At 48.0% G+C, this 57671-nt stretch carries 48 protein-coding genes, 2 pseudogenes and 1 riboswitch (1 of these 51 cut by a window edge); of the genes and pseudogenes, 28 read left to right on the forward strand and 22 right to left on the reverse strand.

Annotation, left to right across the window (positions count from 1 at the left end):
* From I2I11_RS02895 to I2I11_RS02950, 12 genes are all read right to left on the reverse strand, one after another.
* Nucleotides 1-2390, reverse strand: the 5' portion of a protein-coding gene (locus tag I2I11_RS02895) for a TonB-dependent receptor (protein WP_196266142.1). Its footprint begins 409 nt before the window's first position; 2390 of the gene's 2799 nt are visible here — the first part of the coding sequence; its start codon is at nt 2388-2390; its stop codon lies beyond the left edge, outside the window.
* 1355 nt (nt 2391-3745) lie between these two features.
* Entirely contained in the window at nt 3746-4405 is a 660-nt protein-coding gene (locus I2I11_RS02900; RefSeq protein ID WP_196266490.1) for an efflux RND transporter permease subunit, read from the reverse strand.
* A 354-nt stretch (nt 4406-4759) separates the two neighbouring features.
* Nucleotides 4760-5689 carry a PA domain-containing protein gene (locus I2I11_RS02905; RefSeq protein ID WP_230679850.1) on the reverse strand — a complete coding sequence of 310 codons (930 nt, stop codon included), beginning with the start codon at nt 5687-5689 and terminating at the stop codon, nt 4760-4762.
* 12 nt (nt 5690-5701) lie between these two features.
* A complete protein-coding gene (locus I2I11_RS02910; RefSeq protein WP_196266143.1) occupies nt 5702-8737 on the reverse strand; it encodes an efflux RND transporter permease subunit in 3036 nt (1011 codons plus the stop codon).
* Nucleotides 8734-9669 carry an efflux RND transporter periplasmic adaptor subunit gene (locus tag I2I11_RS02915; protein ID WP_196266144.1) on the reverse strand — a complete coding sequence of 312 codons (936 nt, stop codon included), beginning with the start codon at nt 9667-9669 and terminating at the stop codon, nt 8734-8736. Before I2I11_RS02915 ends, I2I11_RS02910 begins: the two co-directional genes overlap by 4 nt.
* The gene (locus I2I11_RS02920) at nt 9666-10904 is read right to left on the reverse strand and encodes a TolC family protein (protein WP_196266145.1); all 1239 of its coding nucleotides are present in this window, start codon (nt 10902-10904) and stop codon (nt 9666-9668) included. Before I2I11_RS02920 ends, I2I11_RS02915 begins: the two co-directional genes overlap by 4 nt.
* 86 nt (nt 10905-10990) lie before the next feature.
* A complete protein-coding gene (locus tag I2I11_RS02925; RefSeq protein WP_196266146.1) occupies nt 10991-11878 on the reverse strand; it encodes a phosphatase PAP2 family protein in 888 nt (295 codons plus the stop codon).
* 207 nt (nt 11879-12085) lie between these two features.
* The gene (locus tag I2I11_RS02930) at nt 12086-12529 is read right to left on the reverse strand and encodes a PepSY-like domain-containing protein (protein WP_196266147.1); all 444 of its coding nucleotides are present in this window, start codon (nt 12527-12529) and stop codon (nt 12086-12088) included.
* 163 nt (nt 12530-12692) lie between these two features.
* On the reverse strand, nt 12693-13496 hold the full coding sequence (locus I2I11_RS02935) for a phosphatase PAP2 family protein (RefSeq protein WP_196266148.1): 804 nt from the start codon (nt 13494-13496) through the stop codon (nt 12693-12695).
* A gap of 74 nt (nt 13497-13570) precedes the next feature.
* Nucleotides 13571-14179: an HD domain-containing protein gene (locus tag I2I11_RS02940; RefSeq protein ID WP_196266149.1), complete on the reverse strand. Its 609-nt coding sequence runs from the start codon at nt 14177-14179 to the stop codon at nt 13571-13573.
* A gap of 179 nt (nt 14180-14358) precedes the next feature.
* Nucleotides 14359-15621, reverse strand: coding sequence for a sensor histidine kinase (locus I2I11_RS02945; RefSeq protein WP_196266150.1), 1263 nt, complete (start codon nt 15619-15621; stop codon nt 14359-14361).
* Nucleotides 15618-16295 (reverse strand): response regulator transcription factor, encoded by a 678-nt coding sequence (locus tag I2I11_RS02950; RefSeq protein WP_196266151.1) that lies wholly within the window; start codon nt 16293-16295, stop codon nt 15618-15620. The genes I2I11_RS02945 and I2I11_RS02950 overlap by 4 nt, the downstream gene beginning before the upstream one ends.
* Before the next feature lie 289 nt (nt 16296-16584).
* Here I2I11_RS02950 and I2I11_RS02955 point away from each other — a divergent pair, with 289 nt between their 5' ends.
* The 13 genes from I2I11_RS02955 (at nt 16585) to I2I11_RS21215 (ending at nt 26240) form a co-directional block, all read left to right on the forward strand.
* Complete coding sequence (locus I2I11_RS02955) at nt 16585-17184, forward strand: phosphatase PAP2 family protein (protein WP_230679851.1); 600 nt, start codon at nt 16585-16587, stop codon at nt 17182-17184.
* Nucleotides 17185-17193: 9 nt separating this feature from the next.
* A complete protein-coding gene (locus I2I11_RS02960; protein ID WP_196266152.1) occupies nt 17194-17781 on the forward strand; it encodes a phosphatase PAP2 family protein in 588 nt (195 codons plus the stop codon).
* 37 nt (nt 17782-17818) lie between these two features.
* On the forward strand, nt 17819-18232 hold the full coding sequence (locus I2I11_RS02965) for an EamA family transporter (RefSeq protein ID WP_196266153.1): 414 nt from the start codon (nt 17819-17821) through the stop codon (nt 18230-18232).
* 77 nt (nt 18233-18309) lie between these two features.
* A riboswitch (Fluoride riboswitch) is annotated at nt 18310-18375 on the forward strand.
* Nucleotides 18376-18600: 225 nt separating this feature from the next.
* Complete coding sequence (locus I2I11_RS21205; RefSeq protein ID WP_230679852.1) at nt 18601-19437, forward strand: MFS transporter; 837 nt, start codon at nt 18601-18603, stop codon at nt 19435-19437.
* On the forward strand, nt 19319-19837 hold the full coding sequence (locus I2I11_RS21210; RefSeq protein ID WP_370582915.1) for an MFS transporter: 519 nt from the start codon (nt 19319-19321) through the stop codon (nt 19835-19837). The genes I2I11_RS21205 and I2I11_RS21210 overlap by 119 nt, the downstream gene beginning before the upstream one ends.
* Nucleotides 19800-20219: a hypothetical protein gene (locus I2I11_RS02975; protein WP_196266154.1), complete on the forward strand. Its 420-nt coding sequence runs from the start codon at nt 19800-19802 to the stop codon at nt 20217-20219. The genes I2I11_RS21210 and I2I11_RS02975 overlap by 38 nt, the downstream gene beginning before the upstream one ends.
* 22 nt (nt 20220-20241) lie before the next feature.
* Nucleotides 20242-21519 carry a phosphopyruvate hydratase gene (gene eno, locus I2I11_RS02980; RefSeq protein ID WP_196266155.1) on the forward strand — a complete coding sequence of 426 codons (1278 nt, stop codon included), beginning with the start codon at nt 20242-20244 and terminating at the stop codon, nt 21517-21519.
* A gap of 66 nt (nt 21520-21585) precedes the next feature.
* Complete coding sequence (locus I2I11_RS02985) at nt 21586-22989, forward strand: voltage-gated chloride channel family protein (RefSeq protein ID WP_196266156.1); 1404 nt, start codon at nt 21586-21588, stop codon at nt 22987-22989.
* Entirely contained in the window at nt 22979-23350 is a 372-nt protein-coding gene (locus tag I2I11_RS02990) for a DUF190 domain-containing protein (RefSeq protein ID WP_196266157.1), read from the forward strand. Before I2I11_RS02985 ends, I2I11_RS02990 begins: the two co-directional genes overlap by 11 nt.
* A 20-nt stretch (nt 23351-23370) precedes the next feature.
* The gene (crcB, locus tag I2I11_RS02995; RefSeq protein ID WP_196266158.1) at nt 23371-23745 is read left to right on the forward strand and encodes a fluoride efflux transporter CrcB; all 375 of its coding nucleotides are present in this window, start codon (nt 23371-23373) and stop codon (nt 23743-23745) included.
* Between the two features lie 9 nt (nt 23746-23754).
* A complete protein-coding gene (locus tag I2I11_RS03000; RefSeq protein ID WP_196266159.1) occupies nt 23755-24198 on the forward strand; it encodes a universal stress protein in 444 nt (147 codons plus the stop codon).
* Nucleotides 24199-24877: 679 nt separating this feature from the next.
* Nucleotides 24878-25846: an IS5 family transposase gene (locus tag I2I11_RS03005; RefSeq protein ID WP_196266160.1), complete on the forward strand. Its 969-nt coding sequence runs from the start codon at nt 24878-24880 to the stop codon at nt 25844-25846.
* Nucleotides 25847-26045: 199 nt separating this feature from the next.
* Nucleotides 26046-26240, forward strand: coding sequence for a JAB domain-containing protein (locus tag I2I11_RS21215; RefSeq protein WP_370582916.1), 195 nt, complete (start codon nt 26046-26048; stop codon nt 26238-26240).
* Here I2I11_RS21215 and I2I11_RS03015 read toward each other — a convergent pair.
* A pseudogene (locus I2I11_RS03015) lies at nt 26226-27102 on the reverse strand (IS5 family transposase). The gene I2I11_RS21215 and the pseudogene I2I11_RS03015 overlap by 15 nt on opposite strands.
* 213 nt (nt 27103-27315) lie before the next feature.
* Between I2I11_RS03015 and I2I11_RS03020 the strand changes: the two are divergent.
* On the forward strand, nt 27316-27846 hold the full coding sequence (locus I2I11_RS03020; RefSeq protein WP_196266161.1) for a hypothetical protein: 531 nt from the start codon (nt 27316-27318) through the stop codon (nt 27844-27846).
* Nucleotides 27847-27858: 12 nt separating this feature from the next.
* Here I2I11_RS03020 and I2I11_RS03025 read toward each other — a convergent pair whose 3' ends face one another.
* Together I2I11_RS03025 and I2I11_RS03030 are read right to left on the reverse strand one after the other, a co-directional pair.
* A complete protein-coding gene (locus I2I11_RS03025) occupies nt 27859-28209 on the reverse strand; it encodes a hypothetical protein (protein WP_196266162.1) in 351 nt (116 codons plus the stop codon).
* A 253-nt stretch (nt 28210-28462) separates the two neighbouring features.
* Nucleotides 28463-28747, reverse strand: coding sequence for a hypothetical protein (locus tag I2I11_RS03030; protein WP_196266163.1), 285 nt, complete (start codon nt 28745-28747; stop codon nt 28463-28465).
* A 151-nt stretch (nt 28748-28898) separates the two neighbouring features.
* Here I2I11_RS03030 and I2I11_RS03035 point away from each other — a divergent pair, with 151 nt between their 5' ends.
* The 5 genes from I2I11_RS03035 (at nt 28899) to I2I11_RS03055 (ending at nt 34837) form a co-directional block, all read left to right on the forward strand.
* Nucleotides 28899-29801: a toprim domain-containing protein gene (locus I2I11_RS03035; protein ID WP_196266164.1), complete on the forward strand. Its 903-nt coding sequence runs from the start codon at nt 28899-28901 to the stop codon at nt 29799-29801.
* 243 nt (nt 29802-30044) lie between these two features.
* Complete coding sequence (locus I2I11_RS03040) at nt 30045-30434, forward strand: plasmid mobilization protein (RefSeq protein WP_196266165.1); 390 nt, start codon at nt 30045-30047, stop codon at nt 30432-30434.
* Nucleotides 30422-31726: a relaxase/mobilization nuclease domain-containing protein gene (locus tag I2I11_RS03045; RefSeq protein WP_196266166.1), complete on the forward strand. Its 1305-nt coding sequence runs from the start codon at nt 30422-30424 to the stop codon at nt 31724-31726. Before I2I11_RS03040 ends, I2I11_RS03045 begins: the two co-directional genes overlap by 13 nt.
* A gap of 16 nt (nt 31727-31742) precedes the next feature.
* Nucleotides 31743-33728 (forward strand): conjugal transfer protein MobC, encoded by a 1986-nt coding sequence (mobC, locus tag I2I11_RS03050; RefSeq protein WP_196266167.1) that lies wholly within the window; start codon nt 31743-31745, stop codon nt 33726-33728.
* Nucleotides 33729-33817: 89 nt separating this feature from the next.
* Complete coding sequence (locus I2I11_RS03055; protein ID WP_196266168.1) at nt 33818-34837, forward strand: PDDEXK nuclease domain-containing protein; 1020 nt, start codon at nt 33818-33820, stop codon at nt 34835-34837.
* 355 nt (nt 34838-35192) lie between these two features.
* On the opposite strand, the gene I2I11_RS03060 is transcribed toward I2I11_RS03055, so the two are convergent.
* Nucleotides 35193-35990 carry an AraC family transcriptional regulator gene (locus I2I11_RS03060; protein ID WP_230679854.1) on the reverse strand — a complete coding sequence of 266 codons (798 nt, stop codon included), beginning with the start codon at nt 35988-35990 and terminating at the stop codon, nt 35193-35195.
* 463 nt (nt 35991-36453) lie between these two features.
* On the opposite strand from I2I11_RS03060, the gene I2I11_RS03065 reads away from it, so the two are divergent.
* From I2I11_RS03065 to I2I11_RS03095, 7 genes and pseudogenes are all read left to right on the forward strand, one after another.
* Nucleotides 36454-37242: an L-fucose dehydrogenase gene (locus tag I2I11_RS03065; RefSeq protein ID WP_196266170.1), complete on the forward strand. Its 789-nt coding sequence runs from the start codon at nt 36454-36456 to the stop codon at nt 37240-37242.
* A gap of 11 nt (nt 37243-37253) precedes the next feature.
* Entirely contained in the window at nt 37254-38273 is a 1020-nt protein-coding gene (locus tag I2I11_RS03070; RefSeq protein ID WP_196266171.1) for a zinc-binding alcohol dehydrogenase family protein, read from the forward strand.
* A gap of 876 nt (nt 38274-39149) precedes the next feature.
* Nucleotides 39150-42389: a SusC/RagA family TonB-linked outer membrane protein gene (locus I2I11_RS03075; protein ID WP_230679855.1), complete on the forward strand. Its 3240-nt coding sequence runs from the start codon at nt 39150-39152 to the stop codon at nt 42387-42389.
* A 10-nt stretch (nt 42390-42399) separates the two neighbouring features.
* Nucleotides 42400-44109: a RagB/SusD family nutrient uptake outer membrane protein gene (locus I2I11_RS03080; RefSeq protein ID WP_196266172.1), complete on the forward strand. Its 1710-nt coding sequence runs from the start codon at nt 42400-42402 to the stop codon at nt 44107-44109.
* Nucleotides 44110-44217: 108 nt separating this feature from the next.
* Nucleotides 44218-45045 (forward strand): annotated as a pseudogene (locus I2I11_RS03085) (alpha/beta hydrolase); the annotation flags it as partial.
* A gap of 203 nt (nt 45046-45248) precedes the next feature.
* Nucleotides 45249-47234: a glycoside hydrolase family 97 protein gene (locus tag I2I11_RS03090; protein WP_230679856.1), complete on the forward strand. Its 1986-nt coding sequence runs from the start codon at nt 45249-45251 to the stop codon at nt 47232-47234.
* A 163-nt stretch (nt 47235-47397) separates the two neighbouring features.
* A complete protein-coding gene (locus I2I11_RS03095; RefSeq protein ID WP_370582907.1) occupies nt 47398-49806 on the forward strand; it encodes a glycoside hydrolase family 95 protein in 2409 nt (802 codons plus the stop codon).
* 139 nt (nt 49807-49945) lie between these two features.
* On the opposite strand, the gene I2I11_RS03100 is transcribed toward I2I11_RS03095, so the two are convergent.
* On the reverse strand, nt 49946-51091 hold the full coding sequence (locus I2I11_RS03100) for a Gfo/Idh/MocA family protein (RefSeq protein WP_196266175.1): 1146 nt from the start codon (nt 51089-51091) through the stop codon (nt 49946-49948).
* A gap of 602 nt (nt 51092-51693) precedes the next feature.
* Here I2I11_RS03100 and I2I11_RS03105 point away from each other — a divergent pair.
* Complete coding sequence (locus I2I11_RS03105) at nt 51694-52023, forward strand: DMT family transporter (protein WP_196266176.1); 330 nt, start codon at nt 51694-51696, stop codon at nt 52021-52023.
* A 3-nt stretch (nt 52024-52026) separates the two neighbouring features.
* Here the strand turns inward: I2I11_RS03105 and I2I11_RS03110 are convergent, their stop codons facing one another.
* The 5 genes from I2I11_RS03110 to rsfS form a co-directional block, all read right to left on the reverse strand.
* A complete protein-coding gene (locus tag I2I11_RS03110) occupies nt 52027-52839 on the reverse strand; it encodes a hypothetical protein (protein ID WP_196266177.1) in 813 nt (270 codons plus the stop codon).
* Nucleotides 52829-53599 carry a UDP-2,3-diacylglucosamine diphosphatase gene (locus I2I11_RS03115; protein ID WP_196266178.1) on the reverse strand — a complete coding sequence of 257 codons (771 nt, stop codon included), beginning with the start codon at nt 53597-53599 and terminating at the stop codon, nt 52829-52831. Before I2I11_RS03115 ends, I2I11_RS03110 begins: the two co-directional genes overlap by 11 nt.
* Nucleotides 53583-54233: a LutC/YkgG family protein gene (locus I2I11_RS03120; RefSeq protein WP_196266179.1), complete on the reverse strand. Its 651-nt coding sequence runs from the start codon at nt 54231-54233 to the stop codon at nt 53583-53585. Before I2I11_RS03120 ends, I2I11_RS03115 begins: the two co-directional genes overlap by 17 nt.
* A 13-nt stretch (nt 54234-54246) precedes the next feature.
* Nucleotides 54247-56385, reverse strand: a complete 2139-nt coding sequence (ftsH, locus tag I2I11_RS03125) for an ATP-dependent zinc metalloprotease FtsH (protein WP_196266180.1) — start codon at nt 56383-56385, stop codon at nt 54247-54249.
* A 67-nt stretch (nt 56386-56452) separates the two neighbouring features.
* Nucleotides 56453-56827, reverse strand: a complete 375-nt coding sequence (gene rsfS / locus I2I11_RS03130) for a ribosome silencing factor (protein ID WP_196266181.1) — start codon at nt 56825-56827, stop codon at nt 56453-56455.
* Between the two features lie 50 nt (nt 56828-56877).
* On the opposite strand from rsfS, the gene I2I11_RS03135 reads away from it, so the two are divergent.
* Nucleotides 56878-57627: a biotin--[acetyl-CoA-carboxylase] ligase gene (locus I2I11_RS03135; RefSeq protein ID WP_196266182.1), complete on the forward strand. Its 750-nt coding sequence runs from the start codon at nt 56878-56880 to the stop codon at nt 57625-57627.
* Nucleotides 57628-57671: the final 44 nt, after the last annotated feature.

Genomic DNA, 57671 nt, shown 5'->3' on the forward strand with positions numbered 1-57671 from the left:
AGGGCGGCGTTCAGCACCAACGACAGGTTCTGCACCAATCTGGATTCTGATAAATCGAGCAGCGATTTCTTTATTTCTGCCTCTACGCCATAGCTGGTGGCATAGCGGGCATTTTCGGAAGTAATGCTGTTGCCGCCGCTGGTATTTTCAAACACGGTTTCGATAGGCTTGCTGAAGTATTTGTAAAACACGCCCAGCGACAGGATTTCCGTGGGATTCGGGTAAAATTCGTAGCGCATATCGGTGTTGTAGATGGTGGCTGTCTGTAGATCAGGATTGCCGCTTACCTCCAGCAGGTTCACGAAATCATAATACACGAAGGGCGCCAGCTCGCGGAATTCCGGGCGGTTCACGCTCATACTTGCACCGGCACGCACCATACTACGCTTGTTAAATTCATAAGTGAAGTTGGCAGACGGCAGCACGCTCAACACAATATTGGAGCGGTTAAGCGCGGTGCCATCGAAGTTCGTTGACTTCAGCTCCTGGTTGTTGTGCTCCACGCGCACGCCCCCAGATACCGACAGCTTAGCCGTTAGCGGCATTACGCCTCCCACATAACCTGCCAGCAAGGTGTTGTAGGCCTTGTAGTCGTTCTGCGGATTATAGTCTTCCACCAGTTCCCAGCCTGTGGTGGCGTTGATATTCTGCGGGGCAAACACCTGGTCAAAAGGCTGTGTCAGCAGGCTGTTATCGAACTCCTCTGAGTTGGCAGGGCGATAAGAGAAGAAGCGGGCACTGAAATCACGGTTCTTGCGCTCCGCATAAAAACCTACCCGAAGCTTGGGCGCGTTTTCAGCCGCTGAGTCTGCGGTGCTGAAGCGGTGCTCGGCCTGCCCATTCAGCGTAAAGGTGTTTTCGTTCAGCTTAGCGTAATAGCGGCCGGCATCGTTTAAGCTTGGCGTATTTTTATAGGTAAGCATAAAAGGCGCCTCAGAACCGAGGTTGCGGGTGGTCCGGAAGCGGCGGTAATCTGGCTCGTTGCGGTTGGTGTAGGCATAGCCGCCCGTCCAGGTAAGGGTGGTGTTGCCATCGCTCAGATCATGAGTGCCCTGCAGCTGGCTGGTATAAATAGTGCGGCTCTCGTAGCGCAATGCATAGTTTTTTACTTCCTCCTGGTTGTCATAATCTGTTCCGCTACGCATCAGCACTTCGCTGCTACCCAGCTGGTTAAACAGGTTCCGGAACTCCAGTTTATTGTTGTTATTCAGGCGGGCGGTCCAGTTATGAATGAGACCTACACGGGCACTTTGGGTATAAATATCGTCCATAAACTTATACTCCGGCCTTGCGCCTGTCTCCGGTCTGTAGGCGCCGTAAGCATCTCTGGAGCCTTTGGTATAGGTGTTGGTGCTGGTATAGGAAGCGGCAGAAATGTGGCTCAACCGCACATCGCCTAAGTCGAAGCGGCGGGTCAGGCCCAGCGAAAAGCGCAGGTCAGGCATGGCCGTTATACTTCCGGGAGCCCAGGTGTTGGGCAGCCTGCGGCCCCGGTTCTCCGACCCGTCCGGATTGCTGGCGGCATTTACTCTGGCCGGGAAACCGCCTGGCAGCGAACGGTCGCCACTGTCGAAGCCAAGGAAGTCTGTTTTGCTGCGCTCCGAAGTAAAGAAGTCTTTTTTGAAGGTAGTGCCCGCGCGGTAAGAGCCGGACAAGCTGACAGAAGTGCTGTTTTCGTCCACCACACTCTTAGTATATATCTTAATGATGCCGCCGCCAAATTCTCCCGGCAACTCCGGTGAGCCGTTTTTGTAAATCATGATGCGGTCTATTACACTCGTGGGCAGAATATCGAAAGAAAAGGCTCTGGCATCCGGTTCAGTGCTGGGCGCAAGGGCATCGTTGAGCAGCACCGTGTTGTAACGCTGGTTCATCCCTCTTATCACCACATACTTGTCATTCATCACGGTTACCCCCGGAATGCGACGCACCACAGCCGCCGCATCGCGGTCCATGGATTTGGCAATCTGCTCGGCAGCCATGCCGCTCACCACCACTTCGCTGGCGCGTATACTTTGCATCAGCGCCAAATCCGTGTTGGTGTGGCGCGTACCCACAATCTCTACGGCCTGCAGTTGGGTGGTATTTTCTGCCAGCGGCACATTGATGGTAGTGGTCTGGCCGCCGGTTATAGCAACACCAGCGTTTTGGTAAGGCTTATAAGAAACGAATGTAACCGACACCGTGTAAGTGCCCGGTGCCAATGGCAAAGTATAGTTGCCTTCATAATCCGTGGTGGTACCACTGGAGGTGCCTTTTATAAATACCACTGCCCCGATGATACCTTCTCCGGAGATTTTATCAGTTACCCTGCCTTTAAGTATACCTTGCTGGGCAGACCCGGAAACGGTTGTGGTTATAATGGTGAGAAACGTGAAAAGTAATTTCATTGCTCTACTGTTGTTTAGTCTCGCTGCAAAAGTAGAGCACGCGTTTTAAGGCATATTTACCTCCTGGTTATGCTACAGTTAAGCATTGGGCCGCCATGTTACGCAAAGGTTAATGCTGCAGCTGGTGCCTCACATCCTGTGATGATATTCTGGAGCGGGATATCACGAAAGAACAGGTTCAGTTTGTGTTACCCGCCGACAGCTCCATCGTGAGCAGGGCAGATGTTATGTTTCGTTGGGAAGAAGCAGGAGGCGCGAGTTCTTATCGGTTGCAAATAGCCTCTCTTTCCCTAAGCAGGCCTTTGCACCTTTATATCGATACGACAAGTTCCGGGACTTTGCTGCCGCTGCCGCCAGACAGTTATGATTGGCAAGTGCAGGCCTTAAATGCAGGCTGTGAGACAGGCTTCTCTTCCCGGCTCTTTCTTGTCGATCCAGCGTCAAACCTGTCGGGGGCTGAAGTCCGCCTGTCCAGCCCCACAAAGAACGCCTATACGAACCGCCAGAGAGTACAGTTTTCATGGGGCACTGTACAACTGGCTGATAAGTATATTCTTGAGATACTCTCCCCTGTAAGGACTGATACTGTTGTTTATACTACTTCAAGTAGAGCGGACATTGCCAAGGGAAGACGGGACATATGAGTGGCGCGTGCGTGCCTTGAACTCCACGGGAGCGGTAACTTCCTCTATTTCGGTTTTTTCTACAGACTTTGAAGCCCCGGACGCTCCTGCACTCCTTTTTCCAAGGGCCGACAAGACAATTTTTACCTGGCCGGTAGACTTGAAATGGCGTCGCAACGCAGAAGATGTGGCTGGCGGCAGCCTATTTCTGCACCTGGCTGATCAGGCTAGTCTAGTGAGCAGCTTCCCGAAAAACATTTCCAGTGCCTCCTTTACCTTAACTTCAGGACTGTCTCTTGAGCCGGGGGAATATTATTGGGTGTTAAGTCTTATGACCGGGCCGGCAATAAGAGCAAACTGCCTGACATGCGCAAGTTCATTGTAAGATGAAAAGCAAGAAGTTATTACATATTCTTCTGCCCTTGGCTTTAAGCGTGTGGGGAATAGTTGTTTACCGGATAATGCAGTCGCTGGACGCTTCTACAGATGAAAGTTATACTTCTGATCGGGCACCAGTGCCATACAGCCAAACTGCTATTGCGCCGGATACCTTCGGTTTGTTACTTAATTATAAGGACCCTTTCCTGGCTGGCTTGACTTCTAAAAAGGAAAAGCCTGCCTTGTCCCTGGTAGTGGACAGAACAGTTGCAACATTATCCGTCGCATCTTCAAGAACTATCACTCCGGAGACTGAGACGCTCGTATGGCCAAATATAGAGTACAAGGGCTTGATCAAAAATATGGTAAAACGGCCTGGTCCACCTCTCCTCCGTTTTTTATGTTAAACCGGTACTCGTTGACCGTGAAAATGGCGTTCTCCGCCAGTATGCCCACAATCATGATGATGCCCGTATAGCTGCTCACGTTGAGCGGTATGCCCGTGAGGTACAAGGCGATCACCGAGCCGCTGATACCCATGACCGATATGAAAAGCAGCAGCAAAGATAGCAGCCACTCTTTGAAGAGGAACATGAACACACCAAACACAAACAGGGAGGCCATCATCAACACGAGTAACAGCTCATGGAATGACTGCTGCTGAGCATAAGCACCTCCGTAGGCAATAGTGTAACCTTTTGGCAGGTTTAGTTTTTGGGTGAGTTGTTGTTGAATTTCACTTATAGCGCTGCCCAAGTCGCGGTTATTTAGTCGGGCCGTCAGCACTACGACGGGCCTAAGATCTTCCCTTCTCTGTTCAGCCTCCCCGGGCGCAACCGTTACATCGCTGAAAAAGGATAGCGCGCGGGTGGTGCCGTCCGGCAGAAAGATTGGCTGGTGTTTGATACGCTCCAGGTCGTTTTCACGGAAGTCGGCGAACCACATCAGGATGCGGCGCATTTGCTCCCCGTCCTGTATTTGCCCTACCTGTATGCTGAATGGAGTAGCCTCCAAAGTTCTGGGGCACGGTCTGGAAAGACATTTTGATGCCGGTTCTGCGGCTATATATCTCTACGTCAGGGTGCACGAGCACGATCTTCTCTACCTCCCGTAAAATACGGTCTGTCTCCTGTAGCGAGGTGCCCGAAGGCATATAACAATCAAGTACATAGTACCTTCATCCAGGTCGGGCAGAAAGCCTGTCTCCAGCTTGCCAAGCGCTCCCCAGGCAGAGGGTGCCAGCACAGCGATAAGCCTCAGCGCAACAGCAGGTTTGTTGAAGAATCACGTGAGCCAGCCCACAGTGACATGGTGCATCCTTTTGGATGGCTTAAAACCAATGATAAGGTGCAATACCGGGAGTAGAAGCTAGGTCACCGAAAAGGAGCCGTCGAGGTGGCCGCCTACTACGATTTTCTCGTCCGGCAGCGATTTATCGGGGAGGGTGGCAATCACGTTGCGGGCTTTTATCATACCCGAAAAGTTGTTCGTGGCAATATGCGCCTTCAGGGGAATTACTTTTAACTGCTCCTTCAGCTTCAGGCCGTCTTCCTTGCCGATGCACACCGCCGGTATCGGTATGAGTTTGCCTGTTACGGAGGCAGTGCCCGTCAGTAGCGTGCCGCCCTCTACCGTATTAATGATGATGATTCCTTTGGCGCCGTGCTTGATGGCAATCGCTGTTTTTTCGGAGCGGTGCAGTGTGCTGGTGCCTTCCGGCGAGCCGGGCAGCACACCCAGGTAAACCAGCGCAATTTTCCCTTTCACCGCATCAGGCCTGGCTTCGTAGTCGGCTTCCAGGCCGTTGCCCATATCTTCCAACGCTGCCGTTACGTCAGCCTTCACCGGCGAGTGCGCCAGCGAAACGGATTTTATACTTGCCAAATGCTTTGCATCCGGCCCAATCTCCACTTCCAGGTCGCCGCGGCGCCAGCTTTCTACCTCAAAAGGCTGGTAATGCACATCCGCAAAACCATAGGATTTGAGTAGGTTATAAGTATATTCCTCCGCTTGTTTGCCGTTCTCCGAGCCGGTCAGGCGATGGCCGATGGTTTTAGTCGCATCTTTCAGCGTACTATATGCTTTGGAGTTTGTCTGTACTTCGGTGTTGATGTTCTTGAAAACCGTTGGCCAGGTCGGGTCTACCTGGGCAAAGCCCGGTAGAGACAAAAGGACAGCGCAGGCGCTGATAAGTATTTTCGGGTGCATAAGTATAAAATAGTTTGCAGCGACAAAATAAGCATTTATACTTAACAACACCAGCAATGCCCGTTTATCTGCTTCCTGCCTGCTTTGCATGGTATGGCTGCACTAAGCCACCACATTTCTTCGCTTAAAAATCAACAGCAGAAAAGTAGGCAATACGATGAGTAGCAGCGGCAGCGCAATCACGAAACCGCCGATAACGGCAATGGCCAGCGGCTGGTGCAACTGCGCGCCCGTTCCGATACCGAGGGCAATGGGCATTAAGGCAATAATAGCGCCCAGCGCCGTCATCAGTTTGGGGCGCAGGCGCGTGGCAATTGCATAGGTAACAGCATCTTCGGGCGGTGCATTCTGAAGCGTCTCCGCAAACTGGAGATAAGTGAAAATGCTGTTTTCCGCGATGATGCCGATAATCATGATAATGCCGGTATAGCTGCCGACGTTCAGGGCGGTGTTGGTGAGCAGCAAAGCCAGCAGGCTGCCCGAAATACCGAGCGTGGCGATAATCAAAATCAGCAGGGCCACACGAATATCCCGGAACAGGAAAAGTATGACCGCAAACACCAGCAACGCCGCCGTGATAAGTATAAGCAGCAGCTCGTTGAAGGATTGCTGTTGCTCCTGGTAGGCCCCGCCATAGCTGATGTGGTACCCCAAGGGCAAATGGACGTTGGAGGCTATCTTCTGTTGAATATCGCCCATCACGCTGCCTAAGTCCCGGTTGTTGAGGCGGGCGGTTACCGGTATCATGGATTGGAGATTTTCGCGCTCAATTTGGGCCTGGCCTGGCGTAACTGTAACCGTTGCCAGCGTCCGGATTTTCCTGAGCTGGCCTGTTGGCAGAAAAACCGACGTACTTTGCAGTTCGTCTATGGAGGACTCTGCTGCCTTGGGGTATACCATGCGGATGTTGGTTTGCTGCTCCTTTTCGAAAATAGACCCAACAATGCTTCCTACCTGCTGCACCTGGAGCTGGTTCTGCAAATTGGCAGCCGAGAGGTTAAACTGGGCCATTTTCCGGCTGTTAGGGTCCACTTCCACCGACGGCCCCGCAATGGTAATGCCATCGAAAACATCGGCCGTGCCGGGTACATTTTCCGTTAGCTGCGCTACCTGCCGGGCCAGTTGCTGTAGCTTTTGCTGGTCATCACCATAAATTTTTATCTCGATGGGCTGGACAGAACTCATCAGGTCGCCGAGCATGTCGCCGATTACCTGGCCGAAGTCTACGGTGAGGGCCGGTTGCGTGGATTCCACGAAAGCCCTAATCTCATCTATCACCTCAAAAGTAGTGCGCTTCCGGTCACTTTTCAGCTGAATCAGATAATCGCCCCGGTTCGGCTCCGTGATAAAAAAGCCCATTTGCGTGCCGGTCCGGCGGGTATAACTCTCCACTTCCGGAATCCGGGTGATTTTCTTTTCCACTTCGCGCAACATGCGGTCTGTTTCACCCAGGGAGGTGCCGGGAGGGGAGTTATAGTCCATCACAATGGCGCCTTCGTCCATCTCCGGTAAAAAACCGGTTTCGAGGTAAGGGAAGGAGAGCACGCTGGCCGCAATCAGCAAAACAACGAAGATTATACTTAGCGCCGGGCGGTGTATGAAAAACGTAATCCATTGGCGGGATTTGCTGTGCTCATCCGGGGCGGCAGGCTTTACTTTGTGCTTGCCCCGCGACAACAGCAGGTAGATAACGGGCAGCCCCAGCCAGGTAACGAAAAAGGAGCAGACCAGCGTAATCATCATGGTGTTGGCCAGAATCTTAAAGTAAGCGCCGGCCACGCCGCTGAGCAGCACAAACGGGAAGAAGATAACGATGGTGCTGACGGACGAACCAACCATCGCCGGCAGCAGGTAGCTGACAGATTTGGACAGCAGCTTTTTGGTAGGCGTTTCCGGGTGCTCCTCGTGTGTGCGGTGAATCTGCTCTACTACCACGATGGCGTCATCTATAATCAGTCCAATGGCCGCCGCGATGGCCCCAAGCGTCATAATGTTTAAGGTATAGCCCAGCACGAACATCACTAGCAGCGACAGCGCCAGCGTGACAGGTATGGTTAGCAGAATGACCGCGCTGGACTTTATCGACCTCAGGAAAATAATGGCCACCACGATAGCTAAAAGCAAGCCTATCAGCAGGCTGTCGCTGACGCTTCGGATAGAATCCGCCACAAAATCGCCCTGCACATAGTATGGCTTCAACGTAACGCCTTTCGGAAGTATAGAGGCGTTCAGTTGCGCTACTTTGTCCTTTATTGAGGCAGCAATATCCAGCAGGTTGGCATTTGGCTGCTTCAGAACGGCCACCAACACGGCGCTTTTCCCGTTGGCGTTTACCCGCACATACTCTACCTGCTCGGCTATACTTACCGCTGCCACATCTTTCAAACGCACCACGCGCAGGCTGTCGTTGCTGATAACAAAGTCCTGCAACTGGTTCTTGTTTTTGATAGTGGCATCGGTTACCGACAAGTATAAACGGTTATAGTCGGAGATGTAGCCATTGCTCTCAATAAAGTTAGAGGTGCTGAGCGCATCCGATATCATGGCCGGCGTAATGGCCAGCGCCCGCATGGCCTCCGGCTTTAGCTCCACCCGGTACTCCTTCGTTTTACCACCCGACACACGCACATCCGACACGCCCGCCGCCTGCGACAGGAATGGCTTTATGGTATACAAGGCCAGCAGGTTCAGTTCGATGGGGCTTCTGCCGGGGCCGTCCAGCACATAGCCCTGCACCGGCAGGGTGCTGGGGTTCATTTTCTCAACCGTAATGGAAATGTCCGCCGGGAGTTGTTCCTTCGCCTGGTTAATAGCAGATTCTACCTGCTGCTTGCTCAGATTAATATCAGCGTCCCAACTCATGAAAGCGGAAATCTCGCAGCTGCCGCGGCTGGTAACGCTGCGTAGCATTTGCAGGCCGGGCACCCGTTTTATCGCGTTCTCCAGCGGCTTGGTTACCGTTATCATCATCGTGCCCACCGGTTGCAGGCCCGTTTCGGCAATCACCTTAATTTTCGGGAAAGTTACCTCCGGAAAGAGGGAGGTTTGCATACGGGTATAGGCAAAAGCGCCGCCCAGCAGGATGAGGGCCAGCACAACGGCCACGGGACTTTTGTAAGCTGTGAAGAAGTTTTTCATTCCGGCTGCTTGTTTTGGATGGAGACATAAGCGGTATCGGGCAGCCCGTAATTACCGGATATAAGAATGCGGTCGGCAGGTTCAAAGTTTGGACTGAGGATTTCTACTTTGTTTTCCGTGGCGATGCCCGTTGTTACCGGCGTTTTCACGGCGGTGGTATCATTTATCAGTTTCATCACCCAATATGCATCCATGGTTTCGTTGGTAACCACGGCGGCTTTGTCCAGCACCTGCGTGTTGGTTTTGACCTCCTTATTCAGGCGCACCACCGCTTGCAGGCTCTCCGGGAGTACAGCGTCTGTTTGTGGTTTGATGACGAATTGCTGCGTTTGCGCGGCGGCATCCATAGTAGATAATTTGGAAGCGATGGTACCCGGAATCTTTGTCGAATCAGGAAGTATAATGGTAACCTCTGTTCCAACGGCGGTGTATTGGTTCAGCTCAAAGGGCACGTTCACCAGGAAGGCAAAGCTGTTCAGGTCGGCGATAAGCGCCAGTTGCTCGCCATCGTTCACATAATCCCCGGCCTGGCGGTTTATTTCCAGCACCACACCCGAGGCAGGCGCTTTTACCGTAATCACGCCATTAAAATGCAGCGACGAATCCTGCGACATCAAATCGCCTAAGACCTGCGCCTCTTTCGTTTTATAAGAAAACAAAGGCGCACCGGCTTTCACGTGCTCTCCCAGGCGCACGTATACTTTCTGGATATACCCGGCAGTACCTGCTTTCACGGTGTTCTTTTTCTGGTATGCTGAAACAGCGTTCAGGTCGAGCGTTTCTTTGATGGGCGCGTCGGAAACGGTCGTTACGGTAACCGGCGTTTTCACTTCGGCGGCGGCGGCCGCGGCATCCGGCTCACCGGAAGAGGAAGAGCAGCCCGCCAGCAGCAGGCAAGCCAGCAGATAGCAGGTATAGCGTCGTGTTCTCATTTTAAATTATTGAATTCGTTTACAACCTGAAACCGCCCGATTTCGGCCTGCATCAGGGTGTTTTGTGTTTGCGTGTAGTTGGTAATGACAAGTATAAAATCTGTGAAGCGCACCAGCCCGGCAGCGATTTCCACTTTATACATGTCCAGCAGCTTTTGCTGGCTGGCCAGTTGCTCCTGTATGTCCTGTATCAGCTGGTCGGTAGCGGCCAGTTGCGCGCGCAACTGCATTTGCTGCATCCGGTACTGGCGCAGGTAAAAGTCACGGTAAGTTTCCCGGTTCTGCTCCGCAATGGCTAATTTCTGGTACTCCAGCCGGCGCTGCCCGCCATCATAAATAGGCACCGAAAAGCGGATACCTATACTTGTGCCCAGGTGGTGCGGTATACTTTGGGGCGTGGTCGCCATCACACCGGCATCCGCAAAAGCAGACAATTTGTAGCGGTAGTTCAAGTCTACCAGGTTCCTGTTCACAGAAAGCTGCAGGCTGTCGATTCTGAATTTCTGTAGCGTGGGCGTGAGGCTGGCATGGAGTAAGTTCTGTACCTGAATCTCCGGTTCCGCCAGTATAACCATGCCCGTATCCACGATGCCGCAAAGTATACGGAGGCCGTTTAAGTCGAACTTGTACTGTATTTTCGCCTGGCGGAAGGCAATAGCCTGCGCCTTTATATTGATGATGAGGTTGAGGTAATCCGTTTGCAGGTATACGCCGTTTTGCACCAGCTTCCGGAGTGCAGGCTGCTCTTTTTGGAGGATGTCCAGCACCTGTTGGCTAAACTGCATCTGTCGGAAATCGGAATAAGCGGTGATGTACTGCGCGGTGATAACCCGCTTTAAATCCTGCGCTTCGATTTTCTGCTGTGCCGCCAGTGATTGATTCAGCAGCCGGATGCTCTCCAGTTGCACAGCGCGGTTCCGGCCGTAAAGCAAATCTTTGGTCACACTGACCACACCGGTATAGTTGCCGCCGTCCGTAATCGCCTCATCATAGCCGAAGTTGTGGCCCAGGGGCGCTTCTATGGCATTGGCATTGGCGCTTACCTGCGGCTTGTAGGTGGCGTATACTTTCAGGCTGTCGATGAGGTTAGACCGCACCTGGTATTGATAATCCTGCAGGAGCGGGCTGTTCTGCAGACCAGTAGTAATGTAATAGTTTAAGACGTGGGTCTGCCCACGGACGAGGCTCCAGGAGAGCAGCAGGGGGAGGAGCAAAAGAAGATACCGTTTCGGCATAGGTGAATGCTTTTATAGTATAGCCTGAAGTTTTGTTTTCAGGCCTTAGTTATAGTAGCAGTTAAATTTTATTAATTTCTGTTAAGCTAAAAAATCAAAATGCCGCTAAATCCTGCCGAGGTAAGGCCAATCTGTGGCGTAAGCAGGAGCTTTTGCCTGCGTTTTTCTAACTTTTCGTCTGCCAGGTTATACAGGTAACTCACGCCTTTAGAGCTCAGGTAGCCTACCGCTGCGGCGGCCATCACATCCGTAGTCCAATGCGCATTGTCATTTATCCGGGCAAGCCCCACAAGGGAAGCTATGCCGTATGCTATAGGTGGAACATATTTGCTGTCTTTATAAACGGTGGCAACAGAGGTAGCCACGGCAAAGGCGGTTGATGTATGGGAAGAGGGCAAAGAAGCGTTGGATGTATGATTAAATGGCCCGTCAAACACGTCATTGTCTGTGGTTATGTTGGGGCGATGCCTGTGAAACGTTTTTTTCAGTGTACTGGTTATACCTGCGTTTACAAGTATGCTGCCTACTGAAATCAGTCCCACCTGCTGTAGTTTTTCATCCTTTGCCAGAAGCCCGCCTAACAGCGCTGCGCCGGCAGCGGGCATCAGGTATTTCTGCCGCCCCAGCGGCGTTACTACCTGGGCCATGCCGTTTGCCACAGCGTTTCTATGGCTTTGCGTAAATCGTTGCAAAGGTTCATCTACATACATATACGTAGCCGTCCATACGGCAGCGCCAGCCACTACAATACCGGCTGTTTTCAGAAACGGAGATAGCTTTTCTTCCTGAATTTCCTGCTGTGGCTTTAACTCCTGATGCGTTGTATCAGGATGAAGCGTGAAGTACGGTTGTGTGCTTTCTGATAAAACCAGCGATTGGGCCTGTGCTGCATTATTAACCGTAAAAAGTACAGCCAGCAGGCAGAGGCATACCAGGCGCAACCTTAGAACCAGTAAATCACGTTGCTTTAACATAAGGAGAATGAGGCAATACAGTATATGGCGCTGAGAGAAAGCAGAAAACATACTTCAGCTTGGCGAGGGTTGGAAAGTACAAAAGGTAATCCTGCGTTTTCAGGCCGCGTAAGCCGAAGGCTATAGTATAAGCTCATGCAGCTCACCTTTGGGAAGAACTGCCTGAGCTTATACTATAAAAAATGGCTTCAGCCGGAGCTAAAGCAACTAGTCTTCGTCCTCTTCTTCCTGGCTTTGTTTTACAAAATTTCCGTTGGTGTCAAACAATACGTCTTTGCCTTTCACTTCCGCCTCGTAAGTTACTTTTCCACTGGCAGACGTGATTTTGGCAGCCTCCGTGATTTTCTGGTTAGGATATTTTTCAGAGAGGTTTTGCCGTGCCTGGGCCGGAAGCTGCGAGGGCTTTATTCCCATCTCGGTCTCCAGTATGTTGCCCTTCGCATTCAGCACGGCAGAATTCTCCGTGCCGTTCAAAGTATACACGGCCTCATAGTTACCACCTTCTTTCTCCCATTTCACACTTTTTATAGAAGGATATTTTTGAGAAAGGGCTGCCTTAGCGGCTGCCGGGACATTTGAATCTGAAAGTGTTTGCGCATTGGCATAGCCTGCTGTGGCCACGGCGATAAGCATTAAAAATAGTTTTTTCATGGCTCTAATTTTAAAGTTTAGCCAATAATAGCACACGAATCTGTAGCAAGTCTGAACTTGCCGCACAACAGGTGCTTGAATTGAAATATTTGTCTTAATATTTTGTAAACTCTAAAAAATGTGGTGCTCGCAACGGCGTGCAAAAGGCGATAATTAGAAAGCGTTAAGATATTGGAGTCGTAGAAGCAGCCGTTTTTTTCTTTCTTTTTCTTAGCATGAGATACTCTAGCACGCACACCGCCAGAATCAGCCAGAGGCTGCCCAGCAGATAGCCTGCGGCTACATCGCTGACGAAATGCACGCCAAGATAGAGGCGGCTGAAACCCATCAGGATAATGTAGGCAATGTCCAAGACTATCCAGAACCTGGCCCACTTGATATGCTGCCGCTCCAGCGAAAGAAAGACACAGATTATCCCAAACAAGGCTATCGCTCCGGCCGTGTGCCCGCTCGGGAACGAAAAGGAAGTGGCGGTATAGTATGCCACATCCAGCGGTCGCTCCCGGTGGAAGTATAGCTTAGTAAAGTAAATAGATATGCCTGACCCCAGCACAGACACCAGCAGGGCCACTATGTAATCCTTCTTTCTCTTGAAAAGCAGGATAAGCAGCGTAATTATAAAAGCCACCGCTACACTTATACTTGACCCCAATTGCGTAAAATAATAAAAGACTTTGGCTAACGCATCAGTCCGCAGATGGAAGAGGAAAAGGCTCACACTGCTGTCAAGATGTTCCATGCCGGGCGAGTTTACAATGTTCTCGGCTATCTCTGAGAGCATCGAAAGGTTGATAACCAATATTATCAGCAGCAAGGTTAACGGCAGGCCCAGGAAATCCTGCATACCCAGCCGGTTCCTTACAAAACCAACTAGCTTAGGATGGCTTTTCTCCAGTTGCTTTATTGCCTTCAGCTCAAAAAAATTGTTTACTGTGGTTGATATAAAAGTTAAAGGTCTTGTAAACATAGCGGGCGCAATTAAGCTAAGGTTAAATTTATGGCAGTTGAAATACGACGTATGGAAAGCCTGTACCTGCGCCTTTAAAGAGGCAGAAGTTCCCGCTCGCGCAGTATGTTTTTGTTCTTCTGCGCGTCGTAGCTTCCTTTGGCGTAAGACGTAAAAAAAGTATGGCTTTCTAAAAAGGAAATATTCTGGCAATGCCATTCCCGGTCAGGTATGGTTGTCCCGCTGACCAATTCCCGCTCTTTCCTGAGCTTCTGGGAGGAGGTAGGAAACGAGGGCTTGCCCAGGTGACTCAGGTCGGCATCGCACAGCGCCTGCTCTGGCAGCGTTTCGGGTTGCTGCGCCTGCCTGGTCGCCTCAATGCAGGCAGCCACCTGCTCCCGGAAACTCACGTGAGCGCCTTGCGTCCGCAGAAAATCCGTGGCTATCTGCTTACTGATTTCTTCGTGGCCTTTATACTTGTCGCGGTAGCCGGTGTCATGAAACCACGCCGCCACAAGCAATACCTGCATTTCTTCCGCTGATAAGCCGCTGTGCAGACCTATCTCATAAGCTGCCTTTGCCACCGCTGCCGTGTGCTGGTAATTATGAAAGACAAGGTTTGCCGGCAGCTTACTCTTCAGCAGTTGCGTGCAGAATGCTTCTGCCTTTTGTATAAGCGTTTGTTTATATTTATCTGGTATCATAGTTTATAAGGCTGTGTAGGAAACACCTCCTTTTTGCCTGTACGATAGGAATCTGTAGGAAATCTGGGTTAGGAGTATTGTGCCTAGAACCTGGCGTAGAAGCAGGGGCACAGAGAGAATCAGCGGTTGGACAACCTTTCAGTAGGTTATAGTGGAGCGAGAAGTAGTATGGGTTAAAGCTAGTATTGGGATGGCTGGAAATCCACCTGTAGGGTATGGGTATTTTGGTTGGTTTCATACGTTACGTGCCATCCGTAGAGGTTGCAGATGGTTCTGACAATGGCCAGGCCGAGTCCCAGAGAGTTGGAAGATGGATCTGCCTTTTGGAAACGTTCAAAGAGCATCGCCGGGGCGTGGGGCAGCGGCGTCCCTGAGTTAGAAACTTTTAAACTGCTATCCGTTAATTTAATAAAGATAAAACCATCCGGAATGTTATGCTTAACCGCGTTTCGGAGCAGGTTAGAAACAAGGGCCTCTGCCAGGGCAGGGTTAGCTGTGACGATAAGAGCAGGTGTGGGAACGAAGTCTACATGAATGGCTTTGTCTTGTATAAAGTCCACGAAATCTTGCAGTTGCCGTACTATCATTGCACTTACATCAACCGCTTCGGTATAGATAAACTGCCTGTTCTCAATCTTGGTAAGCAGCAGCAGGGTCTGGTTAAGCCTGGAAAGCTTCTGTACAGAGGAGGAGGCCACCTGAATACGGCTGGCCTGCTGCTCATTTAGCGCCACATCCTGCAGCAGTTCATCCAGCTTTGCCTGTATGACAGCCAGTGGCGTTTGCATTTCATGGGAAGCATTTTCCGAGAATTCTTTAAGGGCCCTGAAGTCGGAACGGGTTTTTTCTGTCAGCTTGGAAATAGCCCTATTCAACTCGGCAAACTCAGTGATTCCGCCGCTTTCCAGCTGCAGGGGCGAGTTCTGATAAACGGAAAAATTTTTAAGCGCCTTCAAACTGCCGTAAAAAGGGCTCCATAGTTTATGATAAATAATTCTGTTCATCAGCGCCAGGAACAGGAATAAGGTTAACAGGACTGCGGCAAGCGACACGCCGATGGTAGCCAGGGACTTCACACGCTCCACAACCATTTGCCGGAGCACGATGCGGTAGGTGCTCCCATTTACCTCGCGCACAGATGTAACTTGCCGAAAGGTTTCTATCTCACCCTCCAGTGCATCAAATAAAACAGTATCTTTCAAGGTGAGGCGCTCTTCTCTCCGGCCGCGTAGCTCTTCTACTTCTATGACAGGCGGCAACACCGTTATTTGCTGCCCGGCTTTTAAAGCCGTTGCTATGCGCTTTTCGTTGGACAGTAACTGTTCAGATGCCTCTTCCTCCACAGTGTCGGTAATGAGAACATAAAGAAAGCCGCCAGCTAACAGAAGCAGCAATGCCGTAAAAAGCAGGTACACGCGGTTGGTTTTCTGTAATAGCCTCATCTGTCTGTGAATTTGTAGCCTACGCCATAAATGCTTTGCAGATAATCGCTGCTGCACTCCTGGAGAACCTTGCGGCGCAGGTTTTTTATGTGGGTATAGATAAAGTCAAAGCTGTCTACTAAATCAATGCTGTCGCCCCAGATGTGCTCTGCAATCGACTCCTTGGTTAACACTCTGTGTTTATTGGTTACAAAGTACAACAGCAGGTCATACTCCTTCTTTGTAAGCTCTATGGACTTATCCTGTACTTTCACCTGCATAGCATCCGGTATAATCTCAATCTCATTAAAAATAATAGAGCTGTTGCCATTAAACCTCCGTCGCCGGATGATGGCATTGACCCGGGAGTTGAGTTCTGCCATAAAAAAAGGTTTTGTGATATAGTCGTCCGCCCCAAGGTCAAGCCCTTTCAGTTTGTCATCAAGGGAGTTTCTGGCTGATACTATCAGAATCCCGGTGTCGGGCTGCTTTTCCTTCAGCTTTTTCAGCAAGTCAAGTCCATTCCCGTCCGGTAGTGTAATGTCCAGGATAACAGCATCATATTGATACACCACCAGCTTGTCTTCTGCAATGGAGTAGCTGGCCGCTTCCTCGCAGGTAAACCCCTCATGCCGCAAAAAAGCGGAAGTAGTGTGGAGCAGGTTTAATTCATCTTCAACAAGAAGTATTTTCATACTGTATTTTTGATACAAGTTACTACGCAATTCTGAAGCAAATCTGGTATGCCATTGCCCAGGCAAGTATAAGCAAGCGCTACAGGAGCAGTGTAAGCGGGTACGGTCTCTGTTAGGCGTTCAGAAAAATATGCCTGCATCTGCGTTTCTCCAGATTTCCTCCAGAAACAGGCCGTATACTTGACTAATATCAGCAATAATGTGCAAGGAAAGATGGAAAGATTAACTAAATATATTTTGTTTTTGGCAGGTACTCTGAGCGTTATCGCCTGCGGCAATGAATTAAAGCATGCTTGACTTTTTTCAGTCGCTGGATGAGCAGTGGCTTTTGCTGATTAACCAGGCGCACAACCCGTGCCTGGATGTTATCATGTGGTACCTGAGCAACACCTGGGTCTGGATTCCTTTTTATGTGTTCATCGTGCTGGTGCTGGCAACAAAATTGAAGCAAAAGGCCATTCCGCTTGTGCTGCTCATACTTCCGCTCATCGTTTGCAGCGACCAGTTGGCTTCGGGGCTTTTTAAAAATTATTTCCTTCGCCTGCGGCCCAGCCACGAGCCGCACCTGGAGCACCTGCTGCACTATGTGAACGACTACCACGGTGGCATGTATGGCTTTATATCGTCGCACGCCATGAATGTTTTCTCATTGAGCTTTTACCTGCTGTTTACCGTCGGCAGGCGCATCAAAGGCTTGCTCATCGTCCTGTTTGTCTGGGCGGCTGCCGTAGCTTATAGCCGCATCTACCTGGGCGTGCATTATCCTTCGGATGTGCTGGTTCCTTTTGTGCTGAGCATCCCGCTGGCCTATGGTTTCAGTAAAATATATGCGCTTATACTTGCTAAATATTATAACGACAATCAGTTTCATCCTTCCAAAATTTCCTAAAACTTATACATGAGCACGAGTCTTTTCTTTGTTGTTTACCTACTACTTTTAACCACCGGAACGCTGCAGGAGGCAGACGTTCACCTGCTGAAAGAAATAAACCTGCACCGGGCCACGGGATTAGACGGAGCCTTTCTGCTGATTACAGATTTGGCCGAACCTATTGCCTTTGCCATTCCCCTGGTGTTAGCTGCTATTGGGTTTTTAAGAAAAGATGCAGCACTCAAAAGAGTAGCTTTCTATATCGGCAGCGCAATCCTTTCCACCGGAATCATCGTGACGATTGTCAAGTATAGCGTTACCCGTCCAAGGCCTTTCTTAACCTACACGGGCATCCAGAATGTGGTGGCGGAAACAGGTTATTCCTTCCCCTCGGGGCATACCAGCTTTGCCTTTGCGCTGGCGATGGCTGTCAGTCTGTGGAGCCGGAAGTGGTACACGGCTCTTTTGGCTTTTGCCTGGGCTTTTATGGTGGCTTTTTCGCGCTTAGACCTGGGCCTGCATTACCCGACTGACGTAGCGTCTGCGGCGCTTATCGGGTCATTATCAGCCTTTATATGTTACCTGCTGGTATACCGGCGCCAGGCCAAAGTTTAAACGCATACGTACTACCCTGAACTTAAACTGCTATACTATGTGGTGGATATATGCCTTGCTATCAGCCTTTTTTGCGGCCTTGACCGCCATCTTCGCCAAGATTGGCGTGTCGAATGTGAACTCCGATTTGGCGACAGCCATCCGCACGGTAGTCATTCTGGTAGTTGCCTGGGGAATCGCTATGGCTCGGGGAGAAGTGAAGGGAATTCATACTATATCCAAGTATAGCATGTGGTTTCTGATTTTATCTGGACTGGCAACCGGACTGTCGTGGATATTTTACTACAAAGCGCTGAAACTCGGCAAAGTGTCGCAGGTGGCGCCGGTCGATAAGCTGAGCGTGGCGCTCACGATTATACTATCGGTCATTATCCTGAAAGAGACGCTGACGATAAAAACGATTATTGGCGCGCTGCTTATTATAGGCGGCACGCTGGTGCTGATTTTTTAAGGGATGGAGCAATTTTAGTCCGGTCGTCAAACTTTTTTCACTCATTATAGTTTAAGAAATCAGCGAAAGATTTACCTTCGCCCTCTGGAAATGGTGTCTTCCATCTAACAAACCGCCGCAAGGCTAATGACACCTACAATTTAACATGCACAGGAGAGGGTCTTCTGTGGTATAAATGAATTGTAGGTGCATACAAAACAAACTCTTCTTTCCCGGTACTTACCTGCTGCTTCCCCGCTGACAAAAAGCTGGCTGACGGCGCATGTCGTTTTATTTTTATTCAGGGAGAAAGTATACTTTCTTTTGCTGTGTCCTCTTGCGCTATTTCCAGTCAATGGCCTTTTCAGTAGCATCAGATGAAACAATCCATGCCCTCAATAACCCGGGAATCTGCCAGAACGGCTATGCGCTTTGTGGTGCTGCTTGGCCTGGTGAGCCTGTTTTCGGATATGACCTACGAGGCGGCCCGAAGTATAAACGGACCTTACCTGAACCTGCTGGGCCGCAGCGGGGCTACCGTAGGCTGGGTGGCTGGGCTGGGCGAGTTGCTGGGGTATGGCTTGCGCATCATATCAGGTTATTTGGCCGATAAAACCCGGAAATACTGGGTGATTACCTTTGCCGGCTATTTCCTGAACCTTGTGTCGGTGCCGCTGCTTGCTTTTGCGGGTTACTGGCAGCTGGCGGTTGGGTTGATGATTGCCGAGCGCATCGGCAAAGCCATCCGGACACCTGCCCGCGATGCGATGCTCTCCTACGGCACGCATACGATGGGCAGGGGATGGGGCTTTGGCCTGCATGAGGCCATGGACCAGGTTGGCGCTACGTTGGGGCCTTTGCTGGTCAGCGCCGTGCTCCTTTACAAAGCACAGAATTACCACGATGCCTACCTGGTGCTGCTGTTTCCGGCCATAGCTGCCCTTGTCATTCTGTTCATTGCCAGCAGGCAGTATCCGAACCCGGAAGAACTGGAGCTAACAGTCAAAACAACCACACTGGAAACGACCGGCTATCCCCGTAAATTCTGGATGTACTTACTTACTGGCCGTGGTTTTTATTGCCGCTGGCTATGCCGATTTCCCGCTGATTGCCTACCACTTCAAAGATACACACTTGATAGCAGACGCGACTATTCCGGTTTTGTATGCTGCCGCCATGTTTGCGGATGCTGTTGCTGCGCTGGCGCTGGGGCGGTTGTTCGATAAAATAGGCATCCGGGCGTTAATGCTGGCCGTCGTGCTGTCGCTGTTTTTTGCGCCGCTCGTTTTTGCCGCGCATGGAAGCCTGACCACAGCGCTTATTGGGATGATACTCTGGGGAATTGGCATGGGCGCTCAGGAATCTATCGTAAAAGCGGAAGTCGCCCGGTTGATTCCAGCTGAAAGGCGGGGGACAGCTTACGGCCTGTTCAACACGGCCTTTGGCGTTTTCTGGTTTATAGGCAGTGTTATGATGGGCTACCTGTATGATTTTTCCCTTACCGGGCTGATTCTGTTTTCGGTGCTTAGTCAGCTCGTTTCCGTCCTTATACTGTATATCATCCATTTTAACCTTAAAAACGATACCGATGCCCAACTTAACGGAGGCACAGCAGCGGAGCATTAAAGTGCTGGCTTGGGTGGTGGAGGAAAAGCTCATGGACATGGAGGCGACGATGGCCTATTTTGAAAGTGCGCCTGATACAACCACCCGCTATACCTATGATTTGCCGGAAGAAACCAGCCGCCTGCTCCTGCTAAAGATACAGGCCATGCGTGCTGCCCTCCAGGAAATGAAAAGAACCTATGGGCTGGAGCAACAGAACCGGAAACTGAAGAAGGAGCTGCATGCCAAAAGCGCCTTTCTGTGGGAAGAACTGTCCGGCGCTACGTTCAAAAGGCTGGAAGGCTACGGGCCGGTAGACGAAGCGGAAAGAGCAGACTATGAAGCCTTGCAAAACCGCATGACAACTTTGGCCGAAGAGATGATGACTTTATGCAACCACTAACATATAAATAAAATATATACCTATGAAAATCACAAAACTGAAAGCAAGAGAAGTGCTTGACTCGCGTGGAAACCCCACTGTGGAGGCAGAGATAACCCTGGAAAACGGCGCTACAGGCCGTGGTATATCGCCCTCCGGCGCTAGCACAGGCGAAAAAGAAGCAGTGGAATTGCGCGACAGTGACAAAGCCCGCTACAACGGCAAAGGCGTGGAGAAAGCTGTTTCGCAGTTGAACCAGAAAGTGGCAGCAAGTATAAAGCAGGAAAGCTTTGACAGCCAGCAGGCATTTGATGAGCATCTCATCCGGCTGGACGGTACGCCAAACAAATCCCGCCTCGGGGCCAACGCTATACTGGCTGCTTCCATCGCCTTTGCCCGCGCAGCAGCAGCCTCAAAAGGTCTCCCGCTGTACCGGCAACTGGTGGAGCGGGAACACTACATCCTGCCGGTGCCCTGCATGAACGTGATAAACGGCGGCCGGCACGCCGACAACAACATCGACTTTCAGGAGTTTATGATTGCTCCGCACCATGCGCCCTCTTTCAAGGAAAGCATACGGATGGGAGAGGAAGTTTTTCATGCGCTCAAGAGCCTGCTGCATAGCAAAGGTTATACTACGAGCGTGGGCGACGAGGGCGGTTTTGCCCCCAACCTGCGCTCCAACGAAGAAGCGGTAGAAGTTATACTGGAGGCCATCGCAAAGGCAGGTTACCGCCCCGGCACCGATATCTCCATCTGCCTCGACCCGGCCACCAGCGAGATGTGGGAGGATGGCAAGTACGTCCTGTTCAAAAGTACACAGCAAACTTATACGTCGGATGAGCTTATTAAACTCTGGCAAAAGTGGGTGAGCCAGTACCCGATTGTGTTGCTGGAAGACGGCCTGGGCGAGAACGACTGGGAAGGCTGGAAAAAGATGACGCAGCTTTTAGGAGATAAAGTGGAACTGGTGGGCGATGATGCCTTCTGCACGAACCCGGCTATTATACAGCAAGGTATAGAAGCCGGCATCGCCAACAGCGTACTTATCAAGCTCAACCAGATTGGCACCATCACTGAGACGCTACAGGCCGTGGCGCTGGCGCAGCAAAACAACTACGGCTGCTTTATCTCGCACCGCAGCGGCGAAACCGAAGACACCACCATCGCGGACCTGGCCGTGGCCACCAATGCCGGCCATATTAAAACCGGCAGTGGCAGCCGCTCCGAGCGCGTCGCCAAGTTCAACCAGCTGCTGCGCATCGAGGAGGAACTGGGCAGCAACGCTTCGTTCGCCGGGCTATCCACTTTTAAGAAATAGCAGGTATAAATCGTAAATATAAACCGGTATCAGTAAGAGATTATTCTTGTATTAACAAAGTAATAAATGCCAACCAGAAGAATACCTTTAGAGCACTATTCCATCTTCAAGCACCTGGTCCGCTGGACGCTGCTGATTATACCGATTGCCGTGGCTATCGGTAGTATGGTGGCGCTTTTCCTTTGGCTGCTGCACAGTGCCATACATCTCCGGTTTCAGCATCCCTGGCTGCTCTACCTGCTGCCGCTCGCCGGTTTGCTGATTCATTTTATTTACCAGTCCGTGGGCAAATCCTCCGAAAAGGGCAACAACCTGATTATGGAGGAGATACACGAGCCGGGCGGCGGCGTGCCGAAGCAAATGGCGCCGATTATCCTGATTACCACCGTTATGACACATCTTTTTGGCGGCTCGGCGGGCCGTGAGGGTACGGCTGTACAGATTGGCGGCAGCATCGCCAACATGTTCGGGGGCTGGTTTAAACTCAAAGGCGTGGACATGCGGATGATTCTGACAGCCGGCGTGGCCGCCGGTTTCGGAGCCGTATTCGGTACGCCGCTGACCGGGGCTATTTTTGCGATGGAAGTGCTCACTATCGGCCGCATTCAGTATGATGCGCTGTTGCCCGCGCTCATCGCCAGCATCATCGGCGACGTTACCGTTTCTGCCTGGGGCATGCACCATACCGCTTATCATATCGATATTTTGCCGCAACTGCCCTACTTCCTGTCGGAGTACCTGCCGATGGATTTGCTGCTGCTCGTGAAGGTAATTGTGGCTTCTGCTGCCTTTGGCCTGGCTAGTTACCTGTTTGCAGGTATGGTACACGAGATCAAAACGTTCCTATTAAAGATTTTTAAGTATAGATGGATGATTCCGGTTTTTGGAGGGTTAGCCATTATTGGTTTAACCTTTATCCTTGGCAAGCCCGATTACCTGAGCCTGGGCGTAGATGCCGAGTACCCTGGCGCTGTTACGGTGCCGTCCGCCTTCCGGGCCGGGGGAGCCGATACGTGGAGCTGGCTCTGGAAAACAATTTATACTACTATAACGCTTGCCTCCGGTTTTAAAGGTGGCGAAGTAACGCCCTTGTTTTATATCGGCGCTACGCTGGGCAATACGCTTTCCTTGCTGATGAATGCGCCGGTAAGCCTTTTTGCAGCGCTTGGTTTTATTGCCGTGTTCGCCGGGGCTACCAACACGCCGCTGGCCTGCACGGTTATGGGCATCGAGCTTTTCGGGGGCGAGCACGTACTCTTATTTGCCGTCGCCTGCTTCACGGCTTATTTTTTCAGCGGCCACTCCGGCATTTATAGTTCCCAGCGCATTGCTGTGCCTAAAATATTTGATGCCTATTTCTCTGATGAAACTTCTTTAACCGAAGCCAACAACAGAAGAGGCTACATGCACCAGAAACTGGCTAAGTATAAACTCCTTTCTAAAAGAAGAAAACAAGATCATGACGCATAACTCCGGAGAAATTATAGAACGTGCCCTGGGCAAACTGCAGATTTACATCAAGCCAAAGGACAAGCTGAAAGGCGTGTCGCTGATGGAGCGGTTGCGCCCGAAGCAGATTTACCGCGAAATCGTGAAAAATGCCAAAGCCGAGGGCTTGATGAACGCCTCCGTGTACCAGACGCACAGCGGCTTCTCGCTGAATGATAAAATCAGGGTGGCGCATCCGGAGCTGGACAACTCGGACCTCGCGCTCTGCGTGGAACTGATAGATGAGAAACCAAAGCTGGAGGCCTTCTGTAAAAACAACGCCGCGCTGCTAAAAGGCCGGATGATTGTTTTTAAAGCTGTAGAGTTCTGGGACATCAAATAAAAGATTAAATAAGAGCCACCATGAAAGCAATTTTGCTCGTTTTTTTAGGGGGAGGCCTCGGGAGTGTCTGCCGCTACCTGGCCAACCGCTGGGTAGTAAGTATGATTACAAGTGTTTTCCCAGCCGGCACTTTCCTGGTTAACATTGTGGGCTGCTTTCTCATCGGCTTCCTGGTGTTCTTCACAGCGCGTACCGGGGCAGACGCTACGGCGTGGCGCCTGCTGCTGGTAACAGGCTTTTGCGGCGGCTTCACCACTTTCTCCTCCTTTTCGTTCGAGAACATTCAGCTCATGGGCGACCACCAGGTGCTGATTTTCCTGCTGTACCTGCTGTTAAGTATAGCCCTGGGGCTTGGGGCAACCTATGTCGGCATTCTTGTGGCCCGGAACGTATAACAACAAGCGATGAAACTCAACCGGATTCTGATTTTGATAGACGACAGTCCCTGCGCCATCCGGGCTGCTAAGTATGGCTACGAACTGGCCCGGGAGTTGCAGGCAAAAGTGGCGCTACTCAGCGTAGTAGATGCCGCCCTGGCAGAAGGAAATGTAGATGCGGGCATTTTTCCGGAGCAGGAGGCCGGAAAGCTCAAAAGGGCGGCGGAGGAGCTGTTGCACAATATCCGCAACGATTATGGGCAAAGCGTGGAAACCGAGATTTTTGTGCCGGAAGGTAATGTGAAAGAAACTATACTTCAGATGGCAAAAGAGTGGAAAGCCAAGCTTATCGTGATCGGCTCACATGGCCGGACCGGCTTCAGCAGGCTCCTGATGGGAAGTATAGCCGAAGAGGTTATCCGCCATTCACCTGTGCCGGTATTTGTCGTGCCAGTAACTATAAAATTATGAGGAATAAACAATACATGAGATTAATAGGGAGTATAAAATAAACTGTGTGCCTGTTGCACAACTCCCACATCAATCCTGATCTCTATTCATTTTCTAAGACCACCTCTTCTCCTCCCACAAAAAAACAAGCAAAAAAGTGAAGATACTGTGTTTGCTGGAGAAGGAAGAAGAGCTGTGCGTGTGCGACCGAGCTCCGCGGGTCAACGCCCTCGCCCACTGCAGCCCTAAAGATCAGGTAAGCGTTTATCATGATGATTCCGGATGCTAAAAGGGCTGCCGAATCATCGATGGCCAGCTCATAATCCTGGCCATCGATGATACCGAAGTTATACCTATAAAAGCCGCCGAGGTGATGGCATCGCTCCTGTGGTGGAAAGCGTTACCCTTCACTGCACCGCTATTTATCTCAAGGCCGGCCTTCAGCACAAACCAGTAGATTTAGACTAATATAACAATATCCATTACTTCCTGGGATTAAACAATTAATTGCATGCAATTAATGCGATAAACTTTTAAATGATGAATTATGGAAAGCGTAATGAGTGTCTCAGAAATGTATAATGTTGCAGAAACTGAATTGATTTACAGAACTAAAGGACTTTGTTGCAACGGTCGGGTGTGGGTATAAAAAAGAGAGGGTCGTAGCTTATCTTTGTAGTGACGAAACTATAAAGAAGCGATGCAGGCATCTACTACAACCCCGTGTAAAGATAGGTATAAAGTTAAAAACTGGAAAGCTTATAACAAGAGTTTAGTTCATAGAGGAAGCCTGACGCTGTGGCTGGAAGATGCGGTATTAAGGGCCTGGCGGGACACGGATATAAGCAGGAAAGTAGTAGGCGAATGCCTGTATGCCGACTCTGTGATACAATGCTGTTTATTGCTGGGCTATGTATATCAGCAGCCGCTGCGGCAGAGCACCGGTTTTGTTTCCAGTCTGCTGGCTATGCTGGGCCGCGGGGAGTATGCCGTGCCGGATTACACTACCCTTTGCCGCAGACAGCTTTGTTTGCCCGTAGAAGTAAGCAAAGCTTTAACAGGCAACAATAAGCTAGACATCGCCATTGATTCCACCGGACTCAAGGTGTATGGGGAAGGGGAAGGGAAAGTAAGAAAGCACGGGGTCTCTAAGCGCCGCACCTGGCGTAAGCTGCATATCGGCATAGACGTCAACACGCAGGAGATTATATGTGTGGAGCTGACCAGCAATGCTGAAGATGATGCGCAGGCGGCCACCAGTATGCTCAAAGGCAAAACAGAGCACATCAGCAGCTTTAGAGGAGACGGGGCTTATGACGATTTTAAGCTCAGAAAAGTATTAGGCAGTGGGATTAAACAGATTATTCCGCCTCCCAAAGATGCGGTGGTGCGGAAAGGCAGCAAAAAGAAGCCTGTGCCTGATTACCTGAAGCAGCGCAATGAGGCAGTGGCGTATATAAACAGGCAGGACAGCAAAGCCTGGAAGATAAAAGAAGGCTATCACCAGAGGAGCTTAAATGAAGTAGCCATGTTCCGCTACAAAACGGCTTTTACAGGGCAGATGAGCGCCAGGAACATAGAAAACCAGAGAACAGAAGTACAACTAAAATGTAAAGTCTTAAACATCTTTCGCCAGCAGGGAATGCCTCTTGCCTATAAAGCAGCTTGACCCTGCCCCAACACAGCAGGATGGCGAAGCGTAGACCCGTTGCAACAAAGTCGAACTAAAGTTAAAGCATCGCAACGTTCGAAGGTATCCTCTTCGAAAGAAGTATATCAGATTTTATTGCAAAGCTGGGATGAAAATAAAATAGAATTTATAGAGCAGCAAAATATTACTGTTAAACAGAGCTGGAAGAACTTTAGGAATATTTGAAGTCCATACAGGAGGAGTTGCAGGAACTGTTGCCGACCCAAAAGTAATTTTTTCGGCAGCATCAAAAGCAAATGCAAGTTCCCTGATACTAGTACATAATCATCCCTCGGGAAATACGAATCTAAGTGAAGCTGACGGGCACCTAACAAGAAAGATATGGGAAGCCGGAAAACTAGGCTGTGTCTGATGAATACTTTTTCATGTAAAATTTAATAAAAGCCAGCTTCAGCATCGCCATGAAACTGACTGCTAGCTTTTCATATCTTGTAGCTATTCTTCGATATTCTTTAAGCCAGCCAATAGACTGCTCCACGCTTGCTCTTTTCTTATAGGTCTCTTTATCGAAGCGATAATGAGGTCCCTTTTTTCTTCTTCTGGCTCCGGGCCGTAACTGCCTTTCAGGAATCATTCCTTTGATGCCCCTGCGGGCCAACTCCTTTCTTAAATAGCCTGCATCGTATGCTTTATCTGCAACCACTTCCTCAGGCTTAGTTCTTTTACGCCCCCTTCTCACAGGTATCCTCACCTGTTCTAGTACCGGATGAAAATAGGCCGCATCGTGTGCTGCCCCTGAACTCAATACGGCTGCCAAAGGAAGACTATTGCTGTCACTCACTAAATGAATCTTGCTGGTAAATCCGCCACTACTCCGTCCTAGAGCATGGTTTTCAGGCTCACCTTCTTTTATTTGAACCCCCTTTTTAAGCCAGCGCCAGCTGCTGACTTCTGTGCTCTCACGGTGGTGGAATCAATTTGCCATAAGCTTAAGTCGATGAGCCCTTGAGCGTTTAACTCCAACTGAAGCCTGGCCAATATCTTATCGAAGGCACCTTCTATTCGGTAACGCCTAAACCTGTCATACACTGTTTTCCAGTTGCCACAGCGCTCTGGAAGGTCACGCCAAGGCGCCCCACTGCACAACACCCAAAACATCCCGTTCAGCACGGTGCGATGGTCTTTCCACTGCCCCCACGTTGTCCTTCACTATCAGGAAACAAACCCGATATCTTCTCCCACTGTTCATCATTTAGCTCGTATCGTCTCATGATTTACTAACAAGCCAATAGGATCTATCGTTTGATTCATCAGACACAGCCTACTGGACATTTCGGTACTTGACCATATCATTATTACTTCAGAATTACTTCAGAAGGATACTGCTCATTTGCAGATGGAGGGGAGATATAATCTCCCTTTTTTCTCAAAATCGTTCCTAAAAAACAGGATTATTCGTAATTTTATAATAACTAATTTTTATTGCTATGAAGAGTATATCATTCATCCTTATTGCCGTCTGGATGTTATCATCAAGTTGCTCCAACACAAATAAAGACTTAAGTAGAGAAGAAGCGATGAATCTCATTAAGCAGGAAACCAACTATCCTAAAATTGTTGATTATGATATTTTTTGCGGAGATCCGGAATTTGCAAAAAAGGTGCTTGATGCCGGATTGGAAACACAAGGCCTTTTGACTGTACAACGTACTCAGAAATTAAGCGATATAGGTAAACCAATAATTGAGTTCTCAAGCAAAGCTCAGCCTTACCTATTACCAACTCCGGAACAGGACAAATCAATAAATGTTCAAAAAGTAAAGCTTGCTGAAGAGGAATTGAAGGAAGTTACAGGCATAAAAATGATGAATGATGGAAAGAGTGCGGTTGCAGAATATACAACAATCTATAAAAATGTTACTCCATTCTCCACATTAGTCAATACTGATTTTAAGAAAGAAGATACCCATCAGGCCAATTTTGGTTTATATGATGATGGCTGGAGATTGGAGAATTAACTTGATACCCATTCATGAATATGGAGAAGCAACTGCGTGTTTAAAAGTTATATTTCCTTTGCTGTTTAAACCAACTTTTATGTGATAATAAGCAGGATAATTTGCTGTTTTGAAATCAATGTCACAATCTTCTATCATGTATAATTTATCTTTTTGTCTCCGATATACTGTTAATTGAAATTTTACACCGGTATCCATTTGTGTAAAATAACAACAGATGCCTGATGTTTTTCTTGGCCATACCTTAAAATCTAACTTTGCCTCATATTCTCCCAAGGGAATATTTGCAGCCAAATAGGAATATAATCGGGGCTCATTTCCTTTTTCCAAAGCTTGATTCCAGGACAATACATTACTTTCCATACGTTGATATTTTTACGAGGTAGCAGCAAAACTGCTCATTTATTCCCTTATATTTATAGGAATTTCACCAACAGCAGGACATAAGTGGAGAACGCTCATGCTATAGCGTGGGCGTTCTCCACTTATGTCCTGCTGTTGGGTTGCCTAAAGTAAGTTGTTGCCTGCGCTTGTTTTTTACAGGCTACAACGGTGAATGATTTAACCTAAATAAATTGTTATGACCGCAAACAGCCGTTATCCTGGATTTGATTATTCAGCTGCCTAAAGAAGTCAATTTTTCATTAAGCTCTATCAACCCGGCTTTTTGCAGACAATCTCCTGCTAAAGCTTTTAACTCCTGCAAGGTTTCCTGAGGTACACTGTTTAGTAGGTTTGATGATTTGTCATCATCTTTCACTTTCAGACCACGTTCTATAACACTATTCAGCAGCAAAACATTTTTTCGCGAGATTCTTAAATCAATCTTCACCGTTTCATTCATGCCAGGGATACTCAATATGGTATCATATACCTTGGCTATATCATTTGTTGTAAGCATATCTACACGATTTTAATTAAAACTATATGCTACAAAAATATACACCTTTACTGAAACTATCCTCATCAAAATATGATGAGGATAGGTAGAACCCAAACTTCATGTTTAACTTCGCATAGTATCTGAATAGTGAAATTGAAAATGTGCGGTTATGGATTTCAGAAAACAAGGGCTTTCTATCAATGAGGCCAAAGAAATGGACATGGTAGATTACCTGTCCGGGCTAGGCCATGAGCCTGCAAAAATCAGGAACACAGATTATTGGTATTTATCCCCTTTACGGGACGAAAAAACGCCTTCTTTTAAGGTCAACAGGAAGCTGAACCGTTGGTACGATCATGGTTTGGGAAAAGGAGGTAATCTTGTTGACTTTGCCATCTTATATCACAATTGCACTGTCGGTGAATTTCTGCAAAAATTAAATAGTGATCTTTCTTTTCAAAAGCCTCATTCCCGGCATCCCGAAGAACAAGTAATTGCAGATCATAAGATAAACATTCTCCAGGATTTTAACCTCAGTTCGTTTGCCTTACTGCGTTACCTGGAACAAAGAAAAATTCCTGTTGAAATTTCGGAACAATTCTGTAGAGAGGTTCGATATGAATTGAATAATAAAATCTTCTATGGCATCGGCTTTAAAAATGACTCCGGGGGCTATGAACTGCGCAACCCTTATTTCAAAGCCAGCAGTTCACCGAAGGATATTACCACAATTAATAATGGCGCAAAAGAGGCTGCCGTTTTTGAAGGGTTTACCGACTTCCTTTCCTTCAAGGCTATCCACAAAAATCAGGGTAATAAGGAAAGTGATTTCGTGATTTTAAATTCCGCTTCCTTCTTTGAAAAAGCTCGTCCGTTTATGGAGCAGCATGAAGCCATTCGGCTTTATTTAGACCGTGATACCACAGGACAAAATTACAGTCGTTATGCCTTGTCCTTAAGTGATAAATACAAAGATGAAAGTCTCCTTTACCAGCATCATAAAGACTTTAATAATTGGTTAATGAACCTTGAAAAACCTCAAAGGAAAAAATTAGGACATAAGTTGAAGTGAGATTTTATCCTTGTCATAGGCCAATAATATGAGTTATTAGAACGGTTGCAGAATTGGTTTAACGATGGCTTTAAGATTTAGAACTTACAAGAGATTTAACAAAGGCTGTAAGATTGCCTCTTTTCAGCAATCGGCCAGATGTACGGTTGTTAAACAACCGGATCTGGCCGCTATCCCTCCGAAGTCGGGGCGGTTGGTGAAAGACAGTGAAATGTAAGATTGCAAACGTGAAAATGATTAGTGATGGAAGAGAAAAAAACATTCAGGACCCGTATTATCGGGTTAAGGCTCACCTCGGCAGAATATGAGCAGATTGAGAAGAGGTGCAAGAACAGCACATCTGGAAAACTAAGCGAGTATGTTCGTTGCTTGCTTTTTAATAAGCCTGTAACAGTCTATCAGCGGAACCAATCCCTGGATGACTTTATGGCAGAGATGATGCAGCTTAGAACAGAGCTGAACAGCATCGGGAACAACTTCAATCAGGCAGTGAAAAAGCTGCATACACTGGGGCAAATTGCAGAGTTTAAGAACTGGATTATTACCTATGAACTGGAAAAAAGAATCCTGCTCAACAAGGTAGATGAAATCAAAAATCGTATCAATAAAATAGCAGACGAATGGTTGCAGTAATACATTCAAGCAACAGCCTTCGCAACGCTTTAAATTATAATGAACAGAAGGTAAAAGAGCAGGTTGCCATCTGCCTTGCTGCCGTTCATTACCCCAAAGATTTGGAGCATTTAAACTTTTATCAGAAGCTGAGCAGGCTGCAAAATCAGGCTGCTTTAAACGTCAGAACAAAAGTGAACAGCGTCCATATTTCGCTCAATTTTGACCCTTCGGAAAAGCTTTCTGAAGAACTTTTAAAGGAAATTGCATATACTTATTTGCAGAAAATCGGCTTTGCAAAACAGCCTTATTTATTGTACCAGCACCATGATAGCGGCCACCCACACGTACACATTGTAACCACCAATATTAAAGCAGACGGAAAGCGAATTGAGCTGCATAACCTGGGGAAAAATCAATCCGAAAAAGCGAGAAAAGAAATTGAAATAGCTTTTGGTCTTTTGAAGGCAGAAGATAGTAAACAGCAGCAGGCATGGGAGCTTAAACCAGTCAATGTTCAGAAGGTGCAATATGGGCGAAGTGAAACTAAAAGAGCCATCACCAATGTGCTTGACGCTGTACTGAAAAATTACAAATATACCAGCCTGCCAGAACTAAATGCTGTGTTGCAGCAATACAATGTGATTGCAGATAGGGGCAATGAAAATTCAAGAGTATATCAGAACAATGGATTGACTTACCGGATATTGGACGAGAAAGGTGAAAAGGTAGGTGTGCCTATCAAAGCCAGTGACTTTTATAATAAACCTACACTTAAATTTTTAGAAGAAAGATTTGCCTCAAACGAGCTTTCACGGCAACCCAATAAAGCAAGGGTAAAAAATGCTATTGATTTAGCTCTGCACAAAGAGAAAGCTTTGCTGGTTCAGGGATTAATCAGTGCATTGGAAAAGAAAGGTATCTATACCGTTCTACGGCAAAATTCGGACGGTATTATTTACGGTATCACCTATGTTGACCACCAGACCAAATGCGTTTTTAATGGCAGTGCGTTAGGTAAACAATACAGTGCGAAGGCTATCCTGGAACGATGCCAGCAAAAGGCAGTTTCTGAGCAGAATTTGCTCCCGCATTCCGCTCAAAAACCTATTGGGTTACAACCACAGGCTACCGCTTCTGTGGCAGAAACCAAGACCAATCAAAATGGTCAGAAGACTACTACATCCCTTCCTGAAATTGGGAATGCACTTGATGCACTAATGCAGCCGGAACAAGCATCAGATTATTTACCCTACCAATTAAGAAAGAACAGGAGAAAGAAGAAAAGAAAGAATTGGAATAACAACCAATAATTATAAAACTACGGTTATGCAGACAGGAGAGAACGAACAGGCGCTGAGGAAAATTCTGGATATGACCCGGCTGATCAGCATCACTATTTTAGTGATACATTTCTATTATTACTGTTATGCTGCATTCCATGAGTGGCAGTTCAGTAGCAGCTTCACAGACCGTCTGCTGGGTAATATCAGAAACACCGGATTATTTAGTAATTTCCATAAATCGAAGCTGATTGCTTTAGGATTTCTGGTTATTTCTCTTATTGGAGCCAAAGGCAGGAAAGATGAAAAATTAAACTACAAAACTGCCTTTTCTTATATCATTACGGGCTTGCTGATCTATTTCTTTAGCTACCTGTCTTTGCTGTTGAAAATAAAAATAACAGAGGTAGCATTGATTTATATGGGACTGGCTTCTGTTGGCTTTTTATTGGTGCTTTCAGGGGGCACATTATTATCCAGGATTATAAAGAGCAGGCTTAATAATAAAGATATTTTCAATAAAGAAAATGAAACCTTTCCGCAGGAAGAACGGCTGTTGGAAAATGAATATTCCATTAACCTGCCAGCCCGTTACGCTTTGAAAAATAAAACACGCAATAGCTGGATCAATATTATCAATCCATTCCGGGCACTGATAGTATTGGGTTCACCTGGTGCAGGTAAATCTTACTTTGTCATTCGACATGTTATCACGCAGCATATCCGCAAAGGGTTTACCATGTTCGTGTATGATTTTAAGTTCGATGACCTTTCCAAAGTTGTTTACAACACTTGGTTAAAATATAAGAGTAAATACCCTATACCACCCCAATTCTTTGTGATCAATTTTGATGATTTAACCCGCAGTCATCGTTGCAATCCACTCGATCACCAAACCATGTCGGACATTACGGATGCTGCCGAATCTGCCCGCACCATTCTGATGGGATTGAACCGTGAATGGATCAAACGGCAGGGTGACTTCTTTGTAGAATCACCGATTAATTTTTTGACCGCTATCATCTGGTATTTGAGAAAGTATAAGGATGGCGAATTTTGCACCCTGCCACACGTTATTGAATTAATGCAAATGGATTATGACAGCTTGTTTACGGCTCTGCGAACGGAGAAAGAAATAGAGGTGTTAATCAACCCGTTTGTCAATGCCTATCTTAATGATGTCATGGAGCAACTGGAAGGTCAGATAGCCGCTGCTAAAGTAGCGATGGCGAGATTATCGTCCCCGCAGTTATACTATGTATTGTCAGGTAACGACTTTACTTTAGACATAAACAATCCCCAGGAACCGAAAATTATCTGCATGGGAAACAACCCGCAAAAGATACAGATTTATGGAGCCGTTTTATCGCTCTATGTGACAAGGTTGGTTAAGCTGGTGAACAAAAAAGGAAAGCAGAAAAGCAGCCTGGTATTTGATGAGTTCCCGACCATTTATTTGAATAATATGGACAGTTTGATTGCAACTGCAAGGAGCAATAAAGTAGCAACTTGTTTAGGCGTTCAGGATTTTAGCCAGCTACGTAAAGATTATGGCAAGGAACAGGCCGATGTAATAATGAATATAACCGGCAATATCATTAGCGGACAGGTTACAGGAGATACTGCTAAACAGCTCTCCGACCGTTTTGGAAAAATTATGCAGGACAGGGAAAGTCTTTCTATCAACAGTGCAGATACTTCCATTAGTCGTTCCAAGCAACTGGAGTCAGCTATACCACCATCTAAAATTTCAGCTCTTTCGTCAGGTGAATTTGTAGGTATGGTTGCAGATGATCCGGACTGTAAAATTGAACTGAAAGCATTTAATTGTGAGATATTAAATGACCACGCAGCATTGAAACAGGAGCAGAATAATTATAGAGAAATTCCGGTTATCCGTAAGTTAGACAATGCGATGGTGCAGCGGAATTACCTACAGATCAAGCAGGATGTGCAGGACATCATTCAATCTGAAATAGAGCGGATATTAAACGATCCGGGATTAGGGCATTTGGTTATTAAAAAAGGGTAATTAGCCCTGTTTAACTTGTGTTTTTAGCAAGTGAGTTTTAGGCTTTTAAGAGATCATGTATAGTTTAATTTAATCAAATATTTTTATCAATGGCAAAAACAAAAAATATAGCACCTACCGAGCAAATTTTGTTTAATGAGCTTTCCCAGCTTATTGAGCAAAGCCAGCAGCAAGTGGTCGCACAGGCCAATAGTACTCTTACTATCCTTTTTTGGCATATTGGTACCCGCATCAACAAAGAAATCCTGCAAAACAAACGGGCTGAATATTCAAAACAAATTGTGTCGACACTGTCGACACAATTGAAAGCTCAATACGGGAGAAACTTTGAGTTAAGAAATTTAAGGCGAATGATGCAGTTTGCCGAGCAATTCACCGATGTTGAAATTGTCGTGCCGCTTTCACAAAAATTGAGTTGGTCGCATTTTGTAGAATTATTGCCCTTAAAAAACCAGGAAGCAAAATTATTTTATGCCCAAGCCGCAGCCGCCCAAGTATTAGGCGTAAGAGATTTACGCAAACAAATTTCAACCAAAACTTTTGAGCGAACAGGCATAGCCAATTTACAAAATACAAGTAATAATCCCATTATATACAACAATTTCAAAGACCCTTATTTTTTGGATTTCTTAGGGCTACAAAACTCTTACTTGGAAAAGGACTTAGAGGAGGCTATTTTAAGGGAGTTAGAAGCCTTTATATTAGAATTGGGCAAAGGTTTTGCCTTTGTAGAACGCCAAAAAAGAATGATAATAGATGGAGAGGATTTTCATTTAGACCTGCTATTTTACCACCGTAATTTAAAACGGCTAGTAGCCATAGAACTAAAGCTGGGTAAGTTTGAAGCCAAACATAAAGGACAGATGGAGCTGTATTTAAAATGGTTGGATAGATATGAAAAGCAAGAGGGGGAATTGCCCCCAGTAGGCTTAATACTTTGTGCCGAGAGCAGCAGGGAACAGATAGAATTACTGGAAATGCACAAAGACGGTATAATGGTAGCTGAATACTGGACAGAGTTACCATCCAAGAGGCAATTAGAAAAAAAGATACACAGTATTTTAGTAGAAGCCAAAAAACGGATTGAAAGAAAAAAATTATTGGAGTAAGGTAAGGGCTCTCATATAGAAGTTACTGATCCATAAGAGGCATTAAAGAGGCTATTATGATTTAATTAGCTTAAAATCAACCATTTGAGATGCCCCCTTAAGCCTGATTATGATACTTTCAAGCTATCTAAAAATGTTAATAGAGGTATAAGGTGTTCGACTGTAGTCCCTTCCAGTCTGCCGGTAGCAATACCAAAATCAACTAAAAGCCCGTAAATCAACGATTTACGGGCTTTTTATTTCCACATCGGAGAACTACTTAACTCTATTACTTACTTCCTGTCACAGGAGCGCCATGTTCTGAGGCTTTGGTAAAATCTGCAGATGGTGTGCAAAGCTCTTTTGCCCGTTTTATTTACGCATTTATCTTCAGGTATTCTTTCTGATAGGTTTGCGGCGTTTTATCCACGATTTGCTTGAAGCTTTTATGAAAGCTGTTAAAGTTACTGAACCCGCTCTCGTAGCAAAGCTGCTTGATGCTCATCTTGTTGTCAACCAGAAGTTTACAGGCGTATCCCACCCGTATCTCAGTTACAAACCGGGAAAAAGTCTTGCCGGTCATATCCTTAAAATAGCGGCAAAAGGAATTTGGGATCAAGCCGGCTATATCCGCAATCTCTTCTAGGGTAATTTTCTGCTTGAAATGCGAGAGGGTGTACTCATAAATAGCATTTAAACGTTCATTCTCTGTTTCGGCTATGTCCGCCTGAAAGCCCATGGAGGAGAGCATTATGAGCTGACTTTCATTTGCTATGGCCACCAGGCATTTCAACAGGGCGATTACACGCTGTACTCCCATAGCCTGGTCGGCCTTCTGCATTAGTTTCCCTATTTTTCTCCCAGTCGCGCCAGAAATCAGAATACCTCGCTTAGCGTCGTTCAGCAACTCCTTCAGCTGTTTATTCTCAGGGATGTTTAAAAAGCAGTCTCCCCAGAAGTTAACCGCAAAATGAATTGCAGTGGAATATGCCACCGTGTTGTCATCATCCAGGGGTGTATGGTCGTACCTCCAGAAGTGCGGCAGGTTAGATCCTATCAGCACGATATCACCAGGGCTAAAGCGCCTGATGCTGTCCCCTACGAACTGCATGCCACTTCCCTTGTGCAGCTGAATTAGCTCCACTTCCGGATGAAAGTGCCACCTGTTGTTCATATAGGGGATCATGTTCTGGTGTATCCTAAAAGAACTTGTGGGCCCAATCGCGACTTTGAGAAACTGAGGTTTCATAGTTGGAAATCTAAGTTTGGCAATACCGTATATCAAGAAAGATAATATGCAACAATTATAGGATAACTTCCGGGTCAAAACTATCCTAAAGTAGCTATTACTTTGGATTATAGCAAAACAAAGGACTTATACCAAGCCTCTCTGTTTGCCTTCAAGCATTTGGCATAGATACACTGTGAGTGTCGGGTATTATAACACAAGTAGTCCAAATCACAAATATGAAAGTTTATGATAGTGGCTGGGCATCGGGAATCCTGCAGCCTTGCTTTTCGCTAGTCAGAGCAATACGCTTGTGCAGGCGTATTGCTCAGCCTTCAGCAAAGCAAACCGGGACGTGGTTCTTTGTGGGAGCTCTGCATCGTTTTACAACTTTACACAAGGACAACACATGGACTTAGAACTAGAAAACAAGGTGATCATTGTTTCGGGAGGTGCGAAGGGTATCGGCAGAAGCATTGCGGATGTGTTGGCCGCGGAGGGAGCCATTCCCGTGATTATAGGCAGAGACGCGCAGGATAATGCCCGGGCTGTAGCAGAGATAGAGCAAGAGGGCGGGCAGGCGTTCCAGATAGCGGCAGAACTCTCGAAGCCGGAACAGTGTGAGAAAGCAGTGAAGGCGGCTGCAGACCGGTACGGCAGAATCGATGGCTTGGTCAACAATGCTGGTGTCAACGACGGCGTGGGGTTAGAGAACGCCAGCTATGAAAAGTTCATGATCTCGCTGCATAATAACCTCGTGCACTATTATCTGCTGGCCCATTATGCCCTGCCCGCCTTAAAAGAGTCGAAGGGTGCTATCGTTAATATCAGTTCTAAAACCGCCGAAACCGGACAGGGCGGTACCTCTGCCTACGCGGCAGCCAATGGCGGCCGCAACGCGCTGACGCGGGAGTGGGCAGTAGAGCTTGCCAGGTACAGCATCAGGGTAAACGCCATCATCGTGGCTGAAAGCTGGACCCCGGCCTATGAAAAGTGGATCAACACACTTCCTGATCCGCAGGAGAAGCTGAAGGAAATCACAAGCAAAATTCCGCTGGGAAACAGAATGACATCCCCGAAGGAGATCGCCAACACTACGGTCTTTTTACTGTCAGCTCGGTCCAGCCATACCACCGGGCAGCTTATTCACGTAGATGGCGGATATGTGCACCTGGACAGGGCCATGGTGAACGGTTAAGCTTAGGAAAAATGAAAACACTTATATGCACTACCCCCGGCAAACTGGAGTACGCTGTGGGAGAAAGACCAAAGCCCGCTAAAGGCTGCGCTATCATCAAGATAAAGCGAGTGGGTATCTGCGGCACAGACCTGCATGCTTTTGAGGGGACGCAGCCCTTTTTTTCGTATCCACGCATTCTGGGCCATGAATTAGCGGGGGAGTTAGTTGACTTCGATAATGCGACCGGCTTTCAGAAAGGAGAGGCTGTTACGCTTATTCCCTATTTTAACTGTGGCCACTGTATTGCCTGTCGCACTGGCAAGCCTAACTGCTGTGCCAGCATTCAGGTGTGCGGAGTGCATATAGATGGCGGTATGGCAGAGTATATCTCCGTCCCTTCCGCTGCCCTTGTGCACGGTGAAGGCCTTGGCTATGATGCCCTGGCACTGATAGAGCCGCTTGCCATCGGGGCGCATGGCGTGCGGCGGGCAGCCGTAAAAGCCGGAGAATTTGTGTTAGTGGTAGGCGCCGGTCCTATTGGTCTGGGCACGATGGAATTTGCTCGAATTGCCGGGGCCAACGTAATAGCGCTGGATAAAAACGAGGCACGCCTGGCGTTTTGCAAAGAGAAATTAGGTATTAAATATACCATTCATGCGGATGCTTCCGATGTGGAGGCACAATTGCAACGTATCACGCAGGGCGACATGCCTACTGTCGTTATAGATGCCACCGGCAATCAAAAGGCGATCAATAACTCATTCCGGTATATGGCGCATGGCGCGCGCTATATACTGATAGGGTTACAGAGAGGCGAAGTTTGCATCAGCCACCCCGAGTTTCACAAGCGCGAGGCCTCGCTTATGAGCAGCCGCAACGCTACTCGCGATGACTTTGAGCATGTGATTGCATCGATAAAAAAAGGAATGGTTTCCCCCACAACTTATATCACGCACCGGGTGGATTTTGATGAAGTGGCCCAGGAGTTTGAGTGTTGGCTGAATCCTGAGACGGGTATTATTAAGGTGCTGGTGCAGATGGATAGCTAAGTTCAGGATAAGAGGCATGTTACGCAGCGAGCGGGAGAGAATGATATTGGGACCGTCTAGTGCGGTTTCATCTTCGCCTCTCTTTAGTGACTGGCCAACCCGGATATTTGGGGATTGGCGGCTACAATTATCTACTATAGTCAGGCAGCGGAATTTCCTGCCGTCAAAGAGCTGGTTAAACACGAAATCTTTCGGCCAGCACTCGTGCTGCCTGAAGAGTTCTGGGCGCTACACTCGGCGGCGGCCTAGCTCCTTCCTGGGAGTTTATCAGGAAGTATATAGAAGGATGCTGCGATATGTCCTGATCGATACGCCTCCCCACTTAAGTCTGATGATCTATAATGCCCCTAATCAAAGATAGCAGGTTGTCGTTCAGTTTACCGGCGCTGTAGCAATGGTGTGGAATAAGTATGGGAGTGATACCAGACGCTGTATCTGATTAGCAATGATAGCATGCCTAAACTATTCCTGTGCAGTTGCCCGGTTCATATGACACTTATACAGCGATGTAGCGAGCATTGATGCCTCTGCTTTCCCGGATATTCTCTAAAAAAGTATGTTTTTGCATTCCTGTGATAATAAACGTGAATGATAGGATAAGATAGAGGGTCGAAGTCATTCATAGACGTTTTATTTTTGGAATACTACATGAGTGAGGCGTTACTTAATTGAGGATGTAATGGGTAGCCATTGCTGGTCGGGGGTTGGGAAGAACTTATATTTCTATATGCCTGAAGAACAGTCTTCTAAAGCGATTCCGGACGTGTGTTTATCTTCGTGAGTTATCATTTATTTGGTAACCGCAGCTTTTAAAACAATCTTTTTCAACAGAGCCGCCGGCGCTTGGTTTTATATAAGCATGTTTATGTTAGATATATGGAAAAACAGCTACAATACAGGACAAGAACTTTAGAAGTCTTTTCAGGTAATATGAAATTAGGTAATTTCAAGAGCAGGATGAGGCTATCGCTGCTGCTCCTGGGAGCGTACACCATGCAGTATGCCGCGCAGGCCCAGGAGTTGCCGGAAGCCGGCACATTCCGGGGTACTGCTGCTTCCTATATTCTCACGAAAGCCGCTGCTGAAAGGGAGCCGCTGGCTCAGCAGAACCAGGCTGGACTTGAGAGAAAGAGCGCCTACCAGACCGTTACTGTTACCGGTACAATTACCGATGAGCATGGTGAAACCTTGCCGGGAGTAACGGTTTTGTTAAAAGGCACTACTATAGGTACGTCTACCAATGCAGATGGAAGCTTTTCTCTTGCTACCCCGGACGGTAATGGAATCTTAATTGTCTCTTTTATCGGTTATCAGACCCGGGAGATACCGATTAACAACAGGTCTACTATTAATGTGTCGCTTGTTGTGGATACAAAAGCATTGCAGGAGGTTGTAGTTGTAGGTTATGGCACACAAAAGAAAGAAACCTTGACAGGTTCGGTTTCTCAGGTAACGGGTGAAGAAATTGCCAGAAGCCCTTCTGCAAATGTAACCGCTTCTCTTCAGGGCCGCTTGCCTGGCTTGACAGCAAGCCAGAGAAGTGGTCAGCCGGGTAGGGACGACCCAGCCATTTTAATCAGAGGAGTAGGTACTTTAAATGATAGTTCCCCTCTCGTGATTATTGACGGGGTGCAGAGAAGCCAGTTAGGAAGATTAAATCCGGAAGACATTGAAAGTATTTCTGTATTAAAAGATGCTTCTGCGGCTATTTATGGCGCCCGTGCTGCGAACGGTGTAATCCTGGTGACGACCAAAAGCGGTTCAAAAGGGAAACCCAGTTTTACCCTTACTTATACACACGCACTGTCCAGTCCTACGAAAGTTACCGATGTGCTGGATGCCGCAACATTTGCAGAAGTTTATAATGAAGGAGTGTTTTACCGTTCTAATCGCAACTCCGGCTATACTCCCCAGTTTCCGGCTGATGCTATACAAAAATACAGGGATGGTTCTGACCCTGTCCTGTATCCAAACACAGACTGGGTGAACGAGGTGCTGAAACCTAGTTCTTATCAGCGAAACCTAAATCTCCAGGTGAATGGAGGTAGTGATGATGTTCGCTATTTGCTTTCTTTTGGTGCATTGGAACAGGATGGTAATTTCAGAAACGATCCAACTTTTTATAAACAGTACAATGTTCGTACAAAAGTGGATATCGATTTGACTGAGAATCTGACGATTGGGGCTAACATTTATGCCATCTTGAACAGGCGAACTTATTCATCTACTAACCAAGGTGATAATTTTATTAATATTTTACAGGCCAATCCGACCATTGTTGCCCGTTATCCGAACGGACTGATTGGTCCGGGCCGGCTTGGTGAAAACCCTTTGCTAATTGACCAGCGCGGTTATGATAAAATTGAAGACAATCCGATTTATTCTACATTCACCGCAAGCTATAAGGTTCCTTTTGTGCAGGGGCTTAAGCTGGATGCATCCTTTAATTATGACCTAAGTAATCAGTTCGAGAAAGTATGGAGCCTGCCCTATTTCTTTTACGAGTACAACACAGTAACAGGCGGTTATGACAAAAAGCAGGGAACAGGTCAGGCGGCGGCTTCTTTAAATGACAGTTATCGTAAGTGGACCACCATGCTTTATAATTTTAGGGTTACCTATGATAAGACGTTTTTAGAAGATCATCATATCACTGCGATGTTGGGTCGGGAGCAACAGCAAAATACATTCACGTTTGCCAGCGCTTTCAGAAGGAATTTCCTGAGCACTGCCATCGATCAGATCAATGTAGGAAGTACGGCTGCGGAGGACAAGGATAACAGCGGGTCAGCATCAGAAAGTGCTTATGATAACTATTTAGGCCGTTTGAATTATGATTTCAAATCAAAGTACCTTTTAGAATTTTTATTCCGGTATGACGGCTCACAAATATTCCCTCAAGGCAAACGGTACGGCTTTTTCCCTGGCATTTCCGCGGGGTGGCGCTTGTCTGAAGAAAAGTTCTTCCGAGATGCCCTTCCTTTTGTAGATCAGTTGAAGATCAGGGCTTCCTATGGCGAGCTTGGTAATGATCGAGTAGGTGCGTATCAATACCTGCAGTCGTATTTGTTTGGTAACAATTATGTTTTTGGGACCAATGACGCTCCGGGCATTTATCCTGACGTGATGCCAAATCCTGGAATTACATGGGAGCGGGCCAAGAAGACGGATGTTGGCCTGGAAGCGAAACTGTGGAAAGGAAAGCTTGGCCTTGACTTCACCTACTGGAAGCAAAATAGAAACAACATTCTTATTACGCGCAATCTATCAGTGAGTAATGTATTTGGTTTCTCTGGTCTGCCATCAGAAAATTTCGGGGAAGTAAACTCGCATGGTTACGAACTTATCCTGACACATGCAAATACTATCGATAAATTCACATATAGCTTGAGCGGCAATGTAGCTTACCAAAGGAGCGAGGTAGTTGAACTGGACGAAGTGCCGCCTGCAGAACCATACCAACGCTATACTGGAAATCCTGTGGGTTCGGATCTTTATTACAAGGCAGACGGCATATTCAATACCCGGGAAGAACTGGATAATTACCCTCATCATGATAATACCCAGGTAGGTGATATAAAAATTGTAGACCTGAACGGCGATAACATCATTGATGATAAAGACCGGTACCGAGTGCCTTATACTGCCATTCCGCGGTATGTCTTTGGGCTGAACACGGATTTCCAGTATAAGAATTTTGATTTAAATATTTTTATGCAGGGACAAACCGGGGCCTATAATTATGATGGTACTGCTGCGGCCCTTGGAGGGACTGATTTTGCAAATGCTTCAATTTGGAGAGCAACCGATCGCTGGGCAGTAAACAACATTAATGGCACAAAACCAAGGGCAGACGCATGGCAGCCTGGTAATACTACTTTCTTTCTGTTTGATGCCACTTTCATAAGAGTAAAAACAATTGAGTTGGGATACAGTGTGCCGGAATCGATCCTGGCCAAGACCAAATTCCTGAAGAGCTTCCGCGTCTTTGCCAGTGCATTCAATCTGGCAACCTGGTCTAAAGAGATCACATGGGCAGATCCTGAATTCAGTGGTGGCTATCTTACCTACCCTCCACAACGGGTCATTAACCTCGGAGGCAGTATTAAATTTTAAAACCTGATATATGAAAAAGCTAATAGGAATATTTTTAATACTTTCCAGTGTTCTCTTTTCGTGCAAGAAGGATATTTTAGAGATCGATCCCTTAGACCGCATTGCAGAAAATGCTGTTTGGGCTGACGAGAACTTGATCAGGGCTTATCATAATGAGTTGTATAATGGCATTCCGCATGGTTTTTATATTCACATGTATTCTAAATACACGGATGAAGCATACAACAGTGCTCCATGTTGTGGAGCCGATCTTTTCAAACTTAACAACTATACCCCTGATAATATTGAAGGTGCCAGTGGTGGAGACTTTTGGGGAGGGTATATGGCTTATTGGGGCCGAGGATACCAGTATATCAGAAAAATAAACGTTTTTCTGGAGAAGATGTCTGCCCCGGATGCACTGCAATTCGAAGACAGGGAGCAACTCGTGGCGGAGGCTAAATTCCTAAGAGCTTTTGTGTATTTTAACCTGTTCGAAAGATACGGAGGCGTACCTGTTGTAACCCAATCGTATGATTTAGAAGACGCAGGTTCGGTGTCTTTCAAGAGAAATTCCGTTGATGAGGTCGTTGCTTTCATAGAACAGGATTTGGAGGAAGCAATACCTAATCTGCCGGAAAGATATCTATCGGGCGACGCGAACTACGGCAGGGCTACACAAGACGCGAGTTATGCCTTGCGCTCAAGGGTGCTTTTGTATGCGGCTTCTCCTTTATTCAACCCATCGAACGATAAGCAGAAATGGCAAAAGGCTGCCGACGCAGCAGCTGTTTTTATTAATAACAATGACAGAGGATACGCTCTTTATCCTGATTATGGTAAGCTGTTTAACAGGCCCAGCGGCGCACAGCAAGATGAGTTTATTTTTACAAGAAACTTTACCACGACAAACGGTCATCAGGCACCCATGCATAACATTGGCAGGCGCTACGGAGGATATGGCGGATGGTGGGCAAGTAATGGGCCTTCTCAAAACCTGGTGGACGATTATGACATGATAAACGGCGAGCCGGCTTTTACCTGGTCAGGTGATGTGCAATCTATCAATTCCGCTTCAGGATATAATCCCAACCATCCCTACAAGAACAGAGACCCCCGAATGGATGCCACCATCATTCACGATTCCACTGTTTTCCGGGGTGATTTGCATGAAATGTGGATAGCGGCGAGTGGAGATCAATGGGGATATGATTCCTGGAAGCAAAGCAGCGATAATCCACGCAGCAGTTATATCATGAAAAAATTTATGCCGGAAGACGGCCCTCTTAACTGGCAGACCACCTATACTATTCCATGGCCATACTTCCGCTTGGCAGAGATATACTTGAATTATGCAGAGGCCAAGTTTGAGTTAGGAGATGAGGCTGCCGCGAGAGAATATATTTCAAAAGTAAGGGCAAGGGTAGGAATGCCGCCTATACCTAATTCAGTAACAGGAGAGAACCTCAGGCAGCGGCTTTATAACGAAAGAAGAATTGAACTGGCTTTTGAAGCGCATAGGTTCTTTGATATCAGGAGATGGAAAATCGCAGATGTAATTGAAAACAGACCCATTCGTGGAATGGATATCGTCAGGAACTTATCTACAGGCGCTACAACTTATACTCCTGTTCAGTTGTTGGTGAAAAATCCTTACCAGGAGAAAATGAATCTTCTTCCCATAGAAACAGCTGAACTCAGAAGAAACGAGGAACTGGAACAAACACCAGGCTGGGAATAAAGTATTTCATGATGGCTATATACCATGTTGCCGGAGATAAATACCTGGCAACATGGTATATAGCTTTGCATGTTTTTGTATATGTTACAGTAAAACACAGAAGAGGCAATGAAAGTTATACTTGTAGCTCTTTACATACTGCTGTTTGCTCCATTTTCATGGGCGCAACAGCATCTGGATAACAGGGCCCCCACAGGATTTGATCAGCTACAGGCAAATATTCCTCATGGGCAAATTGATACGGTGGAGTATTATTCAAAAACAGTGGGTACCACGCGAAAGGCCTTGGTTTATATTCCTCCGGGATTCACCAAAAAAGAGAAATACCCGGTTTTATACTTGTTACATGGGATAGGCGGTGATGAATACGAATGGTTGCGGAACGGCCATCCCCAGGTTATTTTGGATAATCTGTATGCAAAAGGCAAACTGAAGCCCATGTTGGTGGTGCTGCCCAATGGCCGGGCCATGAAAGACGACCGGGCGGTGGGTAACGTTTTCGATAGCGTAAAGGTACAGGCATTTGCCAACTTTGAAAAAGACCTGCTGCACGACCTGATCCCTTTCATCGAAAAGAGATATCCCGTTTACAAAGACCGGAAGCAACGGGCTTTAGCGGGCCTGTCTATGGGAGGCGGCCAGTGCCTCAATTTTGGATTGGGCAACCTGGATGAATTTGCCTGGATAGGAGGGTTCTCGTCCGCACCAAATACAAAGGTGCCGAACGAACTGCTCCCCGACTCGGAGGCGGCAAAAGAAAAGCTGCAGTTGCTTTGGATCTCCTGTGGTACGGACGACAACCTGATGAACTTCAGTAAGCGCACACATGATTACTTGGACAGGCACAATGTTCCCCATATTTTTTATGTGGAACCGGGTGGGCATGACTTCAACGTCTGGAAAAATGACCTGTATATGTTCTCCCAACTTCTGTTTTAACCTGTAACGGCGTCAAAGCACTCGGACGACAGGAGTTTGGACATCCCGGCCGCTACCAAAGATTAGTTCAAGCGGGCATTCCGGTTTGCCCATGAAGCCGGCCCTGAAAGCGCAGGTGTGGTGGCAGCGGGCCGGGCACTTCAGCAGGAGAAGGATACAGACAGACGGGATCGGGATGCAGGGCATAAGCTCAGTCAATCATGCAAACAACACAACCTAATTTTATGAAGTATAGAAGCACTATCTGTAAACCCTTGCCATATATTATCTATCTACTGCTAACCTTCCCGTGCCTGGCACAGGCACAAAATGCAAAAGTCAAAAGTCCGAATGGCAAACTTCAGGTAGAGGTGTTCCTGCAACAGGGACAGCCTTATTATCGCGTGGCGCAAGGAGGGGAAACAGTGCTGGAGGACTCTCCCTTAGGGCTTAAAACCAACCTGGTAGATTATTCTGACGAATTGGCCTGGGTGGACACGGTACGGAATACAATTCGAAATACTTACAGGCAGGAGAAGATCAAGCGCTCTGAAATACACTATCAGGCAAACGAACTAGTTTGCTCCTTTGCCAACAAAAGCAATAAATCTTTGAAAGTGGTTTTCAGGGTGAGCAATAACAATATAGCATTCCGGTATGAAATTCCGGAATCCGGAGAACCGTTGGCACTTGTTGTGGAAAAGGAAGCTACAGGCTTTAATCTGCCTCAAAATGCCAAGGGCTTTTTAACACCCCAGTCCAAAGCCATGGTGGGGTTTGCCAGAACAAAGCCGAGCTATGAAGAAGGGTATCAACTAGAACAGGACATTGCTGCCCGCTCTGCCAATGGCCAGGGCTATACCTTCCCCTGCCTGTTTCGGACAGATAACAAGTGGGTGCTTATTTCTGAGACGGGCGTGAGAGGGCTTTACTGTGGATCTCATCTGAGCGATCCTACTGCCGACGGCACCTACACCATTGCTTTTCCTGACGAGAAGGAAAACAATGGTTTCGGAAGTACTGGTGCCGCGATAGGTGTGCCGGCTACTACCCCCTGGAGAACCATTACGGTAGGCGAGGGGCTGAAGCCGATAGTGGAAACGACCATCCCTTATGATGTGGTAGAACCCTTATATGAGCCTTCTATCGATTACGAGTATGGCAAAGGAACCTGGAGCTGGATCATGTGGCAGGACCAAAGTATGAAGTATGCCGATCAGGTAACGTACATCGATCTGGCTGCGCAACTAGGTTATCAGTTTATTTTAATAGATACTTGGTGGGACCAGCGCATCGGTTATGAGCGTATGGAGGAGTTAATCAGGTATGCTGCGTCAAAAGGCATTGGGGTTTTCCTTTGGTACAACTCCAATGGGGTAGTCAATGATGCCCCTCAGACACCCAAGAATAAAATGAACACGGCCATTGCCCGGAAAAAGGAAATGCAGTGGATGAGGAAAAACGGGGTGAAAGGTATTAAAGTGGATTTCTTCGGGGGGGATAAGCAGGAAACGATGCGCCTCTATGAAGATATCCTGTCTGATGCCAATGATTATGGTTTAATGGTGGTTTTTCATGGCACCACACTCCCAAGAGGGTGGGAGCGGATGTTCCCGAATTATGTCGGCAGCGAGGCCGTTCTGGCCTCTGAGAACCTAATGTTCAGTCAGCACGCCAACGACATGGAAGCTCTTCATGCCACCTTGCATCCCTTCATCCGTAATGCCGTGGGCAGCATGGAATTCGGCGGCGTGGTGTTGAATAAACGCTACAACAGGACAAATGACGGAGGTAATTACAGAAAAACAACAGACGTCTTTCAGTTGGCCACCGCAGTCCTTTTCCAAAACCCGGTACAGTTTTTTGCCCTTGCGCCGAACAACCTGCGCGATGCACCGGATTTTGCGATCGGTTTTCTGAAGCAGGTCCCGACTACGTGGGATGAGACAATGTTCCTAGACGGGTATCCAGGGAAGTATTGTGTGTTAGCGCGTCGGCATGGCAATACCTGGTATATAGCAGGAGTAAATGCGCTGGCCGAGCCGATAAAGCTCAGTATCAGCGTCCCAATGTTGGCCGGGCAGGAGGTGAAGTTTTACGGAGACCGGAAAGACGGCTCCAGCTACACCAAACAGGTGAAGGTAAATAAAAGAGGGAATATATCCATTACCATTCAACCAAACGGCGGAGTAGTTATCGTACAATGAGGTTTTAAGGTTAAGTCTTCTTAGTCATACTTCAGCACAAAGCCATTTCAGGTTTAAAGCTTATAATAGTTGAAAGTACGGATAAGTATAAGAATAATATAAAATGATGTTAGCGAGAAGAATTGCATGCTGTTTGATATTTAATCTGGTATTCCTGTTCAAGGTGTCTGCTCAACCTGATGCCCCTTTAAAACTGTGGTATACTCAGCCGGCGAAGCAGTGGGTGGAGGCCCTGCCCGTAGGAAATGGTCGCTTGGGAGCCATGGTGTTCGGGAATCCTGTACAGGAAGTGATCCAGCTGAATGAGAACACAGTCTGGGCCGGACAGCCCAACCGCAATGATAACCCACGGGCCAGGGAAGCGCTTCCGGAGGTCAGAAAACTGATTTTCGAGGATAAATATGAGGAAGCCCAGAAACTTGTGAATGACAGATTTATCAGCAAAACCTCACAGGGAATGCCCTATGAAACGGTGGGCAACCTGAAGCTTTCATTTGAGGACCATGAGAACTATACCGGCTATTATCGGGAACTTGATCTTGAAAAAGCAGTAGCCACCTCCCGTTACCAGGTAAATGGAGTTAACTACAAAACGGAAGTGTTCTCCTCTTCTCCGGATCAGGTGATTGTGGTCAGGATAACAGCAGATAAGCCGCGTTCCATCAGTTTTTCCGCTACCATGGACAGGCCGGCTAACGCCATCGTTTCTTCACAGGGAAACGACGCCCTTATCCTGGCCGGCAGGACGGCGGATTTTGAGGGGGTGCAAGGGGGAGTGCAGTTCCAGGCCAAGACAAAAATTCAGGCCAAAGGTGGAACGGTTAAGGCCAGCGAAGGCAGTTTGCAGGTAGAGCAGGCCGATGAAGTAACCATCTATGTTTCCATCGCATCCAACTTCAACAGTTATAAAGATATCGGTGGTGATGCGGCAGCGCGAGCGGATGCTTACCTGCAAAAGGCCCTGAAGAAAGATATCCAGGTAGTTTACAAGGAGCATGTGGCTGACTTTAACCGGTACTTTGATCGGGTAAACTTCAGTTTAGGCGAAACGGGTGCCGTGAACCTGCCCACCGATCAGCGGATCGAACAATTTAAAAACGGGCAGGATCTCGGCCTGGTAGCGCTGTATTTCCAGTTTGGCAGGTACTTGCTGATCTCTTCTTCACGGCCGGGCGGGCAACCAGCCAACCTGCAGGGGATCTGGAATGACCAGCTTACCCCGGCCTGGGACAGTAAATACACGGTGAACATCAACACGGAGATGAACTACTGGCCATCGGAGATCACCAATCTAACGGAATTGAATGAACCGCTGGTACAGATGATCCGCGAGCTTTCGCAGTCCGGCCGGCAAACCGCCCGGGACATGTATGGAGCACAGGGGTGGATGTTGCATCACAACACAGACATCTGGCGCATCAACGGCCCTGTGGACGGCGCCTTCTGGGGCATGTGGCCGATGGGTGGCGCATGGCTTTCCCAGCACGCATATGAGAAATATGCCTTTTCCGGCGACAAAGCATACCTGGCATCGGTTTATCCTATCCTGAAAGAAGCCTCGAAATTTTACCTTGATTTTCTGGTAGAGGAACCGGAGCATCAGTGGCTTGTGGTTGCGCCTTCTGTTTCTCCGGAAAATGCGCCCACCGCTCACCCTGGCTCGTCCATTTCTGCCGGCACTACGATGGATAATCAGCTGGTGTTTGATCTGTTTACCAAGACTATCAAGGCCGCGGAACTGCTTGGTACCGATAAAGAACTGGTGGCTGACATGAAGGCAAGCCTGAAAAAACTACCACCGATGCAGGTGGGCAGGTGGGGGCAGCTCCAGGAGTGGATGCACGATTGGGACAACCCACAGGACCATCACCGGCATGTATCACACTTATACGGGCTTTATCCATCCAATCAGATATCCCCCTACCGTACGCCAAAGTTGTTTGATGCAGCCCGGACATCCCTGTTAGCCCGTGGCGATGAGTCTACGGGTTGGTCGATGGGCTGGAAAGTAAACCTATGGGCGCGGCTGCTGGATGGCAACCATGCTTTTAAACTCATCCAGGATCAGTTGTCTCCATCCATTCAACCGGATGGAAAGCAAAAGGGAGGCACCTACCCCAATCTCTTTGATGCGCATCCCCCTTTTCAAATCGACGGCAATTTCGGCTGTACGGCAGGGATTGCTGAAATGCTGTTGCAAAGCCAGGATGGAGCTATTCATCTTTTACCAGCCTTACCAGACGCCTGGGAGGAAGGCAGCATCAGTGGCCTCAAAGCGAGGGGAGGATTTGAGGTGGATATCAAATGGGCAGACAACCAACCAGAGGACGTAACGATCCGGTCTGCTTTAGGAGGCAACTGCCGAATCCGTTCTTTCTTCCCGCTGGCTGGCAAAGGGCTGAAAAAAGCAAAGGGTGCGAATCCTAACCCTTTATATCAGGTGCCGAAGATAAAGGAACCTTTGGTGTCAGGCGATGCCGATTTAAAGAATTTGGCTCTGAAAAAGGTATATGAATACGATTTGGCTACTTCTCCCGGCAACATCTATGTGCTGAAAACGGGGAGGAAGTAAGGGCGTGATTCCGGGTAAAAAAGAGTAAAGACAGTATAGTATATTCTCAGCAGGCTTATATTAAAAAGAGCAGGCACCTGTTTTGGCGCCCACTCTTTTTAATAGTTAAGGTTCTTATTTATACTTAATAGTTGCTGAACTAAACAGCTACCCATCCCCGCTTGCGGTTCGACTCTAAAATCCGCTCACAGATAAGCAGCTCACGGTAGCCGTCTGCGAATGTCGGGAAGGTCGGGTTCTCAGGCTGCCTGCCTGCTTCAATAGCGGCATACACCTCTTTAAACATTTGCTTGGAGGTGTCAGGGAAGCCTTCGTTGTGGCCACCCGGAAAAGTGATAAGAGAGCGCACTTCGGGATGTACAAGCGAAGGATCGCGCATAAGTACCTGGTTTGCACCGTCGCGGTTGCCCACCCACATTTCGTTTGGAGCCTCCGAATTCCATGCATACGTTTGCTTTGAGCCTGAGATCTCCAGCTTCATCTGGTTCTTACGGCCGGCTGATACCTGCGACACGGTAATAACCCCGCTGTTGCCGTTATCGAAGCGTAATAGAACGTTAGCGTGATCTTCGGTGCTGATTTCCACATCGGCATAATCTTCAGGAGTCAGCATTTTACCAGAGTAAGTCTCAACAGGCTTCAGCGGCTTCTTACGGGTTTTGTGAATAGTGTTAAAATCAGCCATCACCGAAGTTGTTTTAAGGCCGGTAATGTATTCCAGCACGTCCATCAGGTGCGAGCCAATGTCAGCAATGGCGCGGGAATCTCCGGATTTATCAGGCTCTAAACGCCAGTTGTAATCTGTATTATAGAATAACCAATCCTGCAGGTAAGAGCCAATAAAAGAGTAAATGTCGCCCAACTCTCCTTTTTCGCGCATGGTCTTCATCTGTCGCACCAGCGGGTAGTACCGCAGGTTGAAGTGAACGGCATTTACCAAGCCGGTTTCGGCGGCAATACGCACGAGTTCTTCTGCCTCTTCTAAATTTTTTGCCAAAGGCTTCTCGCATACCACGTGCTTGCCCGCCTGCAAAGCCTGCTTTGACTGGGAGTAATGCAGGAAATTTGGGGTACAAATATGAATGCTTGTGATATCATCCTGTTTCAACAGGTTCTCAAACGTATAGGAACGCTCAATGCCAAGCCCGGCAGCTTTTTCTTTAGCCAAATCCTCGGTTATCTCGCAAAGTGCGGCTACTTCTACATTCGGAAGCCTCCGAAGCGCTTCAATATGAGCGGGGCCAATAAAGCCCGTACCTACAACACCTACTTTAATTTTTTCCATTATCTGGGTTTATTTATTCTGAATGATTTAAGGATGGTAAATATATAAAACTATCTGTGTTTTAACTCTTTTTTTGCAAAAATGCGATTTGTTGTAAACAGATAAATTGCCGCTACAACTGTTTTTCGGTTGTTACATTCCATTTAGAAATGTCTCCTGTTATGTGCAATATGTAAATGGTACTGTTACAAATAGTACGGTTGGCAGCGGCAGTAAAGGTTCGTTCAAAACTGACGATAGTTTAACTAAGCGTTCTGGCCACCTTGCTTTCTTTGTCCAACATCGTAGCAAATAGCAGTTTCACTCCGACAAGGGCGTAGAGTATGCCTGATGGTGCTTTCCGAGAGCAGTTGGAGGAAATGCCGGTACAGCAAAGTATGAGTTACAAGGGCAAAGCGCCCGATAATGCAGTGGCTGATGGCTTATAAATAAAGTATAGCTGGTAAAGAAAATCCTCTGCTATACTGTTGCAAGTCCGGAATTTGATTAATGTTCTTGCTGAAGTTTTTCCAACAAGTTGTGGCATATCTATATAACTGCTACCTGTGTCTTTTTACTGATAACGCGTACCTTTGCGCATCATTAAACCGGAAAAATAAGCTATGAATACAGCATGGATATACCTGGTGCTAGCCGGCATCTGCGAAATCGGCTGGGCCTTTGGATTGAAGTATAGCGCAGGCTTTACAAAAATTGGCGTAAGTATAGCCACCGTGGTGGTAATGATTCTGAGCTTTATATTGCTGGCGCAGGCTATGAAAACACTGCCACTGGGTACCGCTTATGCCACCTGGACGGGCATCGGCGCTGTGGGCACCGCTCTGATAGGTATTGTTTTTCTGAACGAGCCGCGTGACTTTGTTCGTATCCTGTGCCTGCTGCTGATAGTGTGCGGCGTAATCGGGCTTAAGTTTTTTGCAAAGGCTGATTAAGCGCTACTCAGGTATATAAACGTCTGCAGCGCCTTGCCTGAACAGAAACACGCGGCTGTCGTTTACGATAGCTGATAAGTATAATTTGTGTGGCAGCGGCTGAACGTGCTCTTCTAAAGTATACAGATCGAGAAAATGCAGTTCATCCTTCTGCACAAAGTATAGCTCGTTGTTACGGAAGCCGATGTAGCTCACACCTGTAAGAGGAAGCTTTTTGAGATAGTTACCCAGGTTATCGAATACAAAAATACCGCTGTTGTAGTCGAGCAGGTATACCATGTTCTGGTACTCGCGCAGCATCCGCACATCAAAGTGCTCTTTGTCCAGAATCAGATTCAGCGGGGTTTCTATGACAGGCTTGCGCAGATGCGCATCCAGCTTGCTTAGCGTAACGTTCGTCTCATCAAAAAGCCAGAAACCATCGTCGGCAGCCAGCGAGGCGGCTTTGGCGATTCCCTGATAGTTGACATCAGTAAGATTAATGCTGCTGATAGGGCGCATAAACCGGTCGAGGAGCATAACATCCTGGCGATCCTGATAAAACAGCAGCATTTTCATGGGGTTCCAGGCCTCAATGGTGCTGATGCGGCCGCGGGTGGGTGGCGAGAACGTATCTATGGGCCTGCCCAGCGGGTCGAGGCGGAGCAGGTTATACTTGTCGTCCAGCAGGTATACGTTGCCGCTGCGATCCTGCGAAATAGCAGTTGGGGAGCTTGCCGGGATGCTGTGGCTAAAGAGAAGCTGCGGCGCCTGCTTTTGCGCAAGCGCAGGTATGGTCAGCAGCCAAAATGTAAACAAGTATGAGCTAGCCTTCAAAGGTTTCCAGTTTTAGCGTGTCACCATCGTATACGCCATAGGTATAATAATTAACCCATTCACCCAGGTTCACGTAACGGCTGTTCTGTCCGATAGGCAAATCCAGGGGCAGGTGGCGATGGCCAAACACATAAAAATCGTGGTGCTGCTGCGCTTCTACTTCCCGGCAGTATTGCAGCAGCCATTCATCCTCGCCTAAAAAGGCCTCGTCTTTTTTAATGTTGCTGATGCGGCTTTTTCGCGACCACTGGTTGGCAATACCGATGCCCAGGTTCGGGTGAATGCGGGCAAACAGCCACTGGCAGGCCTTGTTGTCAAATATCTTTTTGAGGAGTTTATAAGTATGGTCGCCGGGACCAAGGCCGTCGCCATGGCCGATGTAAAAGGTTTTGTTGCCTATACTGGTTGAAATCGGATGCCGCAGAATAGGGATGTTGAGTTCTTCCGGAAAATAATCGAACATCCACATGTCGTGGTTGCCCGTGAAAAACAGCACAGGTATGCCGTCGTCGGTTATTTCAGCCAGCTTGCCCTGCAGCCGGATGAAGCCTTTGGGGATGGCGTGCCTATACTCAAACCAGAAGTCGAAAATGTCGCCTACCAGCAGTATAGCGGCGGCATCCTGCCGGGCCATATCGAGCCAGCGCACAATTTTCTGTTCGCGGGCCCGGCTTGTGGCTGCGTCTGGTGCGCCCAGATGAAAATCGGAGGCAAAGTATACTTTCCTGCCTGGCTGCAGCTGGTTAATGCGGAAGGTCATCGATTAAAAAGAGTACGAGCTGCCGGGGGCCGTGCGCACCCATCACCAATGTTTTTTCGATATCGGCTGTGCGACTCGGCCCGCTTACCAGCGATACCATAGAAGGGAAACTGCCTTTATACTTATCGCGGATGCGCTTCAGACCATCTTTGATGTCGGGCACCATCTGGCTTGCCTTGGCTATTACCAGGTGGTTGTCGGGATAAATGCTCAACCGGCGGCCGGCGGCGTTGGCAGAACTCACCAGAATGCTGCCTGTGCGTGTAATCAGTGCTTCGCAGGTAGTAAGGCCGGCATCTGCATGGGCTATAAAATCTGCCTCATCACCCGAAAACTCTATGCCAGCATATTGCAGGATGCGCTGGATGTTAGGCTCCCACACAAACAGGTTCCGGATCTGCTGCTCCTTTTTGTAAACGTATAGCTGGTCAAAGAAGTCTTCCTCATCCTCACAATACATAAAAACCCCGCTGTTGCTGATAAAGTTTTGCGCAAAGGCCACCGACATGTCTTCTGACACGGGCGCGTGCAGGGGAGAGGTAAAGTCAGGGGTAGGAGGCAGAAAAGGCGCCGACTTAGCCAGCGCCTCTCTTACTCTTCTTAATACTATTTCCTTGGTTTTTGCTTCGTACATGCCTGCTAACTCATCAAGCTGTTCTCGAATTAATTGGTTTTTCCGGCGCTGCTGCGCCATTGCCTAACGGGGTGCCGGGCACAACGCCTTCTTCCTGCTCGGGGTGCTGTGTCAGTCCGTTCTCTTCCGGAACTTCCAGTTGCGGATGCAGCTGCTCCGCCTCACTCTTGGTTTCGCTGCGGTCGGTGCCGGCTGTGTGTGCCTGGTAAGTAGTCAGGGCCTCAAACGGACGCGGACCAACCAAGCGCTCCAGGTCGTTCTGGAACAGGATTTCTTTCTCAAGCAACTCCTGCGATACTATTTCAAGCTCACGCTCTTTGCTTATCAATAACTGCTTGGTGCGCTGGTAAGCTGCATCAATAATCTTGCGTACCTCTTCGTCAATGGTCTGGGCTGTGGCCTCGGAGTATGGTTTGTTAAATGAGTAATCGGAGCTCTGCTTCGAATCGTAGAACGATACGTTACCGATTTTACTGTTCATGCCATACATGGTTACAATGCTGTAGGCCATTTTGGTAATGCGCTCCAGGTCGCTTAGTGCACCCGTCGAAATCCGGCCAAATACCAGTTCTTCTGCAGCGCGGCCGCCCAGGGCCATGCACATCTCATCAATCAACTGCTCGGTAGTGTACAGGAACTGCTCTTTTGGCAGGTACTGTGCGTAGCCCAGCGCAGCCACACCGCGTGGTACAATGCTTACTTTTACCAATGGGTCGGCATGCTCCAGGAACCAGCCGGCAATCGCGTGGCCAGCTTCGTGGTAGGCAACAATCTTTTTCTCTTCTGGTGAGATAATCTTGTTTTTCTTTTCCAGTCCACCGATTACACGGTCAATCGCGTCGTTGAAATCCTGCTGGTCAACGGCCTTCTTGTTACGGCGGGCAGCAATCAAAGCGGCTTCGTTACAAACGTTGGCAATTTCGGCACCAGCAAAACCCGGTGTCTGCGCAGCAAGCTTCTTGGAGTTTACGTCCTCAGCTAATGTGAGCGGCTTCAGGTGCACGTTGAATATCTGCGTGCGGCCATTAATATCCGGTTTGTCGATGCTGATCTGGCGGTCGAAACGGCCGGGACGCAGCAGCGCGGAGTCCAATGTATCGGGCCGGTTGGTAGCAGCAAGTATAATTACGCCTGAATCGGTAGCAAAACCGTCCATCTCTACCAGCAGGGAGTTCAGTGTGTTTTCACGCTCATCGTTGCCGCCAGGAGTCTGTCCACGGCTGCGATGGCGGCCAATGGCGTCTATCTCATCAATAAAGATGATACAGGGCGCTTTGGCTTTGGCCTGCTTGAAGAGGTCGCGCACACGTGCGGCACCCACACCCACAAACATCTCTACAAAGTCGGAACCGGAAAGCGAGAAGAACGGAACATCGGCCTCACCGGCAACAGCTTTGGCCAGCAGGGTTTTACCTGTTCCGGGAGGACCTACCAGCAAAGCGCCTTTAGGTATTTTACCACCCAGTATGGTGAATTTAGAAGGCGTTTTCAGGAACTCTACAATCTCCTGCACCTCTTCTTTGGCCTCCTCCAGGCCGGCCACGTCCTTAAACGTAATCTTTACTTTGTTCTCTGCATCAAAAAGGGCTGCTTTAGACTTGCCGATGTTGAAGATTTGGCCGCCTGCGCCACCCGCTGTTACGCGGCGCATCAGGAACCAGAAGCCAAACAGCAGCAGAATCAGGAAGCCCCACTGCACAAAGAAGTCAGCAAAGCCGGTGCGGCTGGTTACTGTAAGTGGCACGCGCTGATCGCGTGGCACTTCTGCCTGAAGCTTGTCCAGGTCCTCCTTAAATATTTCGGGAGAGATAATCTGGAACTGGTATTGCGGGCCCTGATCTACAGCAAAACTGCCGCGGTCCTGCAGTTCGGTTTTATACTTGTCGTTCTGCAGGGCCTCTTCTTTCAGGTATACCTCCACGATTTTGTCGTTCACGATAGTCAGTTTCTTGACATCGCCGCTGAGCAGCATTTCTTCAAAATCCTTCTGCGTGGTTTCTACTGAGGTGTTGCTGTTGTTGAGCCAGGTTAAGCCGAAGATGATCAGTAGCAGCACAGCCAGCATCCACAACTGCATGGTTGGGCGGGGCGGCGTGTTGGGGATAATCGGTTTCTTCTTCTTGTTATTATTTGGTTTATTATTCTCTGCCATGAATGTTTAATTTCGGATGTATAAACAACATAGGGCCGCACCAATTGTTTTGGTATAGCCCTAAAGGTTAAACAGCTGCCACATGCTCAATGCTGGCGTCGCCCCAAAGCTCCTCCAGCGCATAAAATGCCCGCTTGTCTTTCAAAAAGATGTGCGCCACCACATCTACATAATCCAGCAACACCCACTCGTTGTTGGTGCGGCCTTCGCTTTGCCAGGGGTTCTGGCGAACCGCCTTAAACACTTCTTCCTCTACGGAAGTAGCAATGGCATCGAGTTGGGTATCGGAGTTGGCGGATGCTATGACGAAGTAATCAGATACAGCGTTTTTAAGTGATTTAAGGTTAATAACTACAATATCAAAGGCTTTTCTTTCCTGCATGCCTTTCACTACAAGTTCTGCCAATATGTCTGAATTAGCCTCAACCTTGGTTTCTTTCATTTGAGCTACTTAAATTTGAAGTACAAAAGTATTAAATTCTAATGTAATGTATGGTGCCTAATACGCTGTTTATGGGCCGGCAGCTTTTTTTTCTGCCGGTTTGTGAATCTACTAACTCAGAGGCCCAGCAGCTTCTTATCAAAAATGAGGCCACAGAGGGCTGCCTGGTGCTTACGGCACAACAAACCAGTGGCCGTGGCCAGCGCGGAAATACCTGGGAGGCTGAACCCGGAAAAAATATTACGCTTTCCGTTATCCTGTCGCCCACCTTTCTGGCCGCCCGTCATCAGTTTTTCCTCAACATGGCCGTGTCGCTGGCCGTGCTCGATCTGCTGCGCGAGCAGGGGCTGGTGCAGGCACAGGTAAAGTGGCCCAACGATTTATACTTTGAAGGTAAGAAACTTGGCGGGATTTTAATAGAAAACACCATAAGCAGCCACTATTTACAACACAGTATCATCGGAATTGGTTTAAACGTAAACCAGTTGCAGTTTCAGTTCCCGACGGCTACTTCGCTGGCCGCCTGCCTGGGCCATGCGCTGGATGTGGAAGCGCTGGTGGCTCAACTGATGGAACTTCTGGAAAAACGCTACCTGGAATTGCGCAACGGCAAAACTGCCCGGCTGAAGTATGAGTACCTGCAGGCACTGTTCCGCTACCAGCAAATGCACCCTTTTATAGTGGATAACCGGCAGGTGCAGGGAATGATAACGGGTATTGATGACGACGGCCGGCTGGGCGTGGAAATAAAAGGGCTGTTGCACTACTTTTCCTTTAAGGAAATTGCTTTTGTTATCTGAAGATCCGGTTCTGGTTTGCCTGGCTTATTTATACTTCGGCGATT

This window comes from Pontibacter rufus (genome assembly GCF_015694705.1).
GTDB classification, from domain to species: Bacteria; Bacteroidota; Bacteroidia; order Cytophagales; family Hymenobacteraceae; genus Pontibacter; species Pontibacter rufus.

Coding starts and splice junctions, on each gene's coding strand:
- I2I11_RS03090 (WP_230679856.1), top strand. CDS start 45,249: ATGCAAACAACACAACCTAATTTTATGAAGTATAGAAGCACTATCTGT.
- I2I11_RS03035 (WP_196266164.1), top strand. CDS start 28,899: ATGGATTTCAGAAAACAAGGGCTTTCTATCAATGAGGCCAAAGAAATG.
- I2I11_RS03005 (WP_196266160.1), top strand. CDS start 24,878: ATGCAGGCATCTACTACAACCCCGTGTAAAGATAGGTATAAAGTTAAA.
- I2I11_RS03080 (WP_196266172.1), top strand. CDS start 42,400: ATGAAAAAGCTAATAGGAATATTTTTAATACTTTCCAGTGTTCTCTTT.
- I2I11_RS02950 (WP_196266151.1), bottom strand. CDS start 16,295: ATGAAAATACTTCTTGTTGAAGATGAATTAAACCTGCTCCACACTACT.
- I2I11_RS03075 (WP_230679855.1), top strand. CDS start 39,150: ATGGAAAAACAGCTACAATACAGGACAAGAACTTTAGAAGTCTTTTCA.
- I2I11_RS03055 (WP_196266168.1), top strand. CDS start 33,818: ATGGCAAAAACAAAAAATATAGCACCTACCGAGCAAATTTTGTTTAAT.
- I2I11_RS03070 (WP_196266171.1), top strand. CDS start 37,254: ATGAAAACACTTATATGCACTACCCCCGGCAAACTGGAGTACGCTGTG.
- I2I11_RS02915 (WP_196266144.1), bottom strand. CDS start 9,669: ATGAGAACACGACGCTATACCTGCTATCTGCTGGCTTGCCTGCTGCTG.
- I2I11_RS03060 (WP_230679854.1), bottom strand. CDS start 35,990: ATGAACAACAGGTGGCACTTTCATCCGGAAGTGGAGCTAATTCAGCTG.
- I2I11_RS03040 (WP_196266165.1), top strand. CDS start 30,045: ATGGAAGAGAAAAAAACATTCAGGACCCGTATTATCGGGTTAAGGCTC.
- I2I11_RS02975 (WP_196266154.1), top strand. CDS start 19,800: ATGCCCAACTTAACGGAGGCACAGCAGCGGAGCATTAAAGTGCTGGCT.
- I2I11_RS02930 (WP_196266147.1), bottom strand. CDS start 12,529: ATGAAAAAACTATTTTTAATGCTTATCGCCGTGGCCACAGCAGGCTAT.
- I2I11_RS03030 (WP_196266163.1), bottom strand. CDS start 28,747: ATGCTTACAACAAATGATATAGCCAAGGTATATGATACCATATTGAGT.
- I2I11_RS02940 (WP_196266149.1), bottom strand. CDS start 14,179: ATGATACCAGATAAATATAAACAAACGCTTATACAAAAGGCAGAAGCA.
- I2I11_RS03065 (WP_196266170.1), top strand. CDS start 36,454: ATGGACTTAGAACTAGAAAACAAGGTGATCATTGTTTCGGGAGGTGCG.
- ftsH (WP_196266180.1), bottom strand. CDS start 56,385: ATGGCAGAGAATAATAAACCAAATAATAACAAGAAGAAGAAACCGATT.
- I2I11_RS03020 (WP_196266161.1), top strand. CDS start 27,316: ATGAAGAGTATATCATTCATCCTTATTGCCGTCTGGATGTTATCATCA.
- I2I11_RS02955 (WP_230679851.1), top strand. CDS start 16,585: ATGCTTGACTTTTTTCAGTCGCTGGATGAGCAGTGGCTTTTGCTGATT.
- mobC (WP_196266167.1), top strand. CDS start 31,743: ATGCAGACAGGAGAGAACGAACAGGCGCTGAGGAAAATTCTGGATATG.
- rsfS (WP_196266181.1), bottom strand. CDS start 56,827: ATGAAAGAAACCAAGGTTGAGGCTAATTCAGACATATTGGCAGAACTT.
- I2I11_RS02935 (WP_196266148.1), bottom strand. CDS start 13,496: ATGTTTACAAGACCTTTAACTTTTATATCAACCACAGTAAACAATTTT.
- I2I11_RS03135 (WP_196266182.1), top strand. CDS start 56,878: ATGGTGCCTAATACGCTGTTTATGGGCCGGCAGCTTTTTTTTCTGCCG.
- I2I11_RS21205 (WP_230679852.1), top strand. CDS start 18,601: ATGCCCTCAATAACCCGGGAATCTGCCAGAACGGCTATGCGCTTTGTG.
- I2I11_RS03115 (WP_196266178.1), bottom strand. CDS start 53,599: ATGACCTTCCGCATTAACCAGCTGCAGCCAGGCAGGAAAGTATACTTT.
- eno (WP_196266155.1), top strand. CDS start 20,242: ATGAAAATCACAAAACTGAAAGCAAGAGAAGTGCTTGACTCGCGTGGA.
- I2I11_RS02910 (WP_196266143.1), bottom strand. CDS start 8,737: ATGAAAAACTTCTTCACAGCTTACAAAAGTCCCGTGGCCGTTGTGCTG.
- I2I11_RS02945 (WP_196266150.1), bottom strand. CDS start 15,621: ATGAGGCTATTACAGAAAACCAACCGCGTGTACCTGCTTTTTACGGCA.
- I2I11_RS03120 (WP_196266179.1), bottom strand. CDS start 54,233: ATGTACGAAGCAAAAACCAAGGAAATAGTATTAAGAAGAGTAAGAGAG.
- I2I11_RS02965 (WP_196266153.1), top strand. CDS start 17,819: ATGTGGTGGATATATGCCTTGCTATCAGCCTTTTTTGCGGCCTTGACC.
- I2I11_RS02985 (WP_196266156.1), top strand. CDS start 21,586: ATGCCAACCAGAAGAATACCTTTAGAGCACTATTCCATCTTCAAGCAC.
- I2I11_RS03100 (WP_196266175.1), bottom strand. CDS start 51,091: ATGGAAAAAATTAAAGTAGGTGTTGTAGGTACGGGCTTTATTGGCCCC.
- I2I11_RS02905 (WP_230679850.1), bottom strand. CDS start 5,689: ATGCAAAGCAGGCAGGAAGCAGATAAACGGGCATTGCTGGTGTTGTTA.
- crcB (WP_196266158.1), top strand. CDS start 23,371: ATGAAAGCAATTTTGCTCGTTTTTTTAGGGGGAGGCCTCGGGAGTGTC.
- I2I11_RS02925 (WP_196266146.1), bottom strand. CDS start 11,878: ATGTTAAAGCAACGTGATTTACTGGTTCTAAGGTTGCGCCTGGTATGC.
- I2I11_RS03045 (WP_196266166.1), top strand. CDS start 30,422: ATGGTTGCAGTAATACATTCAAGCAACAGCCTTCGCAACGCTTTAAAT.
- I2I11_RS03105 (WP_196266176.1), top strand. CDS start 51,694: ATGAATACAGCATGGATATACCTGGTGCTAGCCGGCATCTGCGAAATC.
- I2I11_RS03000 (WP_196266159.1), top strand. CDS start 23,755: ATGAAACTCAACCGGATTCTGATTTTGATAGACGACAGTCCCTGCGCC.
- I2I11_RS02920 (WP_196266145.1), bottom strand. CDS start 10,904: ATGCCGAAACGGTATCTTCTTTTGCTCCTCCCCCTGCTGCTCTCCTGG.
- I2I11_RS03025 (WP_196266162.1), bottom strand. CDS start 28,209: ATGGAAAGTAATGTATTGTCCTGGAATCAAGCTTTGGAAAAAGGAAAT.
- I2I11_RS02990 (WP_196266157.1), top strand. CDS start 22,979: ATGACGCATAACTCCGGAGAAATTATAGAACGTGCCCTGGGCAAACTG.
- I2I11_RS02960 (WP_196266152.1), top strand. CDS start 17,194: ATGAGCACGAGTCTTTTCTTTGTTGTTTACCTACTACTTTTAACCACC.